Source organism: Selenomonas sp. AE3005, from assembly GCF_000686945.1.
Lineage (GTDB): Bacteria > Bacillota > Negativicutes > Selenomonadales > Selenomonadaceae > Selenomonas_A.
This window is the reverse complement of record NZ_JMME01000006.1, coordinates 57,672-115,342: the sequence shown is the minus strand read 5'-3', so window position 1 is coordinate 115,342 and position 57,671 is coordinate 57,672. Positions and strand designations below refer to the sequence as shown.

At 50.8% G+C, this 57,671-nt stretch carries 51 protein-coding genes, 2 tRNA genes and 1 riboswitch (1 of these 54 only partly in view); of the genes, 14 read left to right on the top strand and 39 right to left on the bottom strand.

Features of this window, described 5'->3' with window-relative positions; translation table 11 throughout:
• Positions 1 to 145: 145 nt before the first annotated feature.
• Positions 146 to 1,402, bottom strand: coding sequence for a DAK2 domain-containing protein (locus tag DL94_RS0105805; protein ID WP_028129352.1), 1,257 nt, complete (start codon positions 1,400 to 1,402; stop codon positions 146 to 148).
• A gap of 116 nt (positions 1,403 to 1,518) precedes the next feature.
• Between DL94_RS0105805 and DL94_RS0105800 the strand changes: the two genes are divergently transcribed.
• Positions 1,519 to 4,119: a cell division FtsA domain-containing protein gene (locus DL94_RS0105800; RefSeq protein ID WP_028129351.1), complete on the top strand. Its 2,601-nt coding sequence runs from the start codon at positions 1,519 to 1,521 to the stop codon at positions 4,117 to 4,119.
• A 53-nt stretch (positions 4,120 to 4,172) separates the two neighbouring features.
• On the opposite strand, the gene DL94_RS0105795 is transcribed toward DL94_RS0105800, so the two are convergent.
• From DL94_RS0105795 to DL94_RS15230, 4 genes are all read right to left on the bottom strand, one after another.
• Positions 4,173 to 5,039, bottom strand: coding sequence for an NAD(P)-dependent oxidoreductase (locus DL94_RS0105795; protein WP_028129350.1), 867 nt, complete (start codon positions 5,037 to 5,039; stop codon positions 4,173 to 4,175).
• A 156-nt stretch (positions 5,040 to 5,195) separates the two neighbouring features.
• Complete coding sequence (locus tag DL94_RS0105790; protein WP_037371387.1) at positions 5,196 to 6,299, bottom strand: RNA-guided endonuclease InsQ/TnpB family protein; 1,104 nt, start codon at positions 6,297 to 6,299, stop codon at positions 5,196 to 5,198.
• Between the two features lie 172 nt (positions 6,300 to 6,471).
• The gene (locus tag DL94_RS0105785; RefSeq protein WP_028129348.1) at positions 6,472 to 7,377 is read right to left on the bottom strand and encodes a DMT family transporter; all 906 of its coding nucleotides are present in this window, start codon (positions 7,375 to 7,377) and stop codon (positions 6,472 to 6,474) included.
• Between the two features lie 156 nt (positions 7,378 to 7,533).
• Positions 7,534 to 8,742, bottom strand: a complete 1,209-nt coding sequence (locus tag DL94_RS15230) for a GGDEF domain-containing protein (RefSeq protein ID WP_028129347.1) — start codon at positions 8,740 to 8,742, stop codon at positions 7,534 to 7,536.
• Between the two features lie 284 nt (positions 8,743 to 9,026).
• Positions 9,027 to 9,155, top strand: a riboswitch (TPP riboswitch).
• A gap of 69 nt (positions 9,156 to 9,224) precedes the next feature.
• On the opposite strand from DL94_RS15230, the gene thiM reads away from it, so the two are divergent.
• Genes thiM through thiD form a run of 3 tightly spaced genes read left to right on the top strand, consistent with a single transcriptional unit; the run spans position 9,225 to position 11,483 of the window.
• A complete protein-coding gene (thiM, locus tag DL94_RS0105775) occupies positions 9,225 to 10,043 on the top strand; it encodes a hydroxyethylthiazole kinase (protein WP_028129346.1) in 819 nt (272 codons plus the stop codon).
• A complete protein-coding gene (thiE, locus tag DL94_RS0105770; protein WP_028129345.1) occupies positions 10,030 to 10,674 on the top strand; it encodes a thiamine phosphate synthase in 645 nt (214 codons plus the stop codon). Before thiM ends, thiE begins: the two co-directional genes overlap by 14 nt.
• Positions 10,675 to 10,676: 2 nt before the next feature.
• Complete coding sequence (gene thiD / locus DL94_RS0105765) at positions 10,677 to 11,483, top strand: bifunctional hydroxymethylpyrimidine kinase/phosphomethylpyrimidine kinase (protein WP_028129344.1); 807 nt, start codon at positions 10,677 to 10,679, stop codon at positions 11,481 to 11,483.
• A 251-nt stretch (positions 11,484 to 11,734) separates the two neighbouring features.
• Here thiD and DL94_RS0105755 read toward each other — a convergent pair.
• A tRNA-Arg gene (locus tag DL94_RS0105755) sits at positions 11,735 to 11,812 on the bottom strand.
• 70 nt (positions 11,813 to 11,882) lie between these two features.
• Complete coding sequence (locus DL94_RS0105750) at positions 11,883 to 13,373, bottom strand: oligopeptide:H+ symporter (protein WP_028129343.1); 1,491 nt, start codon at positions 13,371 to 13,373, stop codon at positions 11,883 to 11,885.
• A 424-nt stretch (positions 13,374 to 13,797) separates the two neighbouring features.
• Between DL94_RS0105750 and DL94_RS0105745 the strand changes: the two genes are divergently transcribed.
• From DL94_RS0105745 to DL94_RS0105735, 3 genes are all read left to right on the top strand, one after another.
• Positions 13,798 to 14,184 carry a hypothetical protein gene (locus tag DL94_RS0105745; RefSeq protein WP_028129342.1) on the top strand — a complete coding sequence of 129 codons (387 nt, stop codon included), beginning with the start codon at positions 13,798 to 13,800 and terminating at the stop codon, positions 14,182 to 14,184.
• 153 nt (positions 14,185 to 14,337) lie between these two features.
• A complete protein-coding gene (gene guaD / locus DL94_RS0105740; RefSeq protein WP_028129341.1) occupies positions 14,338 to 15,603 on the top strand; it encodes a guanine deaminase in 1,266 nt (421 codons plus the stop codon).
• Positions 15,604 to 15,625: 22 nt separating this feature from the next.
• On the top strand, positions 15,626 to 16,153 hold the full coding sequence (locus DL94_RS0105735) for a DUF1097 domain-containing protein (protein ID WP_028129340.1): 528 nt from the start codon (positions 15,626 to 15,628) through the stop codon (positions 16,151 to 16,153).
• A 57-nt stretch (positions 16,154 to 16,210) separates the two neighbouring features.
• On the opposite strand, the gene DL94_RS0105730 is transcribed toward DL94_RS0105735, so the two are convergent.
• The 11 genes from DL94_RS0105730 to DL94_RS0105680 form a co-directional block, all read right to left on the bottom strand.
• Positions 16,211 to 16,287: transfer RNA gene (locus DL94_RS0105730), tRNA-Arg, on the bottom strand.
• A 64-nt stretch (positions 16,288 to 16,351) separates the two neighbouring features.
• Positions 16,352 to 17,617: a UDP-N-acetylglucosamine 1-carboxyvinyltransferase gene (gene murA / locus DL94_RS0105725; protein WP_028129339.1), complete on the bottom strand. Its 1,266-nt coding sequence runs from the start codon at positions 17,615 to 17,617 to the stop codon at positions 16,352 to 16,354.
• A gap of 88 nt (positions 17,618 to 17,705) precedes the next feature.
• A complete protein-coding gene (locus DL94_RS0105720; RefSeq protein WP_028129338.1) occupies positions 17,706 to 19,751 on the bottom strand; it encodes a SpoIVB peptidase S55 domain-containing protein in 2,046 nt (681 codons plus the stop codon).
• A gap of 98 nt (positions 19,752 to 19,849) precedes the next feature.
• A complete protein-coding gene (locus tag DL94_RS0105715) occupies positions 19,850 to 21,331 on the bottom strand; it encodes a phosphodiester glycosidase family protein (RefSeq protein WP_028129337.1) in 1,482 nt (493 codons plus the stop codon).
• Positions 21,332 to 21,415: 84 nt separating this feature from the next.
• A complete protein-coding gene (locus tag DL94_RS0105710; RefSeq protein ID WP_028129336.1) occupies positions 21,416 to 21,832 on the bottom strand; it encodes a rod-binding protein in 417 nt (138 codons plus the stop codon).
• 13 nt (positions 21,833 to 21,845) lie between these two features.
• Positions 21,846 to 22,964 carry a flagellar basal body P-ring protein FlgI gene (locus DL94_RS0105705; protein ID WP_028129335.1) on the bottom strand — a complete coding sequence of 373 codons (1,119 nt, stop codon included), beginning with the start codon at positions 22,962 to 22,964 and terminating at the stop codon, positions 21,846 to 21,848.
• Positions 22,965 to 22,981: 17 nt separating this feature from the next.
• A complete protein-coding gene (locus DL94_RS0105700; RefSeq protein WP_037371385.1) occupies positions 22,982 to 23,581 on the bottom strand; it encodes a flagellar basal body L-ring protein FlgH in 600 nt (199 codons plus the stop codon).
• Positions 23,582 to 23,601: 20 nt separating this feature from the next.
• Positions 23,602 to 24,384, bottom strand: coding sequence for a flagellar basal body P-ring formation chaperone FlgA (gene flgA, locus DL94_RS0105695; RefSeq protein WP_028129333.1), 783 nt, complete (start codon positions 24,382 to 24,384; stop codon positions 23,602 to 23,604).
• Positions 24,384 to 25,175: a flagellar basal-body rod protein FlgG gene (gene flgG, locus DL94_RS0105690; protein ID WP_028129332.1), complete on the bottom strand. Its 792-nt coding sequence runs from the start codon at positions 25,173 to 25,175 to the stop codon at positions 24,384 to 24,386. The genes flgA and flgG overlap by 1 nt, the downstream gene beginning before the upstream one ends.
• A 190-nt stretch (positions 25,176 to 25,365) precedes the next feature.
• The gene (locus DL94_RS0105685; protein ID WP_028129331.1) at positions 25,366 to 26,166 is read right to left on the bottom strand and encodes a flagellar hook-basal body protein; all 801 of its coding nucleotides are present in this window, start codon (positions 26,164 to 26,166) and stop codon (positions 25,366 to 25,368) included.
• A gap of 100 nt (positions 26,167 to 26,266) precedes the next feature.
• On the bottom strand, positions 26,267 to 27,289 hold the full coding sequence (locus DL94_RS0105680) for a rod shape-determining protein (RefSeq protein WP_028129330.1): 1,023 nt from the start codon (positions 27,287 to 27,289) through the stop codon (positions 26,267 to 26,269).
• Positions 27,290 to 27,569: 280 nt separating this feature from the next.
• On the opposite strand from DL94_RS0105680, the gene DL94_RS0105675 reads away from it, so the two are divergent.
• A complete protein-coding gene (locus DL94_RS0105675; protein WP_028129329.1) occupies positions 27,570 to 28,526 on the top strand; it encodes an L-lactate dehydrogenase in 957 nt (318 codons plus the stop codon).
• A gap of 86 nt (positions 28,527 to 28,612) precedes the next feature.
• On the opposite strand, the gene sucD is transcribed toward DL94_RS0105675, so the two are convergent.
• From sucD to DL94_RS0105660, 3 genes are read right to left on the bottom strand one after another with little or no spacing between them, the layout of a single operon-like run.
• The gene (gene sucD / locus DL94_RS0105670) at positions 28,613 to 29,518 is read right to left on the bottom strand and encodes a succinate--CoA ligase subunit alpha (RefSeq protein ID WP_028129328.1); all 906 of its coding nucleotides are present in this window, start codon (positions 29,516 to 29,518) and stop codon (positions 28,613 to 28,615) included.
• 15 nt (positions 29,519 to 29,533) lie between these two features.
• A complete protein-coding gene (gene sucC, locus DL94_RS0105665; protein WP_028129327.1) occupies positions 29,534 to 30,721 on the bottom strand; it encodes an ADP-forming succinate--CoA ligase subunit beta in 1,188 nt (395 codons plus the stop codon).
• A 60-nt stretch (positions 30,722 to 30,781) separates the two neighbouring features.
• Entirely contained in the window at positions 30,782 to 31,909 is a 1,128-nt protein-coding gene (locus DL94_RS0105660; RefSeq protein ID WP_028129326.1) for an aldose epimerase family protein, read from the bottom strand.
• Positions 31,910 to 32,152: 243 nt separating this feature from the next.
• Between DL94_RS0105660 and DL94_RS0105655 the strand changes: the two genes are divergently transcribed.
• The gene (locus DL94_RS0105655; RefSeq protein WP_028129325.1) at positions 32,153 to 32,428 is read left to right on the top strand and encodes a hypothetical protein; all 276 of its coding nucleotides are present in this window, start codon (positions 32,153 to 32,155) and stop codon (positions 32,426 to 32,428) included.
• Positions 32,429 to 32,504: 76 nt separating this feature from the next.
• On the opposite strand, the gene DL94_RS0105650 is transcribed toward DL94_RS0105655, so the two are convergent.
• The gene (locus DL94_RS0105650) at positions 32,505 to 33,164 is read right to left on the bottom strand and encodes an HAD family hydrolase (RefSeq protein WP_369793706.1); all 660 of its coding nucleotides are present in this window, start codon (positions 33,162 to 33,164) and stop codon (positions 32,505 to 32,507) included.
• A 3-nt stretch (positions 33,165 to 33,167) separates the two neighbouring features.
• Positions 33,168 to 34,871, bottom strand: coding sequence for a putative bifunctional diguanylate cyclase/phosphodiesterase (locus tag DL94_RS0105645; RefSeq protein WP_028129323.1), 1,704 nt, complete (start codon positions 34,869 to 34,871; stop codon positions 33,168 to 33,170).
• A gap of 401 nt (positions 34,872 to 35,272) precedes the next feature.
• Between DL94_RS0105645 and DL94_RS0105640 the strand changes: the two genes are divergently transcribed.
• Together DL94_RS0105640 and DL94_RS0105635 are read left to right on the top strand one after the other, a co-directional pair.
• Positions 35,273 to 35,923: a Crp/Fnr family transcriptional regulator gene (locus tag DL94_RS0105640; RefSeq protein WP_028129322.1), complete on the top strand. Its 651-nt coding sequence runs from the start codon at positions 35,273 to 35,275 to the stop codon at positions 35,921 to 35,923.
• A gap of 119 nt (positions 35,924 to 36,042) precedes the next feature.
• On the top strand, positions 36,043 to 36,276 hold the full coding sequence (locus DL94_RS0105635) for a hypothetical protein (RefSeq protein ID WP_028129321.1): 234 nt from the start codon (positions 36,043 to 36,045) through the stop codon (positions 36,274 to 36,276).
• 110 nt (positions 36,277 to 36,386) lie between these two features.
• Here DL94_RS0105635 and DL94_RS0105630 read toward each other — a convergent pair whose 3' ends face one another.
• From DL94_RS0105630 to sufC, 7 genes are all read right to left on the bottom strand, one after another.
• The gene (locus tag DL94_RS0105630; protein WP_028129320.1) at positions 36,387 to 37,082 is read right to left on the bottom strand and encodes a Crp/Fnr family transcriptional regulator; all 696 of its coding nucleotides are present in this window, start codon (positions 37,080 to 37,082) and stop codon (positions 36,387 to 36,389) included.
• A 3-nt stretch (positions 37,083 to 37,085) separates the two neighbouring features.
• Complete coding sequence (locus tag DL94_RS0105625; RefSeq protein ID WP_028129319.1) at positions 37,086 to 37,589, bottom strand: flavin reductase family protein; 504 nt, start codon at positions 37,587 to 37,589, stop codon at positions 37,086 to 37,088.
• A gap of 147 nt (positions 37,590 to 37,736) precedes the next feature.
• Positions 37,737 to 38,168 (bottom strand): Fe-S cluster assembly sulfur transfer protein SufU, encoded by a 432-nt coding sequence (gene sufU / locus DL94_RS0105620; protein WP_028129318.1) that lies wholly within the window; start codon positions 38,166 to 38,168, stop codon positions 37,737 to 37,739.
• A complete protein-coding gene (locus tag DL94_RS0105615) occupies positions 38,158 to 39,393 on the bottom strand; it encodes a cysteine desulfurase (RefSeq protein ID WP_028129317.1) in 1,236 nt (411 codons plus the stop codon). The genes sufU and DL94_RS0105615 overlap by 11 nt, the downstream gene beginning before the upstream one ends.
• Entirely contained in the window at positions 39,386 to 40,222 is an 837-nt protein-coding gene (locus DL94_RS0105610; RefSeq protein ID WP_028129316.1) for a SufB/SufD family protein, read from the bottom strand. The genes DL94_RS0105615 and DL94_RS0105610 overlap by 8 nt, the downstream gene beginning before the upstream one ends.
• A gap of 13 nt (positions 40,223 to 40,235) precedes the next feature.
• Entirely contained in the window at positions 40,236 to 41,645 is a 1,410-nt protein-coding gene (sufB, locus tag DL94_RS0105605) for a Fe-S cluster assembly protein SufB (protein ID WP_028129315.1), read from the bottom strand.
• A gap of 7 nt (positions 41,646 to 41,652) precedes the next feature.
• Positions 41,653 to 42,405, bottom strand: coding sequence for a Fe-S cluster assembly ATPase SufC (gene sufC, locus DL94_RS0105600; RefSeq protein WP_028129314.1), 753 nt, complete (start codon positions 42,403 to 42,405; stop codon positions 41,653 to 41,655).
• A gap of 198 nt (positions 42,406 to 42,603) precedes the next feature.
• Between sufC and DL94_RS15225 the strand changes: the two genes are divergently transcribed.
• Entirely contained in the window at positions 42,604 to 45,249 is a 2,646-nt protein-coding gene (locus DL94_RS15225) for an EAL domain-containing protein (protein ID WP_051586331.1), read from the top strand.
• Here DL94_RS15225 and rsmH read toward each other — a convergent pair.
• From rsmH to DL94_RS0105545, 9 genes are all read right to left on the bottom strand, one after another.
• On the bottom strand, positions 45,246 to 46,331 hold the full coding sequence (rsmH, locus tag DL94_RS0105590) for a 16S rRNA (cytosine(1402)-N(4))-methyltransferase RsmH (RefSeq protein ID WP_028129313.1): 1,086 nt from the start codon (positions 46,329 to 46,331) through the stop codon (positions 45,246 to 45,248). The genes DL94_RS15225 and rsmH overlap by 4 nt on opposite strands.
• Complete coding sequence (locus DL94_RS0105585) at positions 46,328 to 47,140, bottom strand: Cof-type HAD-IIB family hydrolase (protein WP_028129312.1); 813 nt, start codon at positions 47,138 to 47,140, stop codon at positions 46,328 to 46,330. The genes rsmH and DL94_RS0105585 overlap by 4 nt, the downstream gene beginning before the upstream one ends.
• 121 nt (positions 47,141 to 47,261) lie before the next feature.
• Positions 47,262 to 48,071, bottom strand: coding sequence for a MetQ/NlpA family ABC transporter substrate-binding protein (locus tag DL94_RS0105580; protein WP_028129311.1), 810 nt, complete (start codon positions 48,069 to 48,071; stop codon positions 47,262 to 47,264).
• Positions 48,072 to 48,096: 25 nt separating this feature from the next.
• The gene (locus tag DL94_RS0105575; RefSeq protein WP_028129310.1) at positions 48,097 to 48,750 is read right to left on the bottom strand and encodes a methionine ABC transporter permease; all 654 of its coding nucleotides are present in this window, start codon (positions 48,748 to 48,750) and stop codon (positions 48,097 to 48,099) included.
• Positions 48,719 to 49,780: a methionine ABC transporter ATP-binding protein gene (locus tag DL94_RS0105570; protein ID WP_028129309.1), complete on the bottom strand. Its 1,062-nt coding sequence runs from the start codon at positions 49,778 to 49,780 to the stop codon at positions 48,719 to 48,721. The genes DL94_RS0105575 and DL94_RS0105570 overlap by 32 nt, the downstream gene beginning before the upstream one ends.
• Before the next feature lie 66 nt (positions 49,781 to 49,846).
• Positions 49,847 to 51,220, bottom strand: a complete 1,374-nt coding sequence (locus DL94_RS0105565; protein WP_028129308.1) for a sodium-dependent transporter — start codon at positions 51,218 to 51,220, stop codon at positions 49,847 to 49,849.
• Positions 51,221 to 51,378: 158 nt separating this feature from the next.
• Entirely contained in the window at positions 51,379 to 52,650 is a 1,272-nt protein-coding gene (gene serS / locus DL94_RS0105560; RefSeq protein ID WP_028129307.1) for a serine--tRNA ligase, read from the bottom strand.
• Between the two features lie 444 nt (positions 52,651 to 53,094).
• A complete protein-coding gene (locus DL94_RS0105550; protein ID WP_028129305.1) occupies positions 53,095 to 54,486 on the bottom strand; it encodes an aspartate ammonia-lyase in 1,392 nt (463 codons plus the stop codon).
• 171 nt (positions 54,487 to 54,657) lie between these two features.
• Positions 54,658 to 56,085, bottom strand: a complete 1,428-nt coding sequence (locus tag DL94_RS0105545) for a DASS family sodium-coupled anion symporter (protein ID WP_028129304.1) — start codon at positions 56,083 to 56,085, stop codon at positions 54,658 to 54,660.
• A gap of 180 nt (positions 56,086 to 56,265) precedes the next feature.
• On the opposite strand from DL94_RS0105545, the gene DL94_RS14320 reads away from it, so the two are divergent.
• Together DL94_RS14320 and DL94_RS0105535 are read left to right on the top strand one after the other, a co-directional pair.
• Positions 56,266 to 57,606, top strand: coding sequence for an ATP-binding protein (locus DL94_RS14320; protein ID WP_051586330.1), 1,341 nt, complete (start codon positions 56,266 to 56,268; stop codon positions 57,604 to 57,606).
• Positions 57,603 to 57,671, top strand: partial view of a response regulator gene (locus DL94_RS0105535; RefSeq protein WP_028129303.1) — the 5' portion only. Its footprint extends 798 nt past the window's final position; only the first 69 of its 867 coding nucleotides appear in the window; it begins with the start codon at positions 57,603 to 57,605; the stop codon falls past the right edge of the window. The genes DL94_RS14320 and DL94_RS0105535 overlap by 4 nt, the downstream gene beginning before the upstream one ends.

The window sequence follows — 57,671 nt, the reverse complement described above, 5'->3', positions numbered from 1 at the left end:
AAAGTCATTACTGCTGTAAATATTTCCTTAATTTTTTATTTTTCGACATTTATCAACTTATTCCTTTTATTATCGATAACCACAAAAATGGGTGGCTGACATTTGACTTGTCAACCACCCATTTGTCATTTTACCTTGGGAAAAATTATTTTGCCTGTTCAGCAGCCTCACGCATCACGATGGCATTTTCCACCGCGGTCAGATTGGCGTCAAACGCCTTAATAGCTGCTGCCTGCTGCTGTTTCGTTTCACACAGCACGAGTTCCACGCGTTCACCCAGCAGCCGCTTTACCTGCCGGAACGCCTGCCAGAAATCATAATTCCACGCCACCAGCACATAAGCATCAGCCAAATCACTATGAGCTGCATTGATGAGATCAGCCACTGAGGGGCTTTCCGTCTCACTGCCGGTAACGAGAATCTGCACGCCCTGTTCCTGCATTTCCTTGGCCTGTACGCGATTTTCCGCTACAGCCAGCAGGGCCACCTTCATCAAAGCGTCATGCGCCGACAGGGTATGCGGTTCGCTCATATTGGTGACATGAATGCCCTTCAACGGCCCCCAGCCGATGGCCTGCTCGATAACCCTGCCGGGATGGTCAGTATGCAAATGCACATCAACACCAGTAGCCGCTCTCTCCACCAGCGCAAAGGTGGAGAATTCCTTCAAATGAGCCTCAAGCTCCTTCATATCCACCTGCACATTTTTCACCGAAAAACGTACGCAGTAAGGACGAACCACATCATTGCGCGGGTCAGGCAGACCTGCCTGCTGTGCCTCCAAGCCCAAAGACAGGCTTACAGCCGGCGATACGAAATTACCGTCCAAACCTTTGAGACAGCCCTGCAAAAACGCAAACATAATCCGCGCCCCGGCATCCTCTGTGCCTACCTTCTGCAAAGCCTTTTCCCCGGCTACGATGGCCGTTTCCAAAATTTCCGAAATTGGCTTATTGGCTCGTACAGCATGGTAAGCTCCCTTGGCCACTTCCTTGGCCAGTGTGATAATGGGACGTTCCGGGCGTTCGGGAATCACGCGCTGTGCGTATAAAATTCCGTACTGAAAAGCCTTGCCAAACTCCGAGGACGAAGCATTGTACTTCCCCAGCAGCCCCTTACCCAGGCCGCGGAACATCTGTGCGAGCACCACGCCGGCACTGCCCCGGGCCCCAAACAACGCCCCGGAGGCTACACGGCGTGACAAACCGCCAATGCTGTCATCATTCGTATCCTTCAAAGGCATAACGGCGGAACCCATGGTACGCAAAACATGCGTTCCCGGCATACTGCCGGCTCCGGGCAAACGATTTATCTCCTCGTACTCCAGCAAAAACTCACTATAAGCCCCGGCAACCATTCTTTTAAAATCACTGCCTGTAATTACTTCTTTATTTCCTGTCATAATATCACACCCATTCTATAGCTTGGAATATTTTCCTCTTAAAACAGGATTATACTATATATTTCGCGAAATAGTATACATAACCCTTTAAATTATTAGTCGTAAGGAGTTTTTTTATGCCAACAGTAAAGAAAACTACAGCAGATATAGACGGCGCTGCCAAAACCGCCGCCCCTAAGAAAACCACTCGCACCACAAAAAAAGCCAAGCCTGTCGAGGTTCCTGTCGAGGAAGAACTCAGCCCGGAAGTGGTGGAGGCCATCAACGTCATCAAAACACCGCCGCCCAAAGCAGTCAAACAACACGAGCGCATTTTTGCCCTGGATATTGGCACGCGCAGTGTTATCGGTATCGTGGCCGAGGAAGGTGACGACGAGAACCTGCACGTCATCGCCACTAACAGACTTGAACATAAGACCAGAGCCATGCTCGACGGACAAATTCACGATGTCCCGCAGGTAGCAGCCATCGTCGAAAAGGTAAAAAATGCCCTGATTGAAAAGACCGGCCCCATCAAAACGGCCGCTGTTGCTGCCGCCGGCCGTGCCCTCTACACCATGACCGCCGAGGCCGAAATGGAAGTAAACGGCCTCATCACAGCTGAACAGCAGCGCAATTTGGATTTTGCCGGCGTACAGGCGGCGCAGACCGCTTTGGCCGAAAGCCACACTGTCGATGACCCCAGCCGCTATTACTGCGTTGGCTACAGCACCATACGTTACGTTCTGGACGATATTCAGCTGAAAATGCTGATTGGCCAGCGCGGCAAAAAAGCCAAGGCCGTGGTCATTGCCACCTTCCTGCCCCGGCAGGTCATTGACTCCATGCAGTCAGCGCTCCATGCTACCAATTTGGAAATGCGCGCTCTGACTTTGGAGCCGATTGCCGCCATCAACGTGCTGATTCCGCCGACCATGCGCCATCTCAATCTGGTGCTCGTGGATATCGGCGCCGGCACCTCCGACGTGGCCATCACCAAAAACGGTTCTGTCATTGCCTACGGCATGGTGCCCCTGGCCGGTGACGAAGTAACCGAGGCCATCAGCCAGCGTTTCCTGCTGGACTTCAATATCGCAGAACAAATCAAACGGCAGGCTGCCAACGGCGAAGATGTCACCTTCACCGATATTTTAGGCACCGAGTACCATCTTACCGCCCGGGAAATACTGGACCCCGTTATGCCCAATATCGAAAACTTGGCCAACGCCATCGCCAAACAGATTTTTGAACTGAACGGCGATACGCCGCAGGCCGTTATGCTCGTAGGCGGCGGTTCCCAGACGCCGGGACTGGCAAAATTTGTCGCCGATGCTATGGGTATGCCGGAAAACAGAGTTGCCGTCCGCAAGCCGGATGTAGTCAACGGCATTACTGACATTCCCGATGAACTGCATTTGCCTGACGCCGTAACACCCTTAGGCATACTGAAAATTGCCTCGCTCAACACCCTGCACTTTCTCTCCGTCTATGTCAATGACGAAGAATACAGCCTGTTTAATTTCCGCGAGCTCACCGTCTCTGACGCGCTCCTGAACGCCGGTATCAACATGCGCAAGTATAACGGCCACCCCGGCCTGGGCCTGATGGTCAATATCGGCACGGAAAAGAAATTCTTCCCCGGCACCATGGGCACCTTTGCCAAAATCATGCTCGGGGACGAAGAGGCTGACCTTGATACTGTCATCAGGGACGGTGCCCGTATCACCGTCATTCCCGGTGAAAACGGCACCACCCCCACCGTACGCCTGGGTGATTTGGTCACTGCCGGACAGGAATACACCATTTACATCAACGGCCGCGAAAAACATATCCGTCAGCGCGTGACCGTCAACGGCAAAGAGGCTGACGCCGACCAGCTGCTGGCTGATGGCGATGTGATTGAAAGCCGGGAATTCAAGAGTCTGGGCGAGGCGCTGCTGGCCGCAGGCTATCCGCCCACCGGCCGCAAGATTCACTACACTCTGAACGGTTCGGAAACCGTATACAGCTGCACGCCGGAAATTTTGCTCAACGACCTGCCAGCCAGTATTTCCATGCCTATCCACGAGGGGGACCATGTGGAATACATCGCTGACGATGACCCGAAACTGGGCGATATTTTGAACATCAAAAATGCCGATACCTCCGTCATGATTTACTACGAAGGCAAGGAATTTGCTATCCCGTCTGCCAATGTAGAGCTGATGGTCAACGGCCGCACCGCCAGCCCGGGCACCATTATTGACGATGGCTGTGATATCACCTATCACACCTCCGCCCGGGTGGCCACCACGGTCAGTGACGCCCTGCTGGCAGTCAACTTCCAGCCGCCAGCCGCTACCAGCCGCGTGACCTTCACCATTTTGGTCAACGGTATTCCCGTGGACTTCACCGACCCGGTGAAAAACGGCGATACTCTGGAAGTACAGCTGACCAGCCGTGATGTTCCCATCACGCCCTCCCTGTCAGCCACTACGGCCGGGACTGAGTCCGGAGCCACACCAGCTGCCGCTGTACCGCCGGCTGAGGCCCCTGCTCCTGCACCTGTCCCCAGCGCCGTACATGGTGTGCCCACGCTGTCCACCATCAACGCCGCTGACGCCGCTCCCATGCACCACGCCGAACCCAACAAGCATATCCCAGGGCTCGCTGAGGCCATCGGCCAAAGCCAGGCGTCAGCTGCAGCCACAGACAAACCCGTAAGAAAAAGTATCTCCGACTTTATCCGTCGGGATTAAAGAAAAAGAAGGACGTTGCACCTAACCATGCGACGTCCTTCTTTTTATGTCATTTACTCAATCCCATAATATTTCAGCAGCGCCTGTGTGCCCTTATCTCCGGCGCCCTGCCGTTCCATCTGGCGCACTTCGCTGAGCACCTGCCCCAGCACTGGCAAAGCCGTGCCATAAGCTGCTGACGTTTCCGTACCGATGGCCAAATCCTTGCCGAAGTGTTTCATCATAAAGCCTGGCGCAAAGTCACCGTCCAGTCCCCGGCGCACGACATTGCTCATTTGGAAACTGCCAGCCGCCCCGGCAGAAATGGCCTTAAAGGTTTTTTCCAGGTCAATGCCGGAGGCTTTGGCATAAGCATACGCCTCACAAGCCCCGGCCAAAGCGCCGGCAATGGCAATCTGATTGCAGGCCTTGGCTTTTTGGCCGGCACCGGCACTGCCCATATAGACCAGATTTTTGCCCATCGCCGCAAACACCGGCTGCAAAGCCGTAAAGGCACTTTCCTCACCGCCCACCAATATGGACAGTGTAGCATTTTTGGCCCCGATATCCCCACCGGTCACCGGCGCGTCTACGGCATGAATGCCTTTGGCCTGCGCCGCCGTAAAAATCTTTTCCGCCAAGATAGGCGATGACGTAGTCATATCCACCACATAAGCACCGCTGGCGGCATTTTCCAAAATACCATTCTGCCCCAGATAGACTTCTTCCACATCTTTCGGATAGCCCACAATGGTAATCACCACGTCCTGCCCTTTAGCGCAGGCACCGGGGCTCTCACACCATTTAGCCCCTTTGGCTATCAGCCCCTCCGCCTTGGCTTTGGTGCGGTTGTACACACTGACGGAAAACCCGGCCTCCATAAGATGGCCAGCCATAGCCGCGCCCATAATGCCCGTACCAATAAAACCGATATTCTTAATGCCCATATTCATCGTCCTCCTGTCGTTAACTCCAAACTTGACATACTCCCCACGGCTAAAGCCGGGGGATTCTGGGATATTAGCGAACCTTGCCCACTGAAATAGCAGGTCTTACGAGTTCTCTCCACAATGGACAATGCCCTGCCCATTATTATTCTATGCGAAGAATTTTCTGTTTCCCTCGCGTTCTATATTTATCGAAGCGTTTCTGTCCCTATCGTGCATACTCCCACACTTGGGACAAATCCACTCTCTGATTTTTAGATTTTTTGTTTCCGTGTTCTGATAACCGCATTCTGAACATAGCTGACTTGAAGGAAAAAATCTATCTATTTCTACAACAGATGTACCTGTTCTTTGTGCCATATATTTCAGCTTGTTCACAAAATCAGCAAATCCTAAATCAGATATTTTTCTTCCGAAACGTTTTTGCATAGCCTTTAGATTTAAATCTTCAAGGCATATCAGAGCATATTCTCCAACGAGTTTGTTGGCTGCCTGCCAGTGAAAATTATCTCTTTGGTTGGCTATCTTCCTATGCAATCTTGCTATGGCAAGTTTTGCCTTCTTGCGATTATTGGAGCCTTTAGCTTTGCGGGACAGATTTCTGCTTGCTCTTTTTATAGAATTGGCATTTTGCTTGAAGAATAGAGGGGAAGCAATATCCTTGCCGTCCGAGGCATTAAGAAACATTTTCAGACCAAAGTCAAAACCGACACTTTTACCTGTTCTTGTTAAGACTTTATTTTCTGATGTCTCACAGACGAAATACAAATATATATCGCCCAATGCATCCCGTTTGACAGTGAGGACTTTTACCCTACCGTCTATTTCTCTTGACTTTGCATAACGATAGCGTTGCTTGCCGATTACGATACTACTGTCGGCTTCATTGAGTTTCCAACCAGCCTGTTTCAAAGTGAAGGACTTGTATTTCCTTATCTTTTTGAAGGCTGGCGGCGCAGTACGGATTTTATGTTTTAAGTTGCGGAAAAATAATTTATACGCTCTATCTATCCGTTGAGTTATATCCTGTACTGCTTGGGAACCTATTTCTTTTATATACGCAAATCTAGAAATCTTTTTCAATTTGGTTAAATGCTTCTGCAATTGGTACATATTCAGCGACTTGCCAAACAGCCTATAGTATCTTTTATGCAGAGCAATACAATGATTGTAGACAAGGCCTGCCACATTGATTTGTCTATGGAGTTTCCTGTTTCTTTTTGAATTATACAGCTTAAAGCGATAGGTTCTCACCTGCAATCACCACCTTACAAGTCTATTTTACAATTAGCAAGCTACACTGTCCACCTTCAATTGCTTACGCAAATTCGGTGGACGCGCCTTATATCCCCATGCCTAAAGGCAGGGGCTTTACGGCGCATTTGGTAAAAAGACTTCGCCAACCGTGCATTATTATCCTGCCTCGTTATCTTTTTAACACCGGTAATGGCAGCTGAGCCAGCAATACCGCCGCAAAGACCAGCACACAGCCCCCAATTTCCCGGCCATTCATAACCTCGCCCAGCACTGCCCAGCCGGCCAGGACCGCAAACACCGATTCCAGACTCATGAGCAGCGTGGCAATCGTCGGGTCAGTATATTTCTGCCCCAAAATCTGCAAAGTATATGCTATGCCGCTGGAAATCACCCCGGCAAACAACAACGGATATCTGGCCGCCCACAAACTATCTGCCGACGGTGTTTCAAAGCCTCCGACCAGACTGCCGGCAAAGACAAACGCCACCGCAAACTGCACCCAGGACAGCTTTATGCCATCTGCTTTTTTCTTCATAAAATAATCAATAACCCAAATATGCAGCGAGAAAAACACCGCACAGCAAAGCGTCAGGAAATCACCATAGCCCACGCTGAGTTCCTCATTAACACACAAGAAATAGAACCCTACAATTGCCAGCAGCACGCAAAATGCCAGAACCTTGGGAATGCGCTGACCGATTACCCGGCCCATCAAAGGCACCATAATGATATAAAGTGCCGTAATAAAACCAGCCTTGCCTGCTGTCGTATAGCAAATCCCGACCTGCTGCAGGGCGTCGGCCACGCCTAAAGTCAGGCCGCAGTAAAGACCGCCCCACAACGTTGCCTTATCCGGAGCAAACATTTCCCACAAGGACGCCTGCGGATTTTGCCGCGCCTGCACGCTGAACAGCAAAACTACCGGAATCAGCGCTATCATCGCCAATACATACCGCGCTGCACAAAAAGTAAACGGCCCGATATAATCCATGCCAGCACTCTGCGCCACAAAGCCGCCGCCCCAAATCATAGCCGTCAGCAGCAGCATTACATTGCCCTTCAATTTATCACTCATTCGCAACTCCCACTAAAGAACCACCATTTAATGATATATACAGAATTATAACACAAGCAGTGAATACTTAGTCATTTTATACAGAACCTCTAGGAGCTTTTTCCCATTGGGGTGTATGTAAAAAAATACACCGCCATATCGCAATGACGGTGTGTCTCAGGCAATATTTTTCAGCGCATGTTTCCGCTCGTACATCGCCTCGTCTGCCCGGTCAAAAATCCGCTTGCAGCTGTTGTCCTGCCCAGGGACATACTCAGCTATCCCCGCTGCCACGACCACGGCATCATGCTGACGGTTTTCCTCAACCGCCTCATTAAATGCTGCCAGCAGTTTTTCCCGATTTTCATAGTCCTCCTGTTCCAAAAAGACCACAAACTCATCGCCGCCTACCCGGTAAACAGGACTTTTCTTAAAGCTGTCACAAATCAAACGGCAGGCTGCTTTTATGTACTCATCCCCTACCTCATGGCCTAAGGTGTCATTGATGCGTTTCAAGTTATTGACATCCAGCACTACCAAAGCAAGTTCCTGTCTTATCCCTTTGGCAATCTCCCGGTCAATCTGCTCGATTTTCTCCGCATAGGCCAGTTTACTTTTCACACCAGTAAGGGCGTCCTTATACGCCAGTTGCCAGGCTTTGCACAACTCCTGAAACTGCTCCTGCTCACGTTCCAGCGCAATTTCCAAAGTTCTGCGGTATTCTTCCCGCTCATTTTCAATAACAAACGTCCGCAACAGGCACCCGCCAATCATATAGCTGATGGCATAGAGCGGATACGTGGGGAAAAATACCTGCACCGCCACAAAAAACATAATCAGCAGGCCGGAAAAACCAATGGTCCAATACCGCTGCCGCTTTTTCTCACTGCTGGCCGGAGCAAAGGAAAGCGTATAGATAGAGGTCAGCAGCAAAAGGATTATCTGATGGATGAACATACCGTCCCGGACTATGTCCCCATGATAAACGCCACTGCTATCGAAGTAGAACATCAGCGGCCAAAAGCGGTTAAGCGGCGTAGCCAGCACGACACCGGCAAAGAGCCCCCCACCCATATACTTTAGGAAACGGCTGAAATCATTATTGATTTCCAAATAAGACACCACATAACGGGTCCAGAGCCAAACACTTGCCGCCATAACGATAAAATATACTTCCGTGTCCAGATACAGCCAATCGAGCTCTTGTATTTCATACAGCCAGGCCCATAAAAAATCAACGAAATAGTAGGCAATCATCGCATACAAAAAATAGCGATAATTCTTCTTGTAGGCCTCCTCATCACAGGCTGCTTTTTTCAGCACCACATCATGATTGAGAATCAGGAGCACCAGCAGAGCCAGACAATCCACCAAGCAGTAGTACATATTCTGCCTCACCTCCTTTGCGCATAGCTGCAATATCTTTTACCTTATCCATAAGGGTAACCTGTTCTAAAAAGGAAGGCTTATGTATTCACGATTAACTTGTTGATAATTAGCTGCCAATGAGAGATATTTGTCCCCCCCCAGAAAGACAATATTATATTTATTCGCCCCCACTGCAACCAATACCTGCTATAATAATATTTTTGCCAGGTGGACACTAAGCTGATGTGCTCTCGTTTTTATTTATTTGACAAAACTATCCCTGGCCGCTAAACTAAAGACATAATCACATACACGGGAGCTCGCAGACGGGCTGAGAGGAAGTTATGCACTTCGACCGTTACGGAACTGCAGAGTCAGTTCCTAACCTGATTTGGATAATGCCAACGTAGGGAAGTAGGAATAACGTCATTCGGGACTATCCAAAAATTGGATAGTCCTTTTCGTTTGCCCATTTCCCTCCAGCTGAAGGAGGAATTAACTTGTTTAACACCTGGGAAAACATTCGCCAAACCGCGCCGCTGATTCATCACATCACCAACTATGTGACGGTAAATGATGTGGCCAATATCACGCTGGCCTGTGGGGCCAGCCCCGTTATGGCCGATGATGTGGAAGAAACAGCTGAAATCACGCAGCTGGCTGCAGGGCTATGTTTGAATATCGGCACGCTCAACGGACGTACTATCCCGGCCATGCTGAGCGCCGCCCGCAAGGCAAAGGAATTAAGCCATCCGGTTGTGCTCGATCCGGTAGGGGCTGGTGCCACTAAGCTGCGAACACAGACCGCGCTGGATATTTTACAGACCGGCAGCGTTACCTGCGTGCGGGGCAATATCTCGGAAATCAAAACCCTGATTCATGGCACAGGCAACACTAAGGGCGTAGATGCCGCCGCCGTAGACAGCGTAACCGAGGAAAACCTCACAAATTCCTGCGAATTTGCCCAGCAGGCCGCCCAACAGTTAAACACCATTGTGGCTATTACCGGCGCCATCGATTTGGTTGCCGACACGAAAAACTGCTATATCATCCGTAACGGCCATCCGGAAATGAGCCGTATCACGGGCACCGGCTGTCAGTGCTCGGCGCTCGTTGCCGCCTGCATTGCCGCCAGTCCCGCCAAGCCTTTGAAAGCTGCCGCTGCTGCCGTAATGGCTATGGGGCTGGCAGGAGAACTTGCCCATAAGCACCTTCTCCCCCACGAAGGCAATGCTGCCTACCGCAGCCGCATAATCGACACTATCTGTCACTTGACGGCAGAAGAGCTAACTAAGGGGGCAAAATATGAAATCCTCTAATATTACCGCCGCTGCTTTACAGCTCTATGCCGTAACCGACAGCCGCTGGTTAAATGGCAACTCTCTTGCCGAAGTAGTCGAAAAGGCCTTGGCCGGCGGCGTAACCTGTGTACAGCTGCGGGAAAAGCACTTGCCCTTTGACGAATTTCTGCGCACTGCCAAGGAAATAAAAGCACTCTGTCAAAACTATCATGTCCCCTTTATCGTGGACGATAATCTGGACATTGCCCTGGCCTGTGATGCCGACGGCCTCCATATCGGCCAGAACGATATGCCTGCCGCTAAGGCTCGTCAACTTCTAGGGCCGGATAAAATTCTCGGCGTATCGGCTCAAACCGCCCAGCAGGCTGTTACCGCCTGCCGGGACGGCGCCGATTATTTAGGCGTAGGCGCTGTATTTCCCACCGGCACAAAAACAGATGCCGTCGAAGTCCCCCTGGATATGCTGAAAACCATTACAGCCGCTGTGGATATTCCTGTAGTGGCCATCGGCGGCATTAACGCAGATAATATCGCCCAGCTTTCCGGCACGGGCATTGCCGGTGCCGCCGTGGTATCGGCCATCTTTGCCCAAAAGGACATAAAAAAAGCCGCCGCCAACCTGCGACAGCTTATTGCAAAGGAGTTTTAATTATGGTAAAAAAATGCGAACTCAAAACCGTTCTGACCATTGCCGGCAGTGACTCCAGCGGCGGAGCAGGCATTCAGGCTGACCTCAAGACCATGCTTGCGAGTGGTGTCTATGGCATGAGCGCCATCACCGCCCTGACTGCGCAAAATACCACAGGTGTCACGGCAGTAGCAAGGACAGCCCCGGATTTTCTTGCCGCACAATTAGACAGCGTCTTTACCGATATTTTCCCGGATGCCATAAAGACCGGCATGGTCTTTGACAGCGAACTGATTGAGGTTATCACCGCTAAACTCACCCAGTATCACGCGAAAAACATCGTGGTTGACCCCGTAATGGTAGCTACCAGCGGTGCCAGACTGCTGAATGAAGATGCTATCTCGGCATTGAAGAAAAAACTTCTGCCGCTGGCCACAGTCATTACCCCTAATCTCATGGAAGCCGAGGTTTTGGCCGGTCTGGAAATCAAGAGCCACGAAGATATGATACAAGCCGCCCAAAAACTTTACAAAACTTACGGCTGCAATGTGCTCTGCAAAGGCGGCCATCGCCTGCAGGACGCCGACGACCTGTTTTATACCGCAGACGGCCCCCTGTGGCTGAAAGGCGAACATATCGACAATCCCAACACCCACGGCACCGGCTGTACCCTCTCCTCCGCCATTGCCAGCAATCTGGCCAAAGCTCAGGAACTAACTACTGCCATAAAGAACGCTAAGGCCTATATCACGGGTGCCCTGCAGGCTAATCTTGATTTAGGGCACGGCGCAGGGCCGCTGCACCATGGCTGGAATCTTCACACCGTATAATTACAACGTAATTTTCACGATATTTTTCCCCTGCTGATAAGCATACGAACTCAATTTTGCCGTATTGCGAATGATATCTGCCCCCAAATCAGTCATGCGTTCATCATCTACAGACTCTGCAAGGATATCGTGGGCTAAGCCACCACTTATCAGTTCAATGTCAATGTTATCATTGGTTTGGGCAAATCAAACGTAGTACACGCAAAAAAAGCCATATCCAAATATGGACACAGCTTTTAAAATAGACAATATGGTGACCCAGGAGGGACTCGAACCCCCGACCCTTTGATTCGTAGTCAAATACTCTAATCCAACTGAGCTACTGAGTCATTGGTCAACTGCACTCGCAATCAACATAAATGATTATAGCGACCTTGAGCGCAGATGTCAACACTTTTTTTATTTTTGCAGAGCAACTTCTGCGTTTTCCTCTACCTCATCAGACTTGTTAATGAGTTTGTTCAGCAGAGGAACCGTGGCTGCCATAAGCACCGTGATGCCCAGCGTCACCATACCAATCTGGGTAAATACATCAGAGTAAACGCCCAAAGTCAGTACAGGGTCCGTAACATCTTTCGGCACAGCCGTCAGACTGGCTACCCAGCCGCCGATAATGGAAGAAATAGCCGTCGTCAGGAACCAGGCTCCCATGAGGAAACCAATCAGTTTCTGCGGCACGAGCTTGGAAATCATGGACAGGCCCAAGCCGCTGATAAGGAGCTCACCAATGGAGCTGAGGAAGTAAGAACCAACCAGCCACCAGGCAGAAACGATACCGGCCTCGCTGGCAAAGTTGGCCGAGAAACCAACCACGAGGAAGGAGCCGGCCGTCAGCAGCATGCCCAGCGTAAACTTGGAAGGCATGGACAAATCCTTGCCCTGACTGCCAAACCGGGAATACAGGAAAGCCAGAACCGGGCTGGCCAGCATAATCCAGAACGGATTCAGCGTCTGGAAAATCTGTGCGTCGGGAATGGCAATACCCATGATAGAAGGCTCTACATTCTTAATGGCAAAGAAATTCAAGGACGTCGGCATCTGATTGTACAGCGTGAAGAATACGATAGCCTCCACAATGAGAATCATGGCCGCAATCATATGGCTGCGCGTAGCGCCCCGCTCCTGGAAAATCATCTTGAAGAAAACGCCATATACGACAATACCAATAATCAGCAGCAGCCAGTGAGCCACAGACAGGTGGCTGAGCAGCCAGCTGGACACAAAAGTCATGGCCACTACACCGGCAATAGTCGCCACCAGTTTCGTCTTGGACAGCGGCATGTTGCCCACCGGCGAGTCAATGCCCTTGACCAGATAACGGAAACTAACAAAGCCGCCGATAGCCAGCACGAGGCCCATAGCACAAATCATAAAACCGAGGGACAAGCCATACTGTGCACCAATAATCGGCACGAGCAGCATGGAAACAAACGAGCCGATATTAACGGCCATATAGTACATGGTGAAAGCACTATCCAGCTCTTCTTCTGCACCTTCATACAGCTTGGACAGCAGGGACGAAGGATTGGCCTTAAAGATACCATTACCGCAGGCAATGGCCCCCAATGCCAGGAACACCAGGTCTTTATTGGAACCGGCCAGCCCCATCATAATGTAGCCGACCATCAGCACCACGGCACCTAACGCAATTGTACGCTGCGTCCCCAGCACCTTATCGCCGATAAAACCGCCGATAGATACATAACCATACACCATAGCACTGAAAGCACCGAACACCACAAAGGATTCAGCATCTTCCATGCCCAGGCTCCTTACAAAGAAACCTGCCAACACGGCCTGCAGGCCGTAATAACCAAACCGTTCCCAAAATTCCAGGAAAAAAAGCATATTAAACGCTTTTTTACGATTGACTGGCTGAGATTCCACCATAATCATTACTCCTAACTTCTTAAATATACATACACAGCACATTGCCACCGGCAATGTTTGCTACGAGTAGACATTATAGCACAAATATAAGTATCTGCAAAGTAGCCCAATGTGTAAAAACTGTTATATTGCTGACTATATATTTTTTCGCTCTGCAAAACAAAGACATTTGTCCTTTTTATATATGCAAATAAAAAAAGTACACCATATATGCCCTATACAAGCTAGACGTGTAAATAAAATAACACAAAAAAATATTTGTTTTTGTAAACTTGTAATATAGCGCGTACAGTCCAGCCACTTGTCCACTTCCTGTATACACCAGGCAGCAGCTGCTGTCATACGCCGGCAGGCTGTCATTTGACAGCTATACTGTATCTGCTACAATATAGTAAGCAATTCATGTAGAAAGAAAGGTTTTAGCATGCTTTACATCATTAACAGTCTGGTTACCGAAGGTGACGCCACGACCTTCTCGTTAGTTGGCGTTGCCAGTGACAAGAACAAAGCCGCCCAGCTGGCAGCTGAGGTTTACAAAGATTACAACAAGACAGCCTCCTTCCAGAATATCGAAATGATTACAGAATGGCTGGCTACGCGAAAGAATTATTCCTTCCGCAAGGACAAAAGTCATCGCCTGCAGCTGGCTATCACAGAGCTGGAGCAGGAAAGCACTGCTCCCGAAAATAAACTGATATTCTCGGCCGCCGCAGAACAGGACGAACTGATGCGCAAGGTCAGCCAGGCCCTCTTTGAAGGAAAGCATTCTGCCGAGCGCAATGGCGATGCCCCTTCCTGTCCCATCTCTTAACTTCATATCCCCAACCTTCCTTGATATAAGGAAGGTCTTTTTTCATGCCACGGCAAATCGCGGTCACATGTCCTTTCCTTTTTCGTCCTTTTTTTCTTAAAATAAAGATAAAAACGAATAGAACAAACTAAAACTTGATTTGGAGTGTAAGTAATGGAAAAACAAACCTCTTTTGTTCTGCATGGAAATATTATCTATACCCCTGATAAAGACAACTTCATTTCTTTAAAAAACGGCTACATGGTCGTAGAAGATGGCAAAATCACGGCCGTTGCGGCGGAAAAACCGGCCGCAGCTGACAGACTGCCAGTAAAAGACTGCCACGGCCAGCTCATCATGCCGGGCTTTGCGGATATGCACCTGCATGCCCCCCAGTACATTCAGATTGGTATGGGCATGGATTACAAACTGCTGGACTGGCTGGACGGCTATACGTTTAAAGAAGAACCAAAATTCGCTGACCCGGCTTATGCCCGTGAAATTTATCCGCTCTTTGTCGATGAGCTGGCCAGCTGCGGTACGACCTCGTCAACAATGTTTGCCACGATTCACCAGGAAAGCACCGATATCCTGTGTGACCTGCTCGCGCAAAAGGGGCTGCGTGCCTATGTCGGCAAGGTAAATATGGATACCAACTCCGCCCCGGCACTCACGGAGGACACCGCGTCTTCCCTGCAGGCTACGGAAGAATTTATCAGTAAATGGCAGAATCACCCTTTGGTCAAGCCCATCATCACTCCGCGGTTCGTCCCCTCAGTCACAGCTGAAATGATGACCGGCCTGGGCGAACTGGCCAAGAAATATCAGATTCCCGTACAAAGCCATCTGTCGGAAAATCCCGGCGAAATTCAGCTGGTCAAGGAACTCTTCCCTGAAGATAAATACTATATGAGCGTCTACGAGCGTTTCGGTCTCTTTGGACAGACGCCGACGCTTATGGCTCACTGTATCCATCTTTCTGCCGAGGAAATCGCCATCATGGCGCAGACCGGTGTCTACGCTGTTCACTGCCCGGCCTCCAACCTGAACCTGTCCAGCGGCCTCATGCCGATGCGCAAAATGCTCGACGCTGGTGTCAAGGTGGTTCTGGGCAGCGATATTGGTGCCGGCCACACCTTATATATGCCGCACGAAATCGTCCGCGCCATTGAAGTATCCAAAATCCGCAGTATTGCCAATCCGGCAGAAACGCCGCTGAAACTCTCCGAGGCCTTCTATCTGGCCACCAAGGCCGGCGGTGAATTCTTCGGTCAGACAGGCAGCTTTGAACAGGGCTGGGCTGCTGACTTCCTCATCACCGACGTACCGGCATATCAGCAGGAACGCACTGTGGACGAACAGCTGCAATACTTCATTTACCACGGCACTGCTCAGGATATTCGCGAAGTCTATGTAAATGGTCTCGCCGTCAAAAAATAAATTGTTATAACGGAGTATGTAAATGGAAAAGTTAATATATGCAATCAAGAATGCCAATCGGGAAGATTTCATCATGGCCACAGCCTCCGGGCTTACGGCGCTTTTCATGCTGGTGGATATTCCTGTCTGGGCCGTGTTTATCGGCTGGACGTGGTACTTGTCCATCGGTGCTAATGTCCGTGCCATCAAAGAAGGTGCCATCACCTGTATCTTAGGCGGCGTACTGGCCCTGTCCTCAGTCGTCTGCATTGACCTGCTGAAACCTTATCTCCCCTGGCTGCTGCCGAATATCATCGGTGTTTTCCCCAATATCCTGCTGCTGATTCTGACCTTCAAGATTCCCGGCATTCAGCCGCTGGTTGGCTTTAATGCCTTCTCCTGTATCTTTGCCGGTTATTATCTGAATGGTTTCCCGGTACATCCTGATTACTGGCTCAACATCGTGCTGGCGTTCCTCTATATTAACGGCGGCAATATCATCGGCCTGTTCGAAGGCTGGTTTGTACAAAGAATCTGCCGCCTGGCCGGTTATAACCCCAATAATGACTAAAAAAAGCTGTGAAGTGCGGACTATGCCGCTGACTTCACAGCTTTTATATTTACTAAATGGTGCGATTGGCGCGATTCGAACGCGCGACCTGCCGCTTAGGAGGCGGACGCTCTATCCAACTGAGCTACAACCGCAACATATATCATTATAACGCCAAAGTGCTGGTTTTGACAAGGTCAAAACCAGCACTTTTCTATCTTAGGAATCACGGCGGCAGATATCTGCCCCGAGCCCTACTAACTTCTGTACAAGGTTGTCATAACCACGGTCGATGTGGTGGATATAGCCCACCTGCGTTTCACCTTCCGCTACCAGGCCTGCCAGTACCATGGCTGCCCCAGCGCGCAGGTCCGTAGCCTTCACCTGACAGCCGGTCAGCGTATCTACGCCTTCCACTACAGAGGTACGGCCATCAATCTTGATGTTCGCCCCCATGCGCTTTAATTCGTCCACATGCATGAAACGGTTTTCAAAGACAGTTTCTGTCACCAGTCCCGTACCTTCGGCCACAGCCAGCATGGCCATGAACTGCGCCTGCATATCCGTGGGGAACCCGGGATATGGCATGGTTTTGATATCTACCGCCTTGACGCGCTTATTACAGGAAACACGAATGCCGTCAACATCTTCTTCTATGGATACACCAGCCTCTTTCAGCTTGGCAATAACCGGTTTCAGATGCTCACTGATGGCGTTTTCAATGTATACATCGCCCTGCGTCATAGCCGCAGCTACCATGTAAGTGCCGGCCTCAATGCGGTCAGGAATGATGGTGTAATCACGGCCTACCAGTTTGGACACGCCTTCGATTTTAATGACGTTAGTACCGGCACCACGAATCTTGGCCCCCATCACGTTGAGGTAATTGGCCAAATCGACGATTTCCGGTTCCTGCGCAGGATTTTCCAGCACCGTAACGCCCTCAGCCATAGCCGCAGCCATCAGGATATTTTCCGTAGCACCTACGCTCGGGAAATCCAGATAGATTTTAGCGCCCTTCAGACCTTCAGGAGCCGTGGCCTCGATGAAACCATGACCGATTTTAATCTCTGCCCCCAGAGCCTCAAAGCCTTTCAAGTGCAGGTCAATCGGCCGGGTACCGATGGCACAGCCGCCCGGCAGGGAAATCTTGGCCTGACCGCAGCGTGCCAGCAACGGCCCCATAATCAGGAACGAGGCGCGCATTTTCCGCACCAGGTCATAGGGAGCCTCACAGCTGCCAATGACACTGCTGTCAACGTGCAGCTGATGCTTTTCCACATCGAACTCCACTTTAACGCCTAATTTTTTCAAGACTTCAGTAATGGTATGTACATCTTCCAAAGCAGGGACTTCATCTAAAAGGCTGGCTGTATCCTGCCCCAGCAGCGTAGCGGCAATTATTGGCAATACCGCATTCTTGGCACCGCTGATTTTTACACGCCCTTTAAGCGGCTGTCCCCCATGTATAATCAACTTTTCCATTAAGTTCTTTATCCTCCCAATAGTCATGCTTTGTGCAAGCACCAACCAATAGTTTACCATTAACCGTAAGTCTTTACAATAGGCAGTTTTAACCTCTTTCCACGGTCAAAGTGGAATGGATTACATTGTCAATGATATAGCCCGTGGCAAACTTGGTTTCCCCAGGTGTCAGCGGCGTCTTGCCAAACTCGTCCAGCTTGCTGACTTTTTCCCGGCTCCGCTGCATGGCAGCCTCTTTCGCCGCCAGTATGTTATCCTGGCTGACCGGCTTTTGCACAGCGCCCGGCGTAATGACTATCTCGTTGTTCTTGCCGGATTTTTCCAGTTTCAGCAGTTTATCCTCTGTGGTCTGTTTCATATCGGCCTCACTGGTCAAATCGATGCCCGACTGCTGCAGGAGCATGAGGGCCGTGGCCGGAATCAGGCCGCCGCCGCGGATATCCAGATTCAGGGAGCCGGCCGGCTGCGCCTCCGGCACCTTATACGGAATTACCAATGTTTCCTGCGCCTTGCGGTAAGGCTTTATCGTTGTGGTGAATTTGACCGTTTCACCAGGTTTTACCTTTTTCTTATCCGGCACAGCTGATACGAGGGAGGCTGTCTTGCGGCCGCCTTCCACGGTAATGTCCACCTGTACGTCAATGATATCCGATTCTTTTTCGCTGTTCTGGCAGATGGTGTTCATGGCCTGCATGAGTTCCGCCATCGCAATCTGTCCCACATCAGCGTTATTGTAGAACATATTATCTCTGGTCACCACACCGCTCTTTACCGCGTTGGTGCGGATTTTAAAGCCCACCTTGGCGGTGCTGCCGCTGAGGTTGTCACTGGTCTTGGACAGTGCCGCATAGGCAATGCCGCCGGAAAGCTGCGGCAGGAAATCTTCATCATAGGCAATGCGGGCGCCGTAATTTTCACTGCGGGCCAGGCCATTATCCTTGACGTTTACCTTAATGGGTACAACCATGGGGAATACGCCCAATGTCCCGGCTATGCCCGTGGCTCTGTCCTGACTTATGCGGCCGATAATATTGCCGATATTGGCGACCTTCATGCCGTTGCTCTGACCGCTGACTGTACCTACGACCGTGGCGTCAGTCATGAAGTAATTGACATTGCCGCGGTGCAGAAAAGGATGACCAAAAGCCAAAATCCGGTCACCATCTACCGCCGTAACGGTTCCGGTAGCCCCTACAGCAAAGTCACCGTAAGTTACAGCCACACCGACTGCCGCCCCCGGTACTAAGCTGGCATTGTATTTCGTCTGCCCCTGAACGGCCTCGCCGGGTGCCCCCATCGGCAGGAACTGCATGGTGTTGCCCGGGTCTATCTGCTGTTTCAGGAAGTTTAAACCGGCCTGGTTAAAACCGGCAAAATACATAACGTCCTTGGGCTCAGCCGTTTTTTCTGCCTTAGCCGCAGCAGGTTCCTTAGTATCTTTTAGCTCTTTAGCCTCTTTGGACTCTTTAACTTCTTTGACATCTTTGACATCCTGCGGCTCAACTGACTCTTTTGCCGTATCAGCATTTTCTTTGTCCGCCTCGACAGCCTTACGGGCCCGGTCCAGAAGGTCATCACCATAGACTTTCTTATCGCCTGCTTTGGCCCGTTCTTCCTGTTCTTTTTTCTTCTCAGCCTCGGCCTTTTCCCGGTTTTCAGCCGCCTTTTTTATATTTATCGTAGAAATTCTGGTCTTGTTCTTCTTGTCCGGCATTGACCATAAGGGAATCATTTCATCAATGGGCGTAATAAAGAACGTATACGGCGTCATTTCCTTGATACCAGCGGCCACAGCGCCAATCAGATAGCCGTCCACGTAAACGGGGCTGCCGCTCATGCCCTGCAAGATACCACCAGTCTGCTGTACCACCGGCCCGGAGGCTTTGGCCATAATCATGGGCTGGGAGCCCTTGCCATTTTCCATATTGCCTACGATATCAACCTGAAAATCACGCAGTTCCCCGCTGCTGTCAATTACCGTATAAGCTGTACCCACCATGCCTTCCTGTACCTGGCTGTGCGGCATTATCGGGTCCATAGACCAGCCCGTTGCCGGTGCAGTCAAAAGCATACCGGCCAATCCCAGGGCAGTAATCTTTTTTGCCAGTGCCCTACCGGTTTTAAATTTATGCAAAATAATTCACCTCATTTGCTATACATTATAATATGCCATCATTTCATTATAACCCGTTACCCATTCTTTTGCCATAGGCAGAAAGTCCCAGGCAGCATTTATTTTTTAGTAAGTATCAGTGCCGACCCCACCGAACGTTCATGACCATCGCTCGGGGAATTCTGCACCTCGCCGCCCACGACCAAGGCACTGGAGCCGCCGCCATCTAAGTTCATGGCATCCTTGGCGCCCATTTTAACGAGCAGTTCGGCCCATTCCGTAAGCGTCAGGCCTACGCTGTCCTCCTGACGGCCGTCAACTACACCAAAAAGATAGTTGCCGTTTTTCAAAATAGCCACGGCACTGCGCGGCGCACGGCCATAACGGATATCGGAAGGGAACTGCTCCCAGCCGGCCGTTACCTTGACATTGCCATTTTCCACCAGCCGGGGGCCGGCGCCCATAATCTCAACCGCCTGATTCCAGGGGCTGCCGAGTTCCTGGGAAATGACGGCCTTATCGCCCACTTTTACCTGGGCAAACGCATCGGCTGCGGCACCATGCACCGATACCACCACGCCGTTTTTCGGAATAACCGAATTGCCTTTATTTATCGCCGTCACCTTGCCATTTACGACCGTATATTCTTTACCGAACTCATTAGTGCGCGTCCGCGTGCCATACCAGTGATTATAGAGAGTGAGATTATCCTCACCGCGCTCAGCGTCCACCCCGGACACGGCCTGGCTGACACCGCCAATGGTAACCCGGCCATTATAGGAAACACGCCCCATCACCGGCTGCCCGTTGGACAGAATCCCCAGTGCCGTACGTTTATAATACGTCGTACCGGCCATGTCGCCATCGATTTTCACCATGCCGATGGCATCGCCATTGCCGGCAAAATACGTGGCATTAACAGCCGCCACAGCGTCCGTCATATCCGAAATACCGCTGGTGGTCTGCAAGCCTGGCACACGTCCCCGGGCCAGTGCCGGTTTTACATTATAGATATTTTTATCCGCCTCGACAAAGTAAGCCGAAACCTTACCGGCATCATTCCAATAGACATACTCGCGTCTGGCCATGCCCGGCGCCACCATCTCACTGTACAGGCCGTCAAATTTCAAGCGTAACAGATTGCCTTCGAGCTCCTTGCCCACACCATTTTTTCCGGCATTAGCGGTAACACCAGACGGTTTCTTGGCTGTTTTTTTCTGCGCTGCCGCCAGAACGTCCACAAACACGCGTGGCGGATTAGCCAGTTTTTCTACTTTATATGTATAGCCGTCACGCAGGCGCATTGTCACGAGTAAATGACCATTGCGCTCCGTGTACTTCACCGATTCCACCCGGGAACTGGAAAAACTTTTCTCCGCAATACTGCGTTTATCTGCATTGAAAAAATCCACCGTCAGCGTCCGCTTGTCTGCTGACAAGGTCACATTGTACTTAGGAATAGCTGACCAGTCAAAAACCACCCGGTCATGCGCAGAACCGCTGTGATAGCGCACAGACGTCAAATCTGCCGCGCTTACTCCCACCGGCAGCCCCAGCAAAGATACCGCCAACGACAACGTAACCAGATTACGAGACTTCATAAACAAACTCAAAGACCTCCCGTAGAATAAGCAAAACCAAAAGGAAAAAAATGGGGCGGTTGACACAACCGCCCCAGCCTTGCCTTATTTTATCACATTTTGACTCTGTTTCTCAACCTGTGGTTTCAGCTGCTTATACATCATATCGGCAATGCCGATACCACCGCCGGCAGCTACATTTTTCATCAGTTCATCATCGCGCATGTCCTGAAAAATTTTCAAGGCATTGGACTCTCCAAACAGCTCATTCTTCGGCACGGTTGCCCGCATCTGCCGATACATCATGGACAAAAACATCGCCTCAAAACCCTCACAGGCTTTCCGCAAATCCTTGTCCCGTTTAGCGGCCTCGGTGTCCTCCGGCTTGACGGCAGCCTTATTCTGCAAATCTTTCAGCACATCGGCAAACTTAGCTGATTCTGCCGCTGTCCGGGCTGACTCATAAGTGTTATTGCCCGTCAGTTCTGTATTGCTGTTAATTCCCAAGGGTGTAATCTGCATAATTATCACCTGCTTAAATCAACTGCAGTTCAGCGTGCAGGGCACCTGCCGCCTTCATCGCCTGCAGAATGGAGATCGTATCGCGCGGCGTTGCCCCTACGGCATTTAACGCGCCGACAATATCGCTGACATTTGCCGTAGCCGGCAGCACAATCGTACTGGCCTTATCTTCCGTCACCGTCACATCAGTGTTTTTCGTCACAATGGTCGTACCATAGCTGAACGGGTCCGGCTGATTGGCATTCTGGTTTTTCTGTACCCTGATGGACAAGCCGCCCTGGGTAATGGCAATTTCATCAACGGACACATCGCCGCCCATAACAATGGTACCGGTACGTTCATTCACCACAATCTTAGCCACCTTGTCGGGCATTACCGGCAATTCCTCAATAGAGGCCACAAAGCCCACCACGTTTCTCCGGAAGTAAGACGGTACACTTATATCAATACGTCCCGGATTGACGGCCGAGGCAATAGCGCCATACTGCGAATTGATGGCCTCTGCCATACGGCTGGCGGTCGTAAAGTCCGGATGAGCCAGCGACAGGGACAAACGCCCGTTGTTGCCTAAATCATCTTCCACCGTCCGCTCGACGATAGCCCCGTTGGGTGTCATACCCACCGTGGGGAAATTCTTCGTTGCCGTGGAGTTGCCGCCGCCCCGGCCGGCCATAAAGCCGCCCGTGGAAACAGGCCCCTGCGCAACAGCATATACTTCACCGTTGCCGGCTTTCAAGGGTGTCTGCAAGAGCGTACCGCCCTGAATGCTGTCAGCATCACCAATCGAGGATACGGTAATATCGATGGTATCACCCTCGCGTACAAAGGGCGGTAAGTTGGCTGTTACAATAACCGCAGCCACGTTATCCGACTTCAAAGCTCCCTGGCTTACCGTCACCCCGTAAGTTTTCAGCATATTGACAATGGATTGTACCGTTTCCACGGACTTATTGGAATCACCCGTGCCATTGAGGCCTACTACCAGGCCATAGCCCATCAGCTGGTTGGAACGGACGCCCTGCACCTTGGCGATATCCTTTATCCTTGTCACGGCATTATCTGCCGACGCTAAGGGGGGCACAGCCCCTAAAACCATAGCCCCGGCCAGTAAACAAGCCAATAGTTTCTTCATGTATTGCCTCCGTAGTCTTAGAACAGGAAATTAAAGATTTGCGTGAGTATACCTTGACGCTGTTTAGCATTCAGCGGCCCCTTGCCATCAAACCGCACCGTTGCCCCCGCGATTTTCGTGGAAGAAATGGTATTATTGGCCGTAATATCCTCAGGACGGCAGATACCCTTAAAGGTTATCTTGTGTTCATTCTTGTTATTCCAAATGGACTGCGTCCCCTCCAGCACCAAATTACCATTGGGCTGCACGTCCACCACCGTCACCGTCACATTGGCATTGGTGGAATTCTTGGAAGTAGCCGCACCATCAGCCTTAAAGGAATCCGAACCAGAGGCCGTGGCCATCTTCAAAAAATCAAAAATGCCTATACCGGCATTCAGATTGGTCTTGCCGCTCTTGCTGTTGGAATTGGAACGGGTGTCCGAAATACTGGTGGACTCGCTGATGACAATGGTCAGGATATCCCCCACATCCGAGGCCTTACGGTCGGAAAAGATATTCCGGTACCGGCCGCCGCCTGCCCACAGCGACTGAGCAGAAACCACCGGTGCCACGGAGAAAAACAACGTACCGGCCGTCAGGGCCAGGGCTATTTGTTTTTTATATTTTAACTTCATAGTCACTACCTGCCTTTATATCATTCAATCTTCACCGTAGCAGCGTCGATAACCTTGCCGCGCAAAGTCTTGGCTGACCGGGCATTACGCACCTTGATAACCTCACCAATACGCCCCTTTTGCAGGGCTACGCCCTCGGCACTGACCTCCACGCCATTGTAATTGGTAAGCAGCCGCACCGGCGCCCCGGAATGAACGACAATGGGATTTTGCAGCATATTCTGCTCTATGGGCTGCCCCATACGGATATAACGCACCGGCACCCGTCCGGCAATATCTTCGGCCTTGGTCAGATAGCGTCCTTTGCCTCCCGTAACTTCACGTTCTTCCACGTGTACCGCACTCGGAGAAATCGCTGTTTCGAGCGGCAGATTAGCACCTGCCACCAACACCTTTTCAAAGACCTGCACCCGATAATAGCAAATGACACGCCGGTATAATTTTTGGTCCAGCATAATGCTGATATGCACCGGCTGCACACCGCCATAACGCAGTGTTCCCGAGATTTCGGACTCAAAGGTAACCTTGCCGGCCGGCAGGCGCACATTGGTGGGATTAGTGGTAAGTGTCAGCACATGCCGCCTATCCTCACCACATTTATGCAATTCCAGCTCCAGCTGCTGCCGGGCCAGGCCGGCCAGTTTCTGTGAGCTGACCATCTGGGGAAATACCTCCGCCTGCGTATTACCGCCATAAATAGCTTCTGCCCGCGGCGAAAATCCCAGTGCTAACAGACAGAAGAAGCCACTCCATAGCATACATAATATACTGCGAATGGCTAAGCGGCTTCTTTTAGTTTTCATCAACGTTTAAGTCCATTGGCGATTTCCAGCATGGAATCGGAGGTCGTAATAGCCTTGGAGTTTGATTCATAAGCACGCTGGGAAATAATCATATTGACCATTTCCTCGACAATCTGCACATTGCTCATTTCCAACGTGCCCTGCGTCAGCGTTCCTGCGCCGTCGGTTCCGGGATTGCTCTCAATAGCCTGCCCGGAGGCCTCCGATACGATAAAGAGGTTTTTGCCGATAGCCGTAAGACCGGCAGGATTGACAAAACGTGCCAACGTAATACGGCCTACATTCTGCTGCGTACCGCCGGCCGGCGTTTCCGAAACCTGGCCATCACCGGCAATAACGATGGAATCCACCGGCGAAGTTTCACCAAAGGTAATGCCGTCAGCCAACAGATAACCATCAGACGTTACCAGACGGCGCTGCGAATCCAGCTTGAACGCACCATCACGGGTATAGCCTGTAGTGCCATCCGGCAGGGTAACACGGAAATAGCCTTCTCCCTGAATACCCACATCTGTAGGATTCTCCGTAGTCTGCAGCGGCCCCTGCGTAATAACACGCTGCGTAGCCGCCACTCTGGTTCCCAAACCAATCTGCAGACCCGTAGGATACTGATTATCCTGCCCACTCTGCGCCCCGGCATCACGCAAGGTCTGGTAAATCAAATCCTGAAATTCAGCTCTGACCTTCTTGCCGCCGTAGGTATTAACATTAGCAATATTATTGGAAATAACATCCATATTAGTCTGCTGCCCCTTCATACCCGAAGCTGCCGACCAAAGCGCTCTCATCATAACGAGCTACCTCCTTACACCACAAAACGATAATGCTATATCGTTGCCCAGCGCCCATGGAAGGGCGCAGGCGGACGTAAATCACGTGATGTGATTTCAGTCCGCTGTTTTCTTTTGGTACTTTTCTTTACGCTAAAGAAAAGTACAGAAAACGTATCTCCTTTATATATCGAACAAACCGACAAAAATCTTAAGTCAATCTGCCAACTTCATTTACCGATTTATCCAGCATGGAATCCTGCGTCGTCACCGCCTTGGAACCGGCCTCATACACGCGGTAATTATTGATAAGCTCCACCATTTCCGATACGACATTAGTATTGGAGCGTTCCAGCAGCCCCTGCTGGATTTCCCCTGTCGCCGGCTGTGGCCGGGCACCTTCCTGCGGATAATAAAGATTATTCCCCTGTTTCAGCACAGCCCGGCGATTGTCAAACTGCACGAACTCCAGTTGGCCAATCTGCACATTATCGGCGTAAACCTCACCCTGGGAACCGACCATAATGCTGGTGGTTTCCTCGGGAATGGTTATCCCCTGCCCATTACGCCCCAGCACTGTTTGACCATTCACCGTCTGAATCTGCCCCGTGGCCGACTTGTAAAAATTGCCGTCCCGGGTATAGCGTACGCCGTTAGGCGTCTGAATGGCAAAATATCCCTCACCGGAAATAGCCAGGTCCAAAGGATTTCCCGTAGTTTCAAACGCGCCCTGCGTATGTTCCGTCGCTATCTCATCGATATAAGAACCGAGCCCCAGGGTACCGACCACGGGGAAAGCCTCCCCTACATGGAACTGTTTGAAACTGGTCACATCTTCACGATTGACACCGTCATTGATACGGCGAATCAGCATGGGCCGGAACTCCCGATTGATGGCCTCATCTCTTTTAAATCCCGTTGTATTGGCGTTGGCAAGATTATTTGCCAGCGTGTCGGTGCGCTTGGTTTCCGTAATCATTCCTGCGCCTGCCGTATAAAGACCACGCCACATATTATGTCACTCCCCTAACATCTACACTTTTCCTTGCCTCTATAATTCGCGAAAAAAAGAGAAACTCCTGTCAGAGTTTCTCTCGCTGATAATTATTTTTTTAACGGCCGGTTTTTACATTACGTGCTTTGCCATCGAATTTGGAGAACGAATCCAGCGCCTTGCCGCAGCCAATCGCCACGCAGCTCATAGCTTCCTCAGCCAGTGCCGTGGGGATATCAGTTTCCCGGCGGATAAGCTCGTCCAGACCGTAGAGCATTGCGCCGCCGCCCGTGAGGACGATACCGCAGTTCATGATATCTGCAGCCAGTTCCGGCGGCGTTTCTTCCAATACCTTCTTCACGCAGTCAACGATTTTCGTCACCGAATCACGCATGGCCTCGGCAGCCTGTGCTGTCGTAATCTGCACATTCTTCGGCAGGCCCGACAACATATCACGGCCGCGGATATCCATCACTTCGTTGCGCGCCGTGGCAAAAGCAGCGCCCACTACCATCTTCACATCTTCAGCAGTGCGTTCGCCAATCATGATGTTAAATTCCTTTTTCACGTAAGCCATGATGTCCTCATCGAACTTGTCGCCAGCCACGCGCAGGGACGCACTATTTACAATGCCGCCCAAGGAAATCACGGCGATATCCGTCGTGCCGCCGCCGATATCGACCACCATGGAACCACGCGGTTCCGAGATATCCAGACCAGCCCCGAGCGCTGCGGCCAGCGGTTCTTCAATCAGCTGGGTATGACGGGCACCAGCCTGTTCAGCAGCCTCCTGCACAGCACGCTGCTCCACCATCGTAACCCCTGACGGGATACAAATCATAATCCGGGGACGGAATACAAAACGGCGTCCTACCACCTTTTCAATGAAGTGACGCAGCATGCTTTCCGTGATATCATAATCGGCAATAACGCCCTCGCGCAGAGGACGGACAGCCACGATATTGCCCGGCGTACGGCCAATCATCTGCCGTGCCTCTTCACCGATAGCCAGCACCCGGTTGGTGTCCCTGTCAATAGCCACCACAGACGGTTCACGCAGAACAATACCTTTACCCTTTACGTATACCAGCACATTTGCCGTGCCCAAATCTATACCGATATCCAATGACATACCAAACATCTATGTTACAATCTCCTTCCGGTTACATACGCATACAACAATCTATAATATATAATAAAACCCTCCTAATTACAATAACTTAACCTAAGAAAATCTTAGCTATTCTCCAGACCTTGTAAATTTACACATTTTCCCGTCATTTTTGACATTTACTGTAATTTTGTGAAAAATATTGCTTTTGTTTCTTTAAAATTCATCATTGACACTAGGTCTTAATAGTGCTACGATTAACACGACTTAGGGATATATTTCACTTATTCAATCAGGGGGTAATAACAAAATGAACAACAGAAGAAAAATCGTCGTCATTGGCGCCAGCAACGTTGGCTCCGCAGTTGCCAACAAAATCGCTGACTTCCAGCTGGCTACGGAAGTAGTCCTCATCGACCTCAACGAAGACAAGGCTTGGGGCGAAGCTAAGGACTCCAGCCATGCAACGAGCTGCATCTACAGCACGAACATCAAGTTCCACCTCGGTGACTATGAAGACTGCAAAGATGCAAACATCATCGTTATCACGGCTGGTCCGTCCATCCGCCCGGGCGAAACTCCGGACCGCCTGAAACTGGCTGGCACCAACGCCAAGATCATGAGCTCCGTTATGGGCGAGATCGTAAAACGCACCAAGGAAGCTATGATCATCATGATCACCAACCCGCTTGACGTTGCTACTTATGTTGTTTCCACGCAGTTCGATTATCCGCGCAACCTCATCCTTGGTACTGGTACGATGCTCGAAACTTATCGTTTCCGCCGCATCCTGGCTGACAAGTACCAGGTTGACCCGAAGAACATCAACGGTTATGTTCTCGGTGAACACGGCAACGCTGCTTTCGTTGCTTGGTCCACGACTGGCTGCGCTGGTTTCCCCATTGATGATCTGGATGAATATTTCCACCGCACGGAAAAACTCAGCCACGAGGCTGTTGAACAGGAACTGGTTCAGGTTGCTTACGATGTTATCAACAAGAAGGGCTTCACGAACACCGGTATCGCTATGGCTGCCTGCCGTTTCATCAAGTCCGTTCTGTATGATGAACACACCATCCTGCCCTGCTCCGCAGTTCTCGAAGGCGAATACGGCCTGAAAGACGTTGCTCTTTCCATTCCCCGTATGGTTTGCGCTGATGGTATCATGCGCTCCTTCGAAGTTCACCTCACTGACGATGAACTCGAAAAAATGCACAAAGCTGCTCAGAGCGTTCGTTCCGCTCTCGATGGCGCTGGCATCAAATAAGATTGCTGTTACGGCAAACAAAAACGCTGGACTTTCGTCCAGCGTTTTTTATATGCCTTCCCGTGCGGGAAGGCTTTTATTCATTTTCAGCAGGTATGACACTCGTCGTAAATGCCGGCTTTTTTCAGTGTATTGACCACAGTTTCCCCAATATGGGCGACCGTGTCGGCCACTTCAATGCCTACACCATTGAGAGCCTTGATTTTATCAGCCGCCGTACCTTTGCCGCCGGAGATAATGGCACCGGCATGGCCCATGCGTTTTCCCGGAGGCGCCTGACGGCCGGAGATAAAGGCCGCTACCGGTTTATCCGGCATGTTTTCCTTTATCCATTTCGCCGCATCTTCCTCGGCGGTGCCGCCGATTTCACCAATCATCAGCACCGCCTTGGTTTCGGGGTCATTCTTGAAGAGTTCCAGTGCATCGATAAAGTCCGTGCCCTTGACAGGGTCACCGCCAATACCGATGGCCGTGGTCACGCCGATACCGGCGTTCATGAGCTGGAAAGCGGCCTCATAGGTCAGGGTTCCGGAACGGGATACCAGTCCGACATGGCCTTTCTTTTGAATGTTGCCGGGGATAATGCCCAGCTTAGCCTCATCGGTAGTCAAAATTCCCGGGCAGTTCGGGCCGATAAGTCTGGTTTTCTTGCCTTCCATATAGCGGCGGACCTTAACCATATCCTGCACCGGAATGTGTTCGGTAATGCACACCACGAGGTCAAGACCGGCATCTACGCCTTCCATAATGGAATCAGCAGCAAATCTGGCCGGCACATAAACCACCGACGCTGTAGCTCCGGTAGCCTCCACGGCGTCCTTAACCGTATTGAATACCGGCACGCCCTCTACTTCCTGACCAGCCTTGCCCGGCGTTACGCCGGCTACAATCTTCGTACCATAAGCCAGCATCTGCTTGGTATGGAACGTAGCCTGCTTGCCCGTTATTCCCTGTACTATGACTTTTGTATCTTTATTGACTAAAACACCCATGTTTGATGGCCTCCCTTATTGTGCTGCTTTGACACGCTTGACGATTTCCTCTGCGCCGCCTTCCATAGTCGGTGCCATAATGACATTGGCTATGGGCGAATCCTGCAGAATCTTGCGTCCCTGCTCCACATTAGTGCCCTCTAAGCGCACCACTACGGGAACAGGCAGGGATTTACCATCGTCAGAGATAATTTTTGCCGCCTCGACAATACCGGCAGCCACCGCATCACAGCGATTGATGCCGCCGAAGATATTGACGAAAATGCCCTTGGCCTGGCCGCCGTCAAGCATAATCTGGAATGCCTCAGCAATCTTTTCCGGTGAGGAATCGCCGCCCACATCGAGGAAGTTGGCCGGTTCACCGCCATAATGCTTGATGATATCGACCGTAGCCATGGCCAGACCGGCGCCATTGACCATGCAGGCCACATCGCCGCCTAAGTTTACATAGTTGAGTCCGGCCTCAGCTGCCCGGCGTTCCTTGGGATCTTCCTCGCTTTCATCACGGAGTTCCTCGATATCCGGGTGACGGAACAGCGCACTGTCATCAAAGTTCAGTTTGGCATCAAGCGCCACCACATCATCTTCAGCCGTAACCACGAGCGGATTGATTTCCGCCAGCGAACAGTCCTTGCCCACAAAGGCATTGTAGAGACAAGTCATGAGTTTCACCGCCTTGCGGATTGCCGGCTGGGGAATATTGATATTATAGGCCATGCGCGTAGCCTGGAACGGAGCCAGTCCCACTACCGGGTCGATGTATTCCTTGAAAATCTTATCCGGCATTTCGGCAGCCACTTTTTCGATTTCCATGCCGCCTTCTTCCGAGCCCATCATGACTACACGGGCCGTCTGGCGGTCAATGACAAAGGAGAGATAATATTCTTTCTTGATATTGGAACCTGCTTCAATCAGGAGGCGGCCCACTTTCTTGCCTTCCGGCCCTGTCTGATGAGTTACAAGTGTCTTGCCCAACAGTTCCGTCGCATAGGTTTTCACCTCATCAAGGCTCTTGGCGATTTTTACACCACCTGCCTTGCCGCGTCCGCCTGCGTGAATCTGGGCCTTGACCACTACCACAGGGGTGCCGATTTTCTTGGCATTCTCTACGGCTTCTTCCACCGTAAAGGCCGGCAGCCCCTCGGGAACTGTAACCCCATAGGCCTTCAGTACGGCCTTACTCTGGTACTCATGAATATTCATGCTTTTGCCTCCCTAAAATCAAACGAATTTACCATTTATATATATTCGACGTTTTTTCCGTTAATCCTTGGGCCACAGCACAAATACAGTCTGAGACTGATATTTTTCCCCGGCCTTGATAATCGGCTGCGGAAAATGCGGATTAGCCAGCGAATTGGGGAAATACTGCGTTTCCAGACAGAAGCCGGAACGGCGCTGGAACTCCACGCCCTTTTTGCCCGGCAGGCCGCCATTGAGGTAGTTGCCGGCATAGAACTGAATCCCCGGCAAAGTTGTATAGCAGGTAAGCGTCAGCCCCGATTTATCAGACTCGGCATAGGCAGCCTTTTTAAGTCCGCCTTTCAGGTAATCAATCGGGCAATGGGGATCGTAGCCAAACATACCGGGTTTCATTTCCACCATGGCCGGTTCATCACGCAGCACCCAGTTGTGGTCATACCCGTGCGCCATCTGCAGCTGGTCAAAATCATCGTCAATATGTGCACCGATGGCCGTCGGCTGGCGCAAATCCATGGGCGTACCCTCCACCGAGAGGATTCTGCCGTCCGGCAGGGATTCACTGTCGGCCCAGGTATATTTATCAGCAAATATCTGCATTTTCTGGTCAAGTATGGACGGTGATTCAAAGCCGTCCAGATTGAAATAGGCATGATTGGTCAGGTTGCAGATGGTGTCCTTGTCGCTGACAGCCTCATACTGAATGGAGAGCTCATTGTCATTGGACAGGGAATAAATAACTGTCACGTCCATATTGCCGGGATAGCCAGCGTCACCATCATTGCTGTGATAAGTCAGCTTGACACCTTCATATACTTCCTCGGCCTGCCACAATTCATTGTGAAAGCCCTTCGTACCGCCATGAATATGATTTTGTTTCCGGGAGCCGGTATTTAAATCCAGCTGATACTCCTGACCGTTGATAACCGCCTTGCCCCCGGCAATACGATTGGCATGGCGGCCCACTACACCGCCCATGCTGGTGGTATCTTTTTCATAAGCTGCCGCATCTTCATAGCCCAGCACCACATCGACGAATTTAGCCGCTTTGCCCATAATGCGCCAGCTCACCAGCCGCGCCCCGTAAGTCGTCACCTTTACCTCAGTCCCCTTGGTATTGCGCAGGGTATAGAGTTCCACCTCTCGTCCATCGCTGAGCTTGCCAAAGTTTTCTTTTCTAATGACTGCCATGAATGATACCTCCAAACCATAGGATAATCTCACATGAATTGTTGCGGAATTTGCTATTATTTCATGCAATTCTATACAAGTTCACTTTACTCTTTACGGTTTTGTTTGTCAACCTTTTGCCTTTACAATTCGCTAAATTCAATTTAATTTATCATTTTTGACAAAGTATGCTATAATGTTTGTATTGGTTACATATTCACAAATGAAATTATTTTTATATTATTTCAAGGGGGATTATCAATTATGGCAACCGAAAAAAAAGTTTATGTCTTCTTCAACTGCGATGAAGAAAAGACGCAGAAATCCATGAACATTTTCTACAACCACACTGTCTACAACACTACGAAGAAAGCTCGTAAAGAGCTGCTGACCAAGGTTGAAGATGAAATCAAAGCTGGCCGTGTCAATGTTACTGAAGGCCAGATGGATGCTGTCAGCAAAGAAATTCTGGACGGCGAGCCCACCAAGGCCAGCCAGTACCTCCAGTACGGCACCATCGAAAGTTTCGATGTAGTGTAACAGCCCGTCTGCTGCATTATTGTCAACACGATATTAAAAGCCCGGATAAGCGTTTATCCGGGCTTTTCTATTTATTTTATTTTCCTGCCAAGCGGTTTACGTCAATCTCAGTCAGACTGTCCACCACCTCATCAGCCAGGCTTAAATCCTGCCGGCCGGAATTTAGGTTCCGAAAGGCAATACAGTACATACCAGCTCGCTTGGCTGCTAAAATACCGTTTTCCGTATCTTCCAGCACCACGCAGTCTGCCGGTGCCACTCCCAAACGTTCCGCGCTGATGAGATAAATTGCCGGATTCGGTTTGCTCTCCGGCAATTCGCCTCCCGACAGAATCGAGGAAAAATAAGTTCTGATAGCAAAACTGTCCAGTACCGTATTCATCACGCGTACGTTGGACGACGTAGCCAGTCCCAAAGGAATCTCAGCGGCATGCAGATTCTTTATCAAATCCACGCTGCCAGCCACGGGGTCAATGACACCACTTTCCAGCACCTCGAGATAATGCGCGTGCTTGTAGGCCGCCATATCTTCCGGTTTAATATCCTGCCGGCCGCAGGCAGCCAGGGCGTCCCGAAAAATTGCACCGCTGGTACGTCCCATGTAACGGGCCAAATCCTCCGCCCGAAAGGGAATCCCGAAATGGGCAAAGGTATCAAGTTTCACCCGTGAATGAATGGGCTCACTGTCGATAATAACCCCATCCATATCAAAAATAAATGCTCCGATTTTTTGCAAAGATTACTCTCCCTTTTGACTACGTTCTACCAATCCCATAAAGCTTTCCACATCCAAGGGCTTGGCAAAATAATACCCCTGAATATCATGGCAGCCAATGCTCTCCAGGAAATCCACCTGCTCCTGCGTTTCCACGCCTTCCACGACAACTTCCATATTGAGGCGCCCGCCCAGGTCTACAATGGACTCCATAATAGCACCGGCCCTGCTGGACCTGCCCACTTCCCGGACAAAGGCCATGTCGATTTTCAGCACATCTACCGGCAAATCCTTGAGCATATTAAGCGAGGAAAAACCACTGCCAAAATCATCCATCAGCACAGGGAATCCATGCCCTCGAAAAGCTCTGACCATGGCAATCAGCTGATGCGGATTGTCCATATAGGCACTTTCGGTAATTTCCAGTTTCAACAGCCGTGGCTCAATGTCGTATTTTTTGACCAGGCTCAGCAAATAGTCCATAAAATCACTATTATAGAAATTCAGCCGGGATACATTGACGGATACGGGTACTACATCGAGCCCCCTGTCAATCTGCTGCCGCAGAGTGATACAGGCCTGTTCCCAGACGTACCTGTCCAGACGCACGATAAAGCCATTGCTTTCAAAAATAGGAATAAACTTGCCCGGCGAAATCTGCTGCTTGGGGTGATTCCAACGCACCAGGGCCTCCGCCCCGACAATTTTCTTGGAGTTCAGATTGTACATCGGCTGCAGCACAATGCCAAACTGGCCTTCATTCAAGGCATATTCCATATTGCGGACAATCATCTGCTCCTCAATCATCTGGTCACGCATACCATTATCATAGAAAGCGTAACGGGTCATGTACTGTCCCTTGATACGATTGAGTGCCATATGGGCGCGGTCACACATCTGGTCCACCGGCAGGAAGGCGTTATCCACCTGATAGACCCCGGCATAGAAATGAATATGGTGACTAATGCCCAAAGACTGAATGGTGCTGTCCACCCCGGCGATGAGCTTATCCATATCCAGCTTATCCGCAGGCACACACAATACAAAATGGTCCGCCTCAATACGGGCACAGATGCCCTTTTCGCCTACGAACATGCTAAAATAAAACGCTGCCGTTTTCAATATGAGATTACCGGTTTCCATACGGAACAAATCATTGATGACCTTAAAGCAGCTGATGTCCAGGTACACAATACTGTACGAAGTATTGGCATGTCCCTGCAGCATATCACCGGCCCGGCGGTAAAAAGCCTCCCGGTTGTAAATGCCCGTCAGGGAATCAAGTTCAATGCGCTGGTGCATTTCCAATAGCTGGCGGTTCTGTGCCACCTGCTCCACCCTGCGCCATTCAATTTCCTCCCGGGCCATAACATTGCGGATACGGCAGCGCACAATGGTAGGATTATACGGCTTGGTTATAAAATCCGCGGCCCCCATCTCCATGGCACGCGCCTCACTGTCCCCATCATTGTTGGCGGTCATGACCACCACAGGGATACCGGCATATTGGTCATTGGTCTTTAATATGCCCAGCAGCTGAAAACCATCCATCACCGGCATGACCATATCTACCAATACAATAGACACAGCCTGCCCCTCAATGATTTCCAAGGCATCCTTACCGTTTTCCGCCTCCAGAATATTATATTCTTCCTGAAAGAACTGGGTCAGCACCACCCGGTTGATTTCCACGTCATCAACTATTAACATAACAGGTTTATTGCCCACAATATCGCCTTCTTTACTGTGTGAGTATCTTTTCATGCTCATACGTATACTATATGTTTATATACTACAAAGACCAGCCAAAATCCTTCTAAAGAAAAATAATTGCTCATATGACAAAAGACCCCGTTTCGTCTTGCAGGAACGAAACAGAGTCCACGTCAAAAGCTTTATGTAAATTCTCTGCAACAAACGTTGCACCCGGAATCCTGCCCCAAAACAGGATTCCAGAGGAAAAGAAAGCCATGTAAGCGTATGCTTGTACAACTTCTACATCTATTCTAGTGACTTTCCCCCGAAAAAAAAAGGACAATAGTCCGGATAATAACCTTTTTTCCCCACACGAAATCATATATAATGTAAATAATGTATTTACGCACCGCATTTTAGGAGAGGGAACTGCTATGAAACTTGATTATATCCTTGACCATATGCCTGACGAAATCCGCCGTCAGACAACGCATAAAATATTTTTCCCCGGGGAAAGCATCGTCCGCAAAGGGGAAGAGGCCCGGCACGTCTATCTGATTACCCGGGGCACTATCAGAGTCAGCAATGAATTTGCCAGCGGCCAGCGTTTTACCTTCGGCACGCTCGATGTCCCTGACCTGATTGGCGACCTGGAAGTTTTGGCCGGGCAAAAACTGTACTCTGCCTCCACTGAGGTCAGCACGCAGTGTGAGGTCATCGCCATGCGGTCCGAAACCTTCCTGCAGTGGATGCGCATCGATAATGACTTCGCGCTGGCGGTAGCCCAGCTGCTGGCAGCCAAAATGTATCCCACCTCCAACGAGGCCGGCCGCGTCAAGTTCCTCCCCAGCCTCAACCGTCTGCAGACATATCTGCTGAAACGCCTGGGCGATATCGATACGGACCTCTTCATCCTGCATACCAGCCGGCAGCAGATAGCCGATGACATCGGCACCAGCGTCAAGACTGTCAACCGCGGTGTCGTAAAACTTAAGGACGAAGGGCTTATCACCCTGCTGCATGGCAAAATAACCATGAACAAAGCTCAGCAGGTGGCCATGAAGAATTCCCTTATCGATGAATAAAATACTTTTCTTAATCAACATTTAATTGAAATCACCTTACATTTTAAGAAACACCTCCTATAATTGGTCATGTAGTAAGGAATTAGCAACTCGACCTTTTAGTAAAGGAGATGTACTTTATGCTTAGCAAACGAAATGTGAAGATGACAGCTATTGCCCTTGCCGGATGTGTCAGCCTGGGGATGGGCGGCATTACGGTAAGTGCAGCCGAGGCCAGTGCCCTGCACCATGGCCACAACTACGAAGTTCAGCAGCTTTCCCACAAGCACCCGAAGAAATACTCCGAAGGTGAACGCAACACCGCCGCCATCGTCGGCGCCGTCGTGGGTGCGATTATTGCCAAAAACACCTGATTAACCAGCCGATAATCCTTCCTCAAAAGGATTACCTATATATTCCTACATTCTCTAATTCTCTCTAAAAAAGGACATGCCCCCACAGCATGTCCTTTTTTCTATGCAATTTACAGATATTCCTCAAAGCGTTCCCTATCGAGCACTTTGATATTCTTGCCGTCTACTTGGAGAATCCCTTCCCGTTGCAGGGCAGATAGTTCCCTTGACAGGGACGGTCTGGTTACGGCCAGATACGCAGCCATAAATTCCCGGCTGCCGGCCAGTTCCAGTTCCCGTTTCCCCTGCAGCTCAATGAACAAAAAACGAATGATTTTTTCGCGCAGGCTGCCGCTGGCCAGCACCTTTATCTTGTTGTGCATGAAGTAGGCCTTCCGAGCAAAGATACGCATGAGATTTCTTTGAATCTGCAGACCGCAGGAACTGAGCTGACCGCCATCGGCCAACGTGAACAGGCCGCTGGCAATCTCCAGAAGTTTTACGGGCGTGACCGCCTCTACGTACATATCATAGGGTTGTTTTAAAACCTCATAAACCTCTCCGAACATATCTCCCGGCGTATTTATTTCCGACAGGAAAATCCGCCGCCCGGAAAAGGTATCCTTTAAGATATGAACTTCGCCGGCCAACAGAATGTAGAGTGACTTGGGCATATCACCTTCATGGAACACAATTTCTCCCTTGGGGTAATCCACCTGCCGCACCTGAGCTGAGGCTAACAGTTCCTGCACGTCCGCCTCGCTCATGCCCTGGCACAGGGAACACTGTTTGAGCAGGTCAGCCAGCTGCTCCTTAGCGCTGCCCATGGCTTAGTCCTGCACCAGAATCTTTTCGATTTCCACGATATACATTGTATGATAATCGTCCTGATACCAGCGCTCGTCTGCGGCCTTATCCACAAAACACTCCTGCTTTAACTCCTGCGCATAGAGCTTATGGCACAACATGGTGACACGAGCCTCGTCATAGTAAGTGCGGCCGTTGTCATGCTTTACTGTCAGGCCGCTTTTGGCAATTTTATCCTCATCACGGCCGGACACCGTGCCGAAGTAATTCATCATCTGCCGGCGGTCCTCACCGAATACGGACAAGGTCAGGCCTTCTGCTTTATCCACAAACTCCTTCGTATAACGAGACGGACGGATAAAGATAAAGGCCACGGGCTTGCCCCACATAATGCCCATACCGCCCCAGGACGCTGTCATGGCATTGCTGCGCCCCTCTGCCTCCCCGGTCACGAGCAGCCATTTCTTGCCGATTACCTTAAATACGCTTTCTTTAAAATCATCAGGGCGAACTTCTTTTACAGCCATCATTAACATCCTTTCTCATCAACATTTTATCCACAACATTAAGAACCGTTTTCTACACGAAATCCACAAAATATAGGTGTTATCCACAGTATTGCCGTGGATATCCACCGTATTTTGTGGATAACTTGCTTTTTCTGCTCAATTTTCTTATTTTTGGTCCTTCAAGGCATCATCCAAAGTATGCCAGGCCAATACTGCACATTTCACTCTGGCCGGCATATGGGCCACATTTTTCAGCGCCAGGGCCTCGTCGAGTTCTTCGAGTTCGTCCTCGTCCACCAGCTCGCCCTTAATCATGGAGATAAATTTATTGGCCAGACGTCTGGCGTCTTCCACGCTTTTGCCGCGGATAAGTTCCGCCATAATATCCGTGCTGGCCTGCGAGATAGCACAGCCAATCCCCGTAAAGGCGGCCTCTTTCACGATACCGCCCTCCACCTGCAGCTCAATGGTGATTTCATCACCGCAGCTGGGGTTTTTGCCTTTCATCTGGCAGGTAGCACAGGAAAGTTTATGTTTATGGTCAGGGTTGCGGCTATGCTCTCCTAAAACTTCCGTATACACATCATCAAGCGCCATAACCAAGTACACCTCTTACTTTCTTCAATGATTCAATCCAGCGGTCAATATCTTCCCTTGTATTGTAAAGGTAAAAACTGGCCCGGCAGGTAGCATTCTGCCCGAGATAACGGTGCAGGGGCTGGGCGCAGTGATGACCGGCCCGGACAGCTACGCCGTCGCTGTCAAGAATGGAGGCCACATCATGGGGATGGACGTCCTTGACATTGAACGCGATAATCCCCGTCTTGTTGTCCCGGGTGCTGTCACAGCCGTACAATTCAATAAAAGGCAGCTCACGCAGCTGGGGCAGGGCATAGTTTAATAAATCCGCCTCAATGGCCTCAATGCGGTCAAAGCCGATTTTTTCCAGATAGTCAATGGCTGCTACCAAACCAGCTGCCCCGCCGACATTCTGCGTACCGGCCTCAAACTTGGCCGGCACTTCAGCCCACGTGGAATCCTGCTCTTCCACATACTCAATCATGTCGCCGCCGCGCAGGAAGGGCTCCATCGCGTCGAGCAGCTCATATTTGCCATAGAGCACGCCAATGCCCATCGGTGAGAGCATCTTATGACCGGAGAAGGCGAAGAAATCGCAGTCCAAATCTGACACGTCAACGGCCATGTGCGCTACACTCTGCGAACCGTCCACAACGCAGACAGCACCGACACTATGGGCTTTTTTCACAATGGCCTTAACATCATTTTTGAGTCCCAGCACATTGGAAACCTGCGTTACAGCTACGACTTTGGTGCGTTCCGTAATTTTCGTTTCAATATCTTCCGCCAACAGATTGCCGTCTTTTTCCAGATAGATGTATTTGAGCGTCGCGCCCTTGGCCTTGGCCACCATCTGCCAGGGTACGCAGTTGCTGTGATGTTCCGACACGGAAATCACGATTTCGTCCCCGGCCTCAACATGATGCAGGCCGTAGCTGTACGCCACGAGATTCAGCGCCTCCGTGGCGTTTTTGGTAAAGATGATTTCCGCCGGGCGTTTGGCCTTGATAAACTTCGCCGTCCGGGCCCGGGCGCCCTCGTAAATATCCGTAGCCTGCACGGACAGGGCATACGCGCCCCGATGCGGGTTGGCATTGCAGCCCCCATAATAACCGCACAGGGACTGTATCATCTGTTCCGGCTTTTGCGTGGTCGCACCATTATCCAGATACGCCACCTTCTTGCCGTTAATCTGACGGTTCAGCAGGGGAAAATCTTTGAGAAATTCTTGGGCGTCAGCCATTAGAAAGCCTCCTTTGCAGGTAAGCGTCAATTTCTGCCTTTAATTCAGCGTTATCAATGCGGTCAAGGACAGGCTGGAAGGACGCCTCCACCACAAGTTTCTGCGCCTCAGCCAGGTCCAGGCCGCGGCTCATCAGATAAAAGAGCTTGGCCTCGTCCATCTTGCCGATACTTACAGCATGATGGCCGTCCACATCATCTTCATGGGACAGCATGATGGGTACGCTGCGGTTCTGCACATGGTCAGACAGTACCATGACTTCCTCGTCCTCGCGTCCCACAGAACCCTTGGAGCCTTCAAGAAAATCGAGCGTGCCGCGGAAAGTTTTGACCGCACCGCCCAGGAGTGCGCCGCGCACCTGCATATTGGCGTCCGTACGCTTGCCCTGCTGACGGATAATGTAGTTTAAGTCAATCTTGCGCCCGCCGTCACCGAAGTACAGGCCCCAGACATCGGCAATGCTGTCATCGCCGGCCATATCCACGGTCAGTTCGGCCGCCGTATGTTTGGCACCGGCCTCGACCGTCGTATAATTGAACTTTGCGCCCTTGCCCACATAGACCTTAATGCGGCTCGTGGCAGCCTGCTCCTCGTCTGCCAGCTGGGCATAAATCAGATTCAGTTCGCCGCCGTCAGCGATATGCGCCTGCACTTCCAGGGCACCGCCCTCGCGTCTGTCCAGCACAATGTTCTTGCTCTCCCCGGACTCCACGAGAATTTTTTCCGTCTGTACATCTTCGCTAAGTCCTGCCGGAACGGGAACTTCATTGACTTTCAGCCACCGCCAGGTACGCATAGGTATGGCGGAAAAAATTTCTTCACTTATCATTTTCTTTTCCTCCTTAACCCATAGTACCTTCAAGCTCGATATTGACAAGATTGTTCATTTCGAGTGCATATTCGAGCGGCAGTTCCTTGGCAATCGGCTCCACAAAGCCGCGCACAATCATGGCCCGGGCCTCTTCTTCGTCGATGCCACGGCTGGTCAGATAGAAGATGGCCTCGTCACTGATACGGCCAATCTTGGCCTCATGCCCGATATCGGCCTCATCACCCTCAATGTCCATGACCGGCAGCGTATCACTGCGGCTCAGGTTATCAAGCATCAAAGACTCACAGTTCACGGAGCACTTGGCATACGGCGCATTCTTCGTCACCTTCACCGCACTGCGGTAAGTGGCCATACCGCCAGCCTTGGAAATCGTACGCGTATTGATATTGGCCGACGTATGCGGTGCAGCATGAATGACGCTGGCTCCCGTGTCGAGATTCTGCCCCTTGGACGCAAAGGTTACGCCCGTAAACTCGCAACGGGCGTTTTCCCCATGGAGCACACTGCAGGGGTACAGGCAGGAAATATGCGAACCAAACGAGCCGGACACCCATTCGATAATGCCGTCCTTCTCCACCAGCGCACGCTTGGTGTTGAGGTTCATCATATTACGCGACCAGTTTTCAATCGTGGAATAGCGCAGGCGCGCCCCCTCCTTGACGAAAAGTTCCACGCAGCCGGCATGGAGGTTGGTCACATTGTGTTTCGGCGCGGAACAGCCTTCGATAAAGTGCAGGCTGGCATTTTTCTCCACGATAATCAATGTGTGTTCAAACTGGCCGGCACCGGCAGCATTCAGGCGGAAATAGCTCTGCAGCGGCATTTCCACATGGACGCCTTCCGGCACATAGACGAAGGAACCACCGGACCAGACAGCACCATGCAGGGCCGCAAATTTATGGTCTTTCGGCGGCACGAGTGTCATGAAGTATTCCTTCACAATATCTCCATGCTCCACAAGCGCCGTTTCCATATCGGTGTAGATGACGCCCTGCTTGACCATATCCTCCTGAATGGAATGATAAACCACTTCCGAGTCGTACTGGGCACCAACGCCGCCCAGGGACGTTTTTTCCGCCTCGGGAATACCGAGCCGGTCAAAGGTATCCTTGATATCTTCCGGAACTTCTTCCCAGCTGCCGGTCATCTTGGCATCGGGCTGCACATAGGTCACGATATCGTCCATATTTAATTCTTCGAGGGACGGCCCCCAGGTGGGAAGTTCCAGCGAATTATAAACTTCCAGCGATTTTAAACGGAACTCCGTCATCCATTCCGGGTCATGCTTGCGCTGGGAAATATCCTTGACGATTTCCGGCGTCAGGCCGCTATGGGATTTATAAACAGAACGGTCCTCGTTCTTAATATCGTAGAGGGTACGTTCTATATCCTCTACATAAGTTTTCTTCTTCTCAGCCATATGCGCCTCAACCTTCCTGCTCTTCACGGATATGGGCAAAACCGCGGCTGTTGATATCCTCAATCAGTTCCGGGCCGCCTTCTTCCACAATCTGGCCATTCATCAGGACATGTACCTTATCGACCTTCAGATGTTCGAGAATGCGCGTGTTATGCGTGATAATCAGGCAGGAATTGTTTTCGTTATGGAACTTGGCCACGCCCTCCGACACAATCTGCACAGCGTCCACATCGAGGCCGGAATCCGTTTCATCGAGCAATGCCAGTTTTGGGTTCAGCATTAAAAGCTGCAGGATTTCCGTGCGTTTCTTCTCACCGCCGGAAAAGCCCACATTGAGATAGCGCTGGGCGTACTCCGGATTCATCTTGAGCTCCTGCATGGTGGCCTTAAGCTCCTTGCGGAAAGGCAGGAGTTTTACCTTCTCGCCCGTGATAGCCTGCTTGGCCGTGCGCAGCATATTTTCCACGGTGATACCGGGGATTTCTTCCGGCGTCTGGAAGGACAGGAACAGGCCCTTGCGGCTGCGTTCGAAGGTCTTCATATCCTTCATATCCTCGCCCTCAAATTCCATCGTACCGCCGGTTACGGTGTACTTCGGATGCCCCATGATGATGTTCATCAACGTGGACTTACCGGAACCATTCGGCCCCAAGATAACATGGACTTCACCTTTGCCCACTGACAGGGACAGCCCTTTCAATATTTCCTTATCCTCCACGCCAGCGTGCAGGTCTTTAATTTCCAAAAGCTGCTCAGCCATTTATAAACTCTCCTTTTAAAACAACAGGATTAACCTGTTTAAAACTCTGCTCATTTAATCCTTAGTAAAATTGTCGGGATTAACAATTTTATTTTAGGGGGTTTATGCTTAAAAGTCAATAGAAGGAAATTCCCTTCTTACAACGAATAAAAACAGTAGAAGTTGATTCGCAGAATTCCCCAAGGAGGAGGGTTTTCCATGCGCTTTTGGATACGGCTTTTTATCATCACGGCACTGGCGTGGACGCAGCTGGCAGCCGCGGTTTTTTGTGAGCAAACTACCCGCTCAACGCTGATTATCGGCTTTACCGACAATCCGGGTATCATCTGGCAGGACAGCCGGCTTATGTACCACGGTGCGGCCTACGAATTTTCCGAGACCATCAGCAACTATATGAATGTGAAAAACAGCTACGTAATTGGCACCCCCGCGACTACTCTGCAATACCTGAAATCGGGAATCATTGACGTAATTATGCTGCCTGCCGGCGAGTATTATGCCGGCAACGGCGAGCCAGCCCCTGTCAATCAGCCGCCCGGGACTATATCCGTTGCCCTGGGGCGCGGCATTGGCTGGCTGCTCGTCGACGAAAAGCGTCCGGAGCTGGCCGAACAGCTCCGCCTGGCTATCGCCACCATCAATAAAGTCAATACCTTCTATCAAAACGACCTGCAGGCAAAATACCATGTCACCGGCAACACCCTGAATCTCACGGACGAGGAACGTGCCTATCTGGAGGCCCACCCCGTCATCAGAGCCATGATATCGCCCCGGCAGCCGCCCTACGCCTATTTGCAGGACGGACAGGCCATGGGGGTTATTGGCTGTATCGCCAACCGCATAGAGGTAGATTTAGGCATACGTCTGGAATTTGTTCAGGCCGACACCCATCAAAATATGATGGAAAAGCTGACCGAGGGAACTGCCGACCTCGTCATGGATGCCTATGACGATAACAACTGGGCCAAGGCACACAATGCCACCCTGACCTTCCCTTACCTCGCGCTTAACTATGTCGCCGTCATGCGCAAGGACAAGCCCCTGCCGGAAAAACCTGTCATCGCCTGCGCCCGGGCACATTTCTATACCCAGGCCCACATAGAGCACATGTACCCGGCCGAGCAGCGCCGCTATTATTTGGACGTCGCTGACTGTATGGCCGCTGTCAACAACGGTGACGCGGATATGACCTTTGTCAAAGCCATAACTGCGCAAAGTGATATTTACCAGGGAAACTATTACAACCTCTACACCAACGGCAATGTAGTTTTCAGCCACGCTGTTGCCATGGCGGTCAGCCAGAATGCTGACCCGATTCTCGTCCGCATTCTGAACAAGGAAATCGCGCATATAAACCCGCAGGACGTCTACAGTATCATCAACAGTGAGGTCTATCGCGTACATGCCAAGGATACATTGCAGGCCTTCATCTATCGCAATCCGCTGATGTCCATGGCGGTGCTGGGCAGTGTCCTGTTCCTCATAATCGTCACCCTGCTCTACATCATGTGGCTGCGGCGCAAACACACGCATGACCTCTGGCAGCAGGCCAATATCGTAAGTTCGGCGCAAACCCACAATCTCCATTGGTTTGCCAATGAGCTCCTGCCCACCATCAACAAATACGCCAAGGCCCGTCAGCAGGGAGAACTTTTTGTCGTAGCCATTTCGCCGCAGCGCGTGGCCTTTATCAAAGAGATTTACGGAACGAAAAACTACGCTTTAGCCGTAAAATCCATCATCGATAAGGTAAAAGCCAAGCTGCCGTGGATTCTGCGCTTTGGCCTCTCCGAGGAAATAACTCACGCCTATATGCTCTGTAAGAAACCGCCCGGACTTACCTTCCGGCAGGCTGCGGAACGCATTGAAAAAGCGTCACACATCATTGACCTCAACGGCGTTCCCACCAGTTTCACTTATCATATTGGTATCTGTCCCGTTCCCCGGAGCGGTGACTTGGAGGCGGCTATCCTCATGGATAACGCCATGATGGCCCATAATGAAATCATCGGCAAGAGCAAGAATATCGGCCTTTACAACACCGCCATGCACGATGAGCTGCTCCAGCAGCAGCAAATGGAGCTCTATATGGAAAAGGCTTTGGCCGCCGGTGAGTTCCAAATATTTTTGCAGGCCAAATACGACCTGACCACCAAGGGTATATATGGGGCAGAGGCCCTGGTCCGCTGGCAAAGTCCCGAGCTGGGCTTTTTAGGCCCCGGCAGTTTCATAAATCTCTTTGAACGCAACGGCTTTGCCGTTCAGCTGGACTACTACGTACTGGAACGTGTCTGCCAGCAGCTGCAGGAACGTATCAGGCAGGGACTTACCGTGGTGCCGATATCGGTAAACCAGACCGGCCTCCATATCACCGAGCGCGGTTATCTCTCCCGTATGCAGTCAATAGCCGAGCGCTACAAACTGCCGCGGAAACTTGTTGAACTGGAACTTACGGAAACTTCCTTTATCGACTTCACGACCAAAACAGAAAACGAAAACGCCCTGCAAATCACAAGGCGTTTGAAAAGTATGGGCTATGCCCTCTCTATGGATGATTTTTGTACCGGCTATTCGTCTATAGCCATGCTGCGCAACCTGCCCATGGACATTATGAAAGTAGACCGCAGCATGCTCACAGCCGCCGAACAGTCCGAACGCTCCCATACTATCCTGACGCAGGTCATTGAACTGGGCAAGCGTCTGGGTATGACCGTTCTGGTCGAAGGCATCGAAACACCGGCCCAGGAGGCATTGCTGCAGGAGGCCGGCTGTAACATTGGCCAAGGTTTCCTCTTTGCCCGTCCGATACCGGCCGAGCAATTCTGGGAAAAATACGTTGACTAAGCCTTTACCGCCCAGCGCATTTTGGTGGAATGAGCCCGGCTGTTGCGGTAACACTCCTCACGGCTCGGACGGATTACATCGGGGGCGATATCACTGTATACGCCCTGCTGGGCAAAAGCCTTAAAGGCTTTCTTGACAATCCTGTCCTCGCCGGAATGGAAAGTCAGAATGGCCGCCCGTCCCCCGGGACGCAGCGCGGCCGGCAGTTTCTCCATAAACTCATAGAGAACTTCATATTCATGGTTTATATCAATACGCAGTGCCTGGAACACCCGGGCGCTGCTCTTTTTTATGAGCTCCTCACGCGCCAAAGCCTGTTTCTTCGTACTGTAGCCGGCCCGCTCCTTCATAGCCGGCGGCAGTTCCACCTTGGCCAGTGCCTTGGCCACCTCGTCATACAGTTCCTTAGTGGTCTTGACGGGCCAGCGGCGCCGGACAAGCTGCCTGGCAATCTCCGCGGCATAGGGCTCGTCAGCATTTTCACGCAGCATGCCCTCCAGTTCTTCCTTGGAAATATCTGCCAGGCGTTCCGCCGCCGTGATTCCCGACTCGGGATTCAGCCGCAGGTCCAGCGGCCCGTCACTTTTAAACGTAAAACCACGTTCAGGATTATCTATCTGCATGGAGGACACACCGAGGTCAGCCAGGACGAAATCAAAGCCGCCAACTTCCGCCGCCAGTTCGTCAATCTGACAGAAATTCATATTCCTGAGCTGCCAGATTTCCGGGCCATAGCCTTTGGCCCGAATACGGGCCTCCGTCTTTTTCGACTCTATAGGGTCGATATCACCGCTGAACAGCCGCCCCTGCCCGGACAGTTTTTCCAGCATGGCCGTGGTGTGGCCGCCATACCCTAAAGTAGCATCAAAGCCCTGCTCCCCGGGTTTAATCGCCAGCACCTCTAAAATCTCCTCCACCATAATGGGGATATGCATGCCGGCCGGCGTATTGCCCTTAGCCAGCACATGCGCCACTTCCTCCCCATATTTTTCGGGGTTTAACTCCTTATACTTCTCCGCAAAATGCCGCGGATACTTGCCACTGTAATGAATGCGGCGTTTATGCTGCTTTTCTTCCGTCATATCGCAAAATACCTTTCCAACGTCAGAGCGATGCCATCTTCGTTATTGCTGGCCGTGATTTCATCAGCCATGGCCTTTAATTCCTCGCAGGCGTTGCCCATGGCGACGCCATAGCCGGCAAAGTCCAGCATGCTTATATCATTCTGGGCGTCACCAAAAGCCATAACCTCGGCCGGCTTTATCCCCAGGCGCTCACAGGCCGCCCCCAGCGCACTGGACTTGCTGACGCCCTTTACCGTCGCCTCATAGAACCACGGCGCAGACTGCACAAAGGACAGTTTATCCTCAAAGCCCCGGCGGATATCGTCCAAATGGGGCACCAGAATTTCATTCGGAGCCGCCGTCAAAATCTTAACGGGTTTAAATGTTACGGCCGCAGCGATATTTTCGACAATCTTTACCTTTAAGTTGTTGTTGCGGCTTTCGTCCATGACTTTGTGCCGGCTGGCGTCCGTCGTATAGATAAACTCACCGTCATCAACGATGGGTGACAATTCCGGCCACGCCTCCAAATGTCGCAGGAAAGCCACAGCCGTTTCATGGTCAATGGCGCTGTCAAAGAGGATTTCCCCCGTGGCAGCATCCTGAATACGGCCGCCATTATAGGATATTCTGAGGCCATGATAGTTTTCCAGGCGCAGCGCATCAGCCTCTCTCTGCAAGCCCGGGGCCTGACGCCCGGATACCAGCGCCACGATTACGCCCTGCTCCTGAACCGCCAATAAAGCCTCCCGCGTGCGCGGTGTAATCACCTTATCATCATTATTCAGCGTCCCATCCAAATCCAGCGCTATCATTTTATATTTCAAGAAACGTCTTCCTTTCTCCCTATATAAGCATACATTAAACCCGGTGGCTGATGATAACTTTCTGCACCTGCCACCGGGCAATTTTAGCATATATTACTGTATTTAAGCAAGCGAGATGCCATTAGAATGCCGGTACTACCGCACCCTTGTATTTTTCCGTAATGAAGTCCTTTACTTCCTTGCTCTGCAGGGCCTTAATCAAAGCCTTGATTTCCGGACGGTTTTCATCGCCGACACGCACAGCCAGAATGTTGACATAAGGAGACGTGCTGTCCTCCATCACGAGCGCATCTTTCGTGGGCACCAGACCAACCTGCATAGCATAGTTGGTATTGATAACAGCAGCGTCCACGTCATCCAGCGTACGGGGCACCTGGGCTGCCTCTACTTCCTGGAACTTGAAGTTATGCGGATTGCCGGTCACGTCCTGTACCGTAGCCTTTTCCTTTACACCATCTTTAAGCGTAATCAGACCAGCCTTCTGCAGGAGCAGCAGGGCACGGCCGCCGTTGGTGGGGTCATTGGGAATAGCGATAGCAGCGCCATCTTTGAGTTCCTTGAGGTCTTTTACCTTCTTGGAGTATATCCCCATGGGTTCGATATGCACACCGAACGCATTTTTCAACTTAACTTCCTTATGTTCTTCCATGAAGTTCACAAGATAAGGCTCATGCTGGAAGAAATTGGCGTCCAGTTCCTTGTCGTTAAGCGCCAGGTTCGGCTGTACATAATCGTTGAATTCCACGATTTCCAGCTTGATACCGTCTTTTTCCAGCAAAGGTTTCACGATTTCCAGAATCTCTGCATGCGGAACGGCCGTAGCGCCGACCTTCAAAGCCTTGCTGTCCTTGGCTGCCTGCTGGTCACCACAGCCGGCAAAGGCCATAGCCGCAATCAGCAGCGTACCGATAAGTGCTAAAACTTTTTTCATGAGGATACCTCCTTATAATGAATGCTTATTTTTTATCCAAGCGCTTGGCGATGGTATTGCCTACAAATTGTACCGCCTGCACAAGAACAATCAGAATAATAACCGTGGCAATCATCACTTCCGGACGGAAACGCTGATAGCCGTAACGGATAGCCAGGTCACCCAGGCCACCGCCGCCGATGGCTCCGGCCATGGCCGACTCACCGACCAGACTGATAACCACCGTGGTCAGCTGTGCCACAATGCTGGGCATGGATTCCGGCAGCAGCACCTTGCTGATAATCTGCACCGGCGTCGCGCCCATGGACAAAGCCGCCTCAATCAGACCGTAGGGCACTTCCTTAAGGCTGGTTTCCACCTGCCGGCCGATGAAGGGAATCGAGGCGATAACCAGCGGCACCATGGCCGCCGTGGTGCCGATAGCCGAACCCACCAGCAGGCGCGTAAGCGGAATAATCGCCACCATCAAAATAATAAACGGAATGGAACGCACGGCGTTAACCACCGTACCAATGATTTTGTTAAGGTTCGGCGACTCCAGAATCTGTCCCTTATCCGTTGCATAAAGCAGCACACCCAAGGGAATCCCCAGTGCGGACGCGATGGCCATGGAAACGGCCACCATGTAGACAGTTTCGCCCAACGCCTTAGTCAGAAGAGGAATCATGTCGTTTGACATAACCAATCACCTCCTCCTTTAAGTCACGGCTGTTGAGATAAGCAAGCGCCGCCTGCACCCGGTCAGGTTCCCCTTTCAGTCCGATAATCATACGGCCAAAAGGTGTGTTCTTGATATGGTCAAGGTTGCCGAACAACAATGTGGTTTCCACGTCCGTGAACTTGCGAATCATATCAGCAATCACCGGGTCATCTGCCGACTCCCCGATAAAGGTCAGCCGCAGGAGCAGGTACGCATCTTTGTCCGGTTCCTGACTGATTTTGCCCCCACGGAAAGCCGCCGGCAGGTCGTTAGACAGCAGCACGCTGATAAATTCCTTGGTGATGGGCTGCTGCGGATTGGTAAAGACCTCCAGCACCGTGCCTTCCTCAGCGATAACGCCTTTGTCAATTACCGCCACTTTATCACAGATATCCTTGATAACCTGCATTTCATGAGTGATAACCACCACCGTCAGCTGCAGCTTACGGTTGATATCCCGGATAAGCTCCAAAATAGCCTTGGTTGTCTGCGGGTCCAAAGCACTCGTGGCCTCGTCACAGAGCAGCACCTTCGGCTCACTGGCCAAGGCCCGGGCGATACCCACACGCTGTTTCTGTCCGCCGGACAGCTGTGACGGGTACTGGTCAGCTTTGGCCTCCAGCCCCACCAGTTTCAACAACGGCTCCACCTTGGCCTTGATTTCCTCAGCAGACTTGCCGGCCAATTTCAACGGAAAAGCGATATTGTCGTATACAGTCGCTGAAGACAGCAGGTTGAAATGCTGGAATATCATACCGATATCCTTGCGGGCCGCACGCAGTTCACTGTCACTGAGCGCCGTCATGTCCTGTCCGTCCACGATAACCTTGCCGCCCGTAGGCCGCTCCAACATATTGATACAGCGCACCAGGGTGGACTTGCCAGCCCCGGATAAACCGATAATGCCATAAATCTCGCCCTTGGCGATTTCTAAATCAATGCCTTTCAGTGCCGGCACTGGCCCGGCCGGACTGTCATAGGTCTTCTCCACATGAGAAAACTTTATCACAGGCATTCACTCCAATCTTACTAATAATAAATTGACACCCAACGGTGCCAATTTATTATACTACATTTACTTACTAAAGAACAACGCATAATACCCATTAACAAAGATAACCAGTACGATTATGGGCAGAATATACGTCACATAGAAACGAATCCACTTCGGGAAGGCCATGCCCTGGCCCGTATCCGCCTCTTTGATGAAGTTATCCCAGCCCCAGCCGTAACGGCTCGTACAGAAAGCCATATACACCAAACTGCCTAAAGGCAAAATGTTGTTGGATACCAGGAAATCCTCCAAATCCAGTACACCTGAACCTTTACCCAGCGGCTGAATCCAGCTCCATTCATTAAAGCCTAACACGCAAGGCAGGGACAGCAAAATAACCACGGGGATACCAACGCAGATAATCTTCCGCCGGTCAATATGCAGCAGGTCAAAGAAACAAACTACAAGGTTTTCAAATACCGCGATAACCGTGGACATAGCCGCAAAGGTCATAAAGAGGAAGAACAATGTGCCCCACAGGCGCCCAAAGGGCATGGAATTAAAAACATTCGGCAGCGTCACAAACAACAGATTCGGCCCACTGGAGGGACTGACACCATAGCTGAAACAAGCCGGGAAAATAATCAAACCTGCCATAATAGCCACAAAAGTATCAAGTATGATAATCCAGACAGCCTCACCGCTCAGACGCTTGCTCTTGCCAATATACGAACCAAACACGGCCAGGGAACCCATACCGATAGACAGGGTAAAGAACGCCTGCCCCATAGCGGCAAAGATAACTTCCTTAAGGCCATGCTCCATCAAACGGCCAAAATCCGGGTAAAGGTAATACTTAAGTCCTTCACCAGCCCCGGGCAGCAGCACCGAGTTAATGCCCAGAATAACCATCAGAACCAGCAGGCAGGTCATCATAAATTTCGTAATGCGCTCAACGCCGGCCTCAACACCTAAATAGCAGACACCACCGCACAGCACTACAATGGCCATCATATAGCCGCCCATGGTCACAGGGTCCTGCAAAAGTCCGCCAAAAATTGCCCCGATGCCAGCGGCGTCCAAACCGTCAAAAGCACCTGTGGCCGTTTTATAGAGGTAATAAAGCATCCAGCCGGCTACGGTAGTATAAAACATCATAAGAATCATATTACCGCCAATAGCCGTATACTTATGCCAGTGCCATTTAGTTCCCTTCGGCTCCAGCACATCAAAGGACATCGCGGCACTGCGGCAGCTGGCACGCCCCACCGCAAACTCTGCCACCATGATGGGCAGACCTAAAATAGCCAAAAACAACAAGTAAATGAGTACAAACGACGCCCCACCATACTGACCGGTAATATACGGGAATCGCCAAACATTACCCAGGCCGATAGCACAGCCGGCCGAGACCAGTATGAACCCTAACCGGGTAGAAAATCCATTCCGTTCCAAAAACTACACCTTCCTTACAATAAAAATTCGCTCTTTACCGATAATAACAGATAATTACTTATCTATATTACAGCAAAGAGCGAATCTTGTCCAGCAGTATAGGACACATTATTGTAATCCATGTGTACAATCGTACACATCAGATTCAGCCACTGCCCTTAGCGGATTACTTCCACACCGCCCATATACGGCACCAGAGCCTTCGGCACTACCACCGAACCATCTTCCTGCTGATAGTTCTCGAGGATAGCTGCCACCGTACGGCCTACAGCCAGACCGGAACCATTCAGCGTATGCACAAATTCCGGTTTGGACTTGCTGTCACGACGGAACTTTATATTAGCCCGGCGTGCCTGATAATCGAGACAGTTGGAGCAGGAGGAAATCTCACGATATTTCCCCTGCGACGGGAACCAAACCTCAATATCATAGGTCTTGGCAGAGGTAAAGCTCATATCACCAGTGCAAAGCTGCACGACGTGATACGGCAATTCCAAAATCCGCAGTACATCTTCTGCTGCATCTACCATGCTTTCCAGTTCGTCCCAGCTGGTTTCCGGCTTAACAAATTTAATAAGTTCTACCTTATTAAACTGATGCTGACGGATAAGGCCACGAGTATCACGGCCGGCGCTGCCAGCCTCAGCCCGGAAACAAGCCGTGTAAGCACTGTAGTATTCCGGCAGCTTGTCGCCATCAAGAATTTCATCGCGATGGTAGTTCGTCGTCGGCACTTCCGCGGTCGGCACCAGATAATAATCCTGCCCTTCCAGCTTGAACATATCCTCAGCGAACTTCGGCAGCTGGCCCGTACCGGTCATGCTGTCCTTGTTGGCAATATACGGAGCCAGCATTTCCGTGTAACCATGCTTATTGGCATGCAGGTCCATCATAAAGTTAATGCAGGCACGTTCCAGGCGCGCCCCCAGCCCCTTGTAGAACATAAACCGGGCACCGGTAACCTTTGCCGCGCGGTCAGCGTCCAAAATATCCAAATCCGTGCCGATATCCCAATGTGCCTTGGGCTCAAAGGAGAATTCTTTCGGCGTGCCCCATTTGCGCACTTCCGGATTTTCCGTATCGTCCTTGCCGATAGGCACATCAGCCTTAGGCATATTCGGAATATGCAGCAGAATGTCGCGCAGTTTTTCCTCTACATCTTTCAGCTTGGCATCAAGCGCAGAAATTTTCTCCCCGACAGCACGCATTTCCGCAATCTTATCATCAGCATTTTCCTTGTTTTTCTTCATCTGGCTGATGACCTTGGATACCTCATTACGCTCTGCTTTCAACGTTTCCGTCTGCTGCAGCAGCTCACGGCGTTCCTTTTCCAAGGCAGAAAAATCATCCAGATTCAGCGGATTATGACGGTTCTGCAGCATCTGCCGCACCTCGTCCAAGTGTTCACGGACAAACTTAATGTCTAACACAATTCTCACTCTCCATATCTCATAGCCCCTCGGCCCATATTTTTGCTATTCTACCATTATAACCCCAAACGCCAATCTTTGCCACCAGAAAAATCCCCTTACAAATACCATGAGCCGTTCCTATGCCGCACTGAGCTCCGGTTAGTATAACGAGGCAAGAAAATGTCCCCCACCTCAGCAGGTGGGGGGCACGAATACCAAAACAGGCGGCGAGCATATCTCCCACCTCGTTGAAACGCCAAGAGGAAGTTTTGCCTATGGCAAAACTGGAACAACGGCGTTATAATAGCTGGCCAGAACGTTTGACGCTCTGCGTCTAAGTGATGGACAGTTATTATACTAACCGGAGCGTCTTCGTAAGGCAAAATCCTGCATGCAAAAGAGGCTCAGGGCACGCCCCAAGCCTCTTTGCCATATTATGGAAATGTTACTAGTATTAGCTTATTATTTGCCGGCGATACCCGGAGTGGTCATTTCCTTCGGTTCCAGAATCTTATCCATCTGTTCCTTGGTAATGAGGCCCTTCTCCAGAATTACTTCACGCACCGGACGGCCCGTGTTGTATGCCTCTTTGGCAATCATAGCGGAGTTTTCATAACCGATATGCGGCAGCATAGCCGTTACGATACCAACACTCTTATCGAGCCATTCCTGGCACTGTTCCTTGTTGGGCTGCAGGTCTTTCAGCAGCTTGTCAACGAAGGTATTAACAGCATTGGTCAGGTAAGTCATGGCATTGAACAGGTTGAAACTGATAACCGGCTCCATAACATTCAGTTCAAACTGGCCGTTTTCTACGCCCAGAGAAACGGCGATATCATTTGCTACTACCTGATAGCAAGCCTGGTCGAGAACTTCAGCGATAACCGGATTTACCTTGCCCGGCATGATGGAGGAACCCGGCTGACGCATCGGCAGCTTGAGTTCATTGAGGCCGCAGCGCGGACCGGAGGCCATCAGACGGAAGTCGTTAGCCATCTTGATGAGTACCAGTGCCGTCGTCTTCATAGCACTCGATACATCGGAGAAACCGTCCGTGTTGTTCGTAGCGTCGATGATGTTGCCGGCTGTAACATATTTTTCACCGGTTACTTCCGTCAGTGCCTCAGCAACCTTCGTGATGTATTCCGGTTCAGCATTGAGGCCCGTGCCTACTGCTGTACCGCCCATGTTGACCACATGAATGCTGTCAATAGCATGGTCAATACGGTCGATGCCGCGGCGAACAGCGGAGGCATAGGAACCCATTTCCTGGCCCAGCGTGATGGGTACTGCGTCCTGCAAATGAGTACGGCCCATTTTGAGGATATCCTTGAACTCTACGGATTTAGCCTCTAATTCCGTAGCCAGTCTGTCGAGCGCAGCCGTCAATTTCTTGCCCTTATAGGACAGGCAAACCTTGATGCTGGTCGGGAAAGTATCGTTTGTGGACTGAGCCATGTTGGCATGGTTGTTCGGGCTGATGATATCATAGCTCCCTTTCGGTTTGCCAATGATTTCCAGCGCACGGTTACACATAACTTCATTAACATTCATGTTTACAGAAGTACCAGCGCCGCCCTGAATCGGGTCAACAGGGAACTGGTCCAGGAATTTGCCGGCGATGATTTCATCAGCAGCCTGTTTCAGCGGTTCACCCACTTCTTTAGGCATACGGCCCGTAGCCATGTTGGCAATGATAGTAGCCTTCTTTACCTTGGCATAAGCCTGCACAAAATCAGAATCGATTTTCTGTCCCGTAATCTTGAAGTTGTCAACGGCACGGGTGGTCTGTACACCATAGTACACATCATCAGGAATTTCCAGTTCACCAAGGAAATCATGCTCTTTTCTCATTGTTATCCACGTTCCTTTCCTTTATAGCACTTTAAACATATCGTTAGCATAATCAGCCCAAGAATTATAATTCGTATTTATTTATCGATAATCCTTCGACTTGCTCTTATTGTATCATGTATACATAATACATTCAAGTACATTTTAAAAATTTGTCCATCTTTTTTCTTATTACAACATGCCTATAACCTTCATCACTGGGAGGCCAACGCCCATCCACACCACAATGTGGAGAACCGTAATGATGAAACCAATCTTCCACCATTCACCCTGTCCCATAAAACCGGCACCGAAGAATATCGGCGTAACACCGCAGCCGTAATGAGTGAGGAAGGAGGCACTATTGCACAGTGCGCCGAACAGAATCAGCACGCCCAGTACCGGAGCACCAGCAGCCACGAGAATCGTAGCAAAGGCGGCAAACAGGGCCATGATATGTGCCGAGTTGCTGGCCAGCAGGTAATGGGCCATGGTGTAAATAATGCTGAGAACGATGAGCATCATCATCCATTCCATACCAGCGAACTGCGCAGCCATAACACCGGCAAACCATTTCATCAGACCAAACTTGGACAGGAAGGCGGCCATATTTACCAGCACGCCCATCCAAACGAGTACGTCCCAGGCTGCATGCTGTTTAGCAACATCAGACCAGTTGAGGATACCCGTCAGGAGCATTGCAGAAAGGCCCAGCAGGGCCACAAAGGCGGAGTCAATACCATGGTAAGAACCAGTTGCCCACATAACCAAAGCAATGACAAAGATGAAACCCAAAATGATTTCCTTGGCGGACATGGGGCCCATCTCTGAAAGTTCCCGTTTAGCCAGTTCCATCGTTTCCGGCGTGTTTTTGAGTTCCGGATTGATGAGCTTATAGAGGATATACGGCGTAGCCACGGTCAGGATAAGACCGGGAATAATGCAGGCCAGGAACCAGTCACCCCAGCCGATGGACGTACCGAATATTTCCTGCGCCAAAGTGTTGCACAGCACGTTATTGGACGCGCCCGTCAGGAAGATACAAGCCGAGGTGATAACAGCGGCATAAGCACTGAACATCAGGAACGCACCTGTACGCATATTGGTCTTTTTATCCACATCAGAACCAATAGCTGAGGTAATACTGCGGACAATCGGGAAAATGATACCGCCGCCGCGGGCCGTATTGGACGGCGTAAAGGGAGCGATAACAAAGTCAGCCGCGCTCATTACATAAGCAACACGCAGGGTGCTGCTGCCGAATTTGGAAAGCAGCATATAGGAAATGCGCTTGCCCAGGCCGGTCTTGATAAAACCTTCGGCAAACATGAAAGCCGATACGATTAACCAAATTGTCGTATTGGAGAACCCAGCCAGCGCCTCACCGGTTTTCATGATCCCCAGAATGGGCAGCAATGTCAGCGCAATCAACGCGATTGCCCCAATGGGCATCGGCTGCAGGATAAAACCTGCGATAGTTGCAATGAATACAGCCAACAGGCCCCAGGCCTGGGCCGTCACTCCGGCCGGTGCCGGAATAAACCAGATGATTGCGCCGATAGCCACACACATGAGGCCGCGGACCAGAGGACTAAGTCCCTGATTGTTTGAGTCGGACATTTCTTTTACCTCCTTAATAGTCCATAAGTCTTACTTTACCCACTATTCATATAATTGCGGTTTGACTTATGGTACAATTGATGATAATAATATAAATGAACGACTACAAAAAACTACGCAATCCGATAAATAAATTCGGATTATTTTTTAATAAATTTTTTCGACAAAAGGAGCTCCCCTATGGAAAACGGCAAACCACGCCGCCTCGACTACCTCGTTCTGTTCTTTATGATAATTCTGGTGCCCCTGGCCGGGGAGCCTAAAATACATCCCTTTGCAGGAGATTTTGCCAACTTCCGGGTGAGTTTCGGCTCCCCGATATTCCTGCTCTTCCTGCTGTGGCTCAACCGTTTCCCACGGTTGTTCACCGGTACAGTGGCCGGCGCAGCCGTGACGCTGTTCCGCACGGGGCTGGATACCTTCTACGGACTGCCGCCTATGGAGGCCTTTATCCTCCACCTGCCCAATTTCTTCTATTATTTTTGTTATTCCCTGTTCTTTGCCCTGCCATCGCTGAACCGGCGCTCCATTTACGAACAGGCGTTGGGCATTGCTTTTTGGGCCATCGTTGCCGAAGTATTTGCCAGTGTCGGCGAACTGGCCGCGATGAATGCCATCTCTTACCAACAGGCGGAGAGCTTTACCTTTGGCATGCTGATACGGCTGATACTCATCGCTATCCTGCGCTGTTTCTTCATTCTCTCCTTCTTCTTCCTGTTCCAGCTCTACAATACTGAAATGCGTCTGGACAGAAAAACCAAGGAAAAGAACCGCCTGACCATGCTGATATCCGGACTGTACGAAGAAGTCTTTGAACTGCGCTGCACTCTGGTCAGTGCGGAGGCGGTAACCCGTGACTGCTATAAAGTTTACGATGAACTAAAAACCACCGCCCAGACACCGGAGGAAAAGCAACTGGCGCAGGAACTATTGCGCATTGCCGGACAATGCCACGAAATCAAGAAAACACATCAGCGCATTTATGCCGGGCTCCGGGAACTCACCAAAAGCCGCCGCGTGGACGACTATCTGCCGCCTGATAAAATTGCCCAGCTGCTTATCCACATGCAAAAAAAATATGCCCGCAACCTGAACAAGGAAATCCTCTTTTTTTCCCATGTTCCCAAGCAGCTGCCGCCGCTCAATGTCTTTCTCCTGTTGTCTATCCTAAACAACCTCACCGCCAATGCCATTGAGGCCATCGATACGCGCGGCACGATTACCCTCACCATCGACGGCGGCCGTGGTGATAACAAACTAACTATTACACTGGAAAACACCGGCAGCTACATACCGCCCCAGCGCCTGACCAAGATTTTCAGCCCGGGCTACACTACAAAATTTGACAGCAGCGGCAAAGCCTCCAGCGGCGTGGGCCTGACCTATGTAAAACATCAGACCGAGGAACTGGGCGGTCATATCGCCATTACCTCCGATGGCAAGGACCAGGTCACCTGCCAGCTCATTCTGCCCTGCGATAAACTGCACAAAAATAACACCAACCAAGGAGTACAACCATGAATATAATGCTAATCGATGACGACGAGGCCATCCGCATGATGCTGCAGGATATAATCGAGGACTAC

Coding starts and splice junctions, on each gene's coding strand:
- DL94_RS0105805 (WP_028129352.1), bottom strand. CDS start 1,402: ATGACAGGAAATAAAGAAGTAATTACAGGCAGTGATTTTAAAAGAATG.
- DL94_RS0105800 (WP_028129351.1), top strand. CDS start 1,519: ATGCCAACAGTAAAGAAAACTACAGCAGATATAGACGGCGCTGCCAAA.
- DL94_RS0105785 (WP_028129348.1), bottom strand. CDS start 7,377: ATGAGTGATAAATTGAAGGGCAATGTAATGCTGCTGCTGACGGCTATG.
- DL94_RS15230 (WP_028129347.1), bottom strand. CDS start 8,742: ATGTACTACTGCTTGGTGGATTGTCTGGCTCTGCTGGTGCTCCTGATT.
- thiE (WP_028129345.1), top strand. CDS start 10,030: ATGAAATCCTCTAATATTACCGCCGCTGCTTTACAGCTCTATGCCGTA.
- thiD (WP_028129344.1), top strand. CDS start 10,677: ATGGTAAAAAAATGCGAACTCAAAACCGTTCTGACCATTGCCGGCAGT.
- DL94_RS0105750 (WP_028129343.1), bottom strand. CDS start 13,373: ATGGTGGAATCTCAGCCAGTCAATCGTAAAAAAGCGTTTAATATGCTT.
- DL94_RS0105745 (WP_028129342.1), top strand. CDS start 13,798: ATGCTTTACATCATTAACAGTCTGGTTACCGAAGGTGACGCCACGACC.
- guaD (WP_028129341.1), top strand. CDS start 14,338: ATGGAAAAACAAACCTCTTTTGTTCTGCATGGAAATATTATCTATACC.
- DL94_RS0105735 (WP_028129340.1), top strand. CDS start 15,626: ATGGAAAAGTTAATATATGCAATCAAGAATGCCAATCGGGAAGATTTC.
- murA (WP_028129339.1), bottom strand. CDS start 17,617: ATGGAAAAGTTGATTATACATGGGGGACAGCCGCTTAAAGGGCGTGTA.
- DL94_RS0105715 (WP_028129337.1), bottom strand. CDS start 21,331: ATGAAGTCTCGTAATCTGGTTACGTTGTCGTTGGCGGTATCTTTGCTG.
- DL94_RS0105710 (WP_028129336.1), bottom strand. CDS start 21,832: ATGCAGATTACACCCTTGGGAATTAACAGCAATACAGAACTGACGGGC.
- DL94_RS0105705 (WP_028129335.1), bottom strand. CDS start 22,964: ATGAAGAAACTATTGGCTTGTTTACTGGCCGGGGCTATGGTTTTAGGG.
- DL94_RS0105700 (WP_037371385.1), bottom strand. CDS start 23,581: ATGAAGTTAAAATATAAAAAACAAATAGCCCTGGCCCTGACGGCCGGT.
- flgA (WP_028129333.1), bottom strand. CDS start 24,384: ATGAAAACTAAAAGAAGCCGCTTAGCCATTCGCAGTATATTATGTATG.
- flgG (WP_028129332.1), bottom strand. CDS start 25,175: ATGATGAGAGCGCTTTGGTCGGCAGCTTCGGGTATGAAGGGGCAGCAG.
- DL94_RS0105685 (WP_028129331.1), bottom strand. CDS start 26,166: ATGTGGCGTGGTCTTTATACGGCAGGCGCAGGAATGATTACGGAAACC.
- DL94_RS0105680 (WP_028129330.1), bottom strand. CDS start 27,289: ATGTTTGGTATGTCATTGGATATCGGTATAGATTTGGGCACGGCAAAT.
- DL94_RS0105675 (WP_028129329.1), top strand. CDS start 27,570: ATGAACAACAGAAGAAAAATCGTCGTCATTGGCGCCAGCAACGTTGGC.
- sucD (WP_028129328.1), bottom strand. CDS start 29,518: ATGGGTGTTTTAGTCAATAAAGATACAAAAGTCATAGTACAGGGAATA.
- sucC (WP_028129327.1), bottom strand. CDS start 30,721: ATGAATATTCATGAGTACCAGAGTAAGGCCGTACTGAAGGCCTATGGG.
- DL94_RS0105660 (WP_028129326.1), bottom strand. CDS start 31,909: ATGGCAGTCATTAGAAAAGAAAACTTTGGCAAGCTCAGCGATGGACGA.
- DL94_RS0105655 (WP_028129325.1), top strand. CDS start 32,153: ATGGCAACCGAAAAAAAAGTTTATGTCTTCTTCAACTGCGATGAAGAA.
- DL94_RS0105640 (WP_028129322.1), top strand. CDS start 35,273: ATGAAACTTGATTATATCCTTGACCATATGCCTGACGAAATCCGCCGT.
- DL94_RS0105635 (WP_028129321.1), top strand. CDS start 36,043: ATGCTTAGCAAACGAAATGTGAAGATGACAGCTATTGCCCTTGCCGGA.
- DL94_RS0105630 (WP_028129320.1), bottom strand. CDS start 37,082: ATGGGCAGCGCTAAGGAGCAGCTGGCTGACCTGCTCAAACAGTGTTCC.
- DL94_RS0105625 (WP_028129319.1), bottom strand. CDS start 37,589: ATGGCTGTAAAAGAAGTTCGCCCTGATGATTTTAAAGAAAGCGTATTT.
- sufU (WP_028129318.1), bottom strand. CDS start 38,168: ATGGCGCTTGATGATGTGTATACGGAAGTTTTAGGAGAGCATAGCCGC.
- DL94_RS0105615 (WP_028129317.1), bottom strand. CDS start 39,393: ATGGCTGACGCCCAAGAATTTCTCAAAGATTTTCCCCTGCTGAACCGT.
- DL94_RS0105610 (WP_028129316.1), bottom strand. CDS start 40,222: ATGATAAGTGAAGAAATTTTTTCCGCCATACCTATGCGTACCTGGCGG.
- sufB (WP_028129315.1), bottom strand. CDS start 41,645: ATGGCTGAGAAGAAGAAAACTTATGTAGAGGATATAGAACGTACCCTC.
- sufC (WP_028129314.1), bottom strand. CDS start 42,405: ATGGCTGAGCAGCTTTTGGAAATTAAAGACCTGCACGCTGGCGTGGAG.
- DL94_RS15225 (WP_051586331.1), top strand. CDS start 42,604: ATGCGCTTTTGGATACGGCTTTTTATCATCACGGCACTGGCGTGGACG.
- rsmH (WP_028129313.1), bottom strand. CDS start 46,331: ATGACGGAAGAAAAGCAGCATAAACGCCGCATTCATTACAGTGGCAAG.
- DL94_RS0105580 (WP_028129311.1), bottom strand. CDS start 48,071: ATGAAAAAAGTTTTAGCACTTATCGGTACGCTGCTGATTGCGGCTATG.
- DL94_RS0105575 (WP_028129310.1), bottom strand. CDS start 48,750: ATGTCAAACGACATGATTCCTCTTCTGACTAAGGCGTTGGGCGAAACT.
- DL94_RS0105550 (WP_028129305.1), bottom strand. CDS start 54,486: ATGAGAAAAGAGCATGATTTCCTTGGTGAACTGGAAATTCCTGATGAT.
- DL94_RS0105545 (WP_028129304.1), bottom strand. CDS start 56,085: ATGTCCGACTCAAACAATCAGGGACTTAGTCCTCTGGTCCGCGGCCTC.
- DL94_RS14320 (WP_051586330.1), top strand. CDS start 56,266: ATGGAAAACGGCAAACCACGCCGCCTCGACTACCTCGTTCTGTTCTTT.